Genomic DNA, 57,363 nt, shown 5'->3' with positions numbered 1-57,363 from the left:
CGGGCCGCCCGAGCAGGTGCCCGAGCAGGTCGAACTCGGTCGGGGTGAGGGACAGCGGCGCGCCTTCGACGGTGACGAGACGCCGGCCGGGGTCGAGGGTGAGCGGGCCGAGCGTGCGTACCCGCTCGCCCTGGTCCGGACCGGCCGCGCGCCGCAGCAGCGCCTTGACCCGGGCGACCAGCTCGCGCGGGCTGAACGGCTTGGTCACGTAGTCGTCGGCGCCCAGCTCGAGCCCGAGGATCCGATCGACCTCGTCGTCGCGGGCGGTGAGGAAGATGACCGGCGTCCAGTCGCCGTCGGCCCGCATCCGCCGGCAGATCTCGGTGCCCTCCAGCCCGGGCAGCGCGATGTCGAGGATGGCCGCGACCGGGCGCACCCGGCGGGCGGCGGCCAGCCCGGCCGTGCCGTCGTGCTCGACGTGCACGCCGAAGCCCTCCCGGGCCAGGTAGAGCCGGACCAGGTCGGCGATCGGCCGCTCGTCCTCGACGACCAGCACGAGCCCCTTTTCCGTCACGGCACCTATCTTGCCGGTTCTCCGTGTTCGGGCGTTGTAAGAGATGCGCGCAGCGTGAGGTACCGCTGCTCGGGGACGCTGGTGGTGAGCGCGGCGGCCCGCACGTAGGCGTCGTGGGCGCCGGCCCGGTCGCCGGCCCGTTCCAGCAGGTGGGCCCGCACCGCGTCGACCCGGTGGTTGCCCGACAGCCGCTCGTCGCCGTCGACCGAGCCGAGGACCGCCAGCCCGGCCAGCGGCCCGCGCGCCCAGCCCATCGCGACCGCCTTGTTCAGCGTGACGATCGGTCCCGGGGCGAGCCGCTCGATCACTTCGTAGAGGGCGAGGATCTGGGGCCAGTCGGTGTCGTCCGCGGTCGCCGCCTCGTCGTGCAGGGCGGCGATCGCGGCCTGGAGCTGATAGGGCCCCACCGGCCCTTTGCCCAGGCAGGCCGAGACCAGCGCCACCCCCTCGGCGATCTGCGCCGCGTCCCACACCGAACGGTTCTGCTCGTGCAGCGGCACCAGCGCGCCCTGGGCGTCGGTTCGCGCGTCCCGCCGCGCGTCGGTGAGCAGCATCAACGCGAGCAGCCCGCCGGTCTCCACGTCGTCCGGGGTCAGCGAGCGCAACATCCGGGTGATCCGGATCGCCTCCACGGTCAGGTCGTCCCGCTTGAGGTCGGGCCCGCCGCTGGTCGTGTAGCCCTCGTTGAACACCAGGTAGAGCGTCTGCCGCACGACCCGCAGCCGCTCGGCGCGCTCGCCGGCCGGCGGCATCTCGAACCCCAGCCCGCTCTTCCTGATCGTGGCCTTGGCCCGGCTGATCCGCTGGGCCATCGTCGCCTCGGGCACCAGGAACGCCTTGGCGATCTCGGCCGTGCTGAGACCACCGACCGCCCGCAGGGTCAGCGCCAGCTGCGAGGGCGGCGACAGCGACGGGTGGCAGCAGAGGAACAGCAGCGTGAGCGTGTCATCCGTGGCGCTGACCTGGTCACCGGGAGCCGGCGGCGGCTGCAGCAGGAACTCGTTCTCCTCCCGCTTGCGCCGGGCCGACTCGCTGCGGAACTCGTCGACCAGCCGGCGCCCGGCCACCGCGAGCAGCCACGACCGCGGGTTGCCGGGCATCCCCTCGACCGGCCACTGGGTGGCCGCGGCGAGCAGCGCCTCCTGCATCGCGTCCTCGGCCGCGTCGAACTGCCCGTACCGCCGGGCCAGCGCACCCAGGACCTGGGGCGCCAGCTCGCGCAGCGTCGTTTCGATCTCCACGCGCTCAGACCTCGGGCGGCCCCGCCGGGACCTCACGCAGCTCGACCCGCTGCGCCCACGGCAGGATCTTCGACGCCAGCTCGATCGCGCGGGCCTCGTCCTTGACGTCCCAGATCCAGAACCCGGCGAGCGACTCCTTGGCCTCGGCGAACGGCCCGTCGGTGACCACCACCTGCCCGTCGCTCAGGCTCAGTGTCTTGGCCGTGGTGGGGTCGGCGAGCCCTTCGGCGAAGACCCACTCACCGGAGGCGTTGACCTCCTGGTTGAAGCTCTCCATGAACTGGATCATGTCGCGCACCCACTGGGTGTCGTGATCCTCCATCATCGTCGAGCTGTCACCGAACATCATCAGCATGTACTTCATCGCAGTCCCTTCGTTGTTCCGTCACCCGTGGTCGGAGCGGGCGGGGTGGTCTCGACATCGCGCCGACAAGAATTCGGGACCGAAATTCAAGAACCAGTTCAAGATCTGGATTTTCCCACGTCCGTCGTGGTCCAGACCGCATGCTCCCGCGGGCTCCAGGTCCGTGCCTGGTTCCGCGGCTGAAGCCGCAGATCAAACCAGATCAAACCCGAACGTTCTTTCTCTCCAAGCCGGGCGCACATGCCGGACGCGGAGCATGAGACTCGCTCTACGGGTGGCGGGAGACCGGGATGTCGGCCCAGACGACCTTGCCGTTGTCCTGGTGGTGGGTTCCCCACTCGCGGGTCAGCGCGGCGACCAGGAGCAGCCCGCGGCCGCCGATGCGGCGCGGGTCGGGGCCGAAGACGCGCGGCAGCTCGGGGCTGCTGTCGGCCACCTCGATGCGGACCGCGTCGTGGTGGCGGCGCATGGTCAGCCGGCCGCCGTCGCCGGTGTGCTGCACGACGTTCTCGACCAGTTCGGTGATCACCAGCAGGGCGTCGTCGACCAGGTCGGAGCTGTGCCACTGACCGAGGACGAGCCGTGCTTCGCTCCGGAGGGACGCACAGTCGGCACTGTGCGCGAAGGTCAACCGGAGCGGATCCATGCCCAATCAGTACCCGTTCCGGCCGGAGCTACGCCGACACCGCCTTGACGACCGTGATGGCGATGTCGTCCTCGGCGTCGCCGGAGAAGGATTCGAGCAGGTGGTCGCAGAGCTGCTCGGCGTCCAGGTGCTGCCGGTCGGTCAGCGCGACGGCCAGGTGGCGCAGCCGTTCGTCCAGGTCGGCGCGGCGCCGTTCGATGAGCCCGTCGGTGTAGAAGACGACCGCCGCGCCCGGTTCCAGGGCGATCGTGTGGTCGGTGCGTGCGACGCCCGCGCGTACCCCCAGAAGGGTTTCCCCCGGCGTCTCCAGCAGCCGGACGCTCCCGTCGGGACCCAGCAGGGCCGGCGGCGGGTGGCCGGCGTTCGACCAGCGCAGGGTCCGCACGCCCGCACCGACCTCGATCTGCGCGAGCACGACGCTGGCGAACGCGTGGACCGGCAGCCCGGCCATGGCCGCGCCGAGGTCGGTGAGGATCCGGGACGGCGGCGTACGCACGGTGAAGGCGATCCCGCGCAGCACGTTGCGGATCTGGGCCATCGCCACCGCGGCCGACCGATCGTGGCCGGAGACGTCGCCGACGGCCACGGTGAGCGTGCCGTCGGGCAGCTGGAAGGCGTCGTACCAGTCGCCGCCGATGTGCGCCTGGGCGATCGACGACAGGTAGCGCACGGCGACCTGGGTGTGGTCGGGCTGCGCGGGCTGGGTGAGCAGGCTCTGCTGGAGCGCCTCGGACATCGCCCGCTCCATCGAGACCAGCAGCCGGTCGGTGTGCCGGGCCCGGATCCGGCCCAGCGCCTGGGTCAGTGTCCGGCCGAGCAGCCGGATGAAGCCCAGGTAGGCGTCGTCCATGGTCAGGTGGGGGCTGAGCCGGGCGATCAGCACGCTGTCGTCGTCGCCGGCGGCCGGGTCGGCCAGCCGGAAGTGCACGCTGGCGCCGGTGTCGTCGGGCAGGACGGTGAGCATGTCGGGCGGCGCGGTCAGCGGTTCGAAGGTGGTGGCCGGCTCGTCGGAGGCCGGGACCATCAGCACGACCGAGGCGAGATCACTCTCGGCCGAGCGGAGCACCGGCAGGGCTCGGTCGATCAGGTCGGCCCGGCGCTCGGCCCCGGCCAGGGCGTCGCCGAGCCGGCGCAGCAGGTGCAGCCGGCGTGTGCCGATCACCTGGGCGGTGGTCTCGGCGGCGATGTCCATGACCCCTTCGACCTGCCCGGCCGGGCTGGTCACGGCCGAGTAGGAGAAGGTGAAGTAGGTCTCCTCGAGGAAGCCCTGCCGGTTCATGAGCAGCCGCAGGTTCTCGACCCAGGTGCCGTCGCCGCCCTTGGCCGCCGCCTCCAGCATCGGCCCGATGGTCTCCCAGATCTCCGGGAAGACGCCGCGCGCCGGGGTGCCGAGGGCGGCCGGGTGCTTGTCCGCGATCATCGGCGCGTACGCCTCGTTGTAGAGCAGCGCGAACTCCGGCCCCCAGAACAGCGCCACCGGGAACCGGGTGTGGAACGTCGTCCGCAGGGTGGTGGTCAGTGTGGGGCTCCACGACTCGACCGGACCCAGCGAGGTGGCCGCCCAATCGGTGCCGGCGTAGAGCTCACGCAGCGCACCGGCCGCACCGAACAGGTCACCCACCCGCTGAATCTAACCCCCGGCCGGGGATGCGGCCTCCGACGGGCCACTCCCGACACTCGGAGAGCGCTTTCCAAGTAGCGAGATGAGCGCCCGTTTTGCCCGCATACACCCGGCCAGGCATTGACAGGGGCGAAACTCACGCGTAACACTGCGGCCACCATGGAGAGCGCTTTCCCCGAGCGCTGAGAAGGAGTCCCCATGCATCCCCGCCGCCGGAAATTCCTCGAGCGAAGCATCGTCCTCACCGTTCTCGCCGCCTGGCTGGCCGTCCCCACGGCCGCCCGGGCCGCCGATCCCCTCATCTCCCAGGGCAAGCCCGCCACCGCCTCGTCGGCCGAGGGCAACGACGTCGTCGCGGCCAACGCCGTCGACGGCAACACCGCGACCCGATGGTCGAGCCAGTTCAGCGATCCCCAGTGGCTCCAGGTCGACCTCGGCGCCACCGCGACGATTTCCCAGGTCGTGCTGCGCTGGGAGACCGCGTACGGCAGCGCGTACCAGATCCAGACCTCGGCCAACGGCACCGCCTGGACCACCATCTCCACCCAGACCGGCCGCACCGGCGGCACCGACACCCTCAACGTCACCGGCAGCGGCCGCTACGTGCGCATGAACGGCACCGCCCGCGGCACCGGCTACGGCTACTCGCTGTGGGAGTTCGAGGTCTACGGCTCGACCGGCGGCACCACGCCGACGCCGGATCCGGAGCCCGGCTGGACCAACGTCTGGCAGGACACCTTCGACGGGCCGGCCGGCACCAGCCCGGCCGCGGCGAACTGGCTGATGCGCACCGGCACGCAGTACCCGGGCGGCGCCGCGAACTGGGGCACCGGCTCGGTCGAGACGGCCAGCAACGCCACCGCCAACGTGTCGCTCGACGGCGGGGGCAAGCTGAACATCACCGCACTGCGGGACGGCGCCGGCCGGTGGACGTCCGGCCGCCTCGAGACCCAGCGCACCGACTTCACCCCGCAGCGCGGCGAGATGATCAAGTTCGCGGCGGTGCTCAAGCAGCCGAACGTCGGCAACGGGCTCGGCTACTGGCCGGGGTTCCGGGCGACCGGCGCGGCGTACCGCGGCAACTTCAACAACTGGCCGGGCGTCGGCGAGACCGACATCATGGTCGACGTCAACGGCCGCGGTCAGCTGGCCCAGACGTTGCACTGCGGCACCGCCCCGGACGGACCCTGCGCCGAGTACAACGGCCGGTCCAGCGGGCTGGCCTCGTGCACCGGCTGCGCCACCGGCTATCACGAGTTCGCCCAGGTGATCGACCGCACCAAGACCGACGAGGAGGTCCGGTTCTCCCTGGACGGGCGGCAGACCTGGGTGGTCCGCGAGTCGCAGGTCGGCGTGACCGCGTGGGCGGCGGCCGTGCAGCACGGCTTCTACCTGCGGCTCGACCTGGCCATCGGCGGCTCGCTGCCGAACGCGATCGCCGGGCGCACCACCCCGACGGCCGAGACGACCAGCGGCGGCGTGCTCAGCGTCGACTCGGTGACGGTCAGCCGGGCGACCGGGACGACACCGGCCGCGATGACCGACCCGGCGACGCCGGCCGGGCCGAGCACGGTCCGGGTCACCGGCTCGCAGGGCACCTGGCAGCTCCAGGTCAACGGCGCGCCCTACGAGATCAAGGGCATCACGTACGGTCCGCCGCAGGCGGCCGCCGACGGCTACACGCGCGACCTGAAGAACATGGGCGTCAACACGATCCGCACCTGGGGCGTGGACGACGCGAACACGCCGGCGCTGCTCGACCGGGCGGCCCAGCAGGGCATCAAGGTGATCGTCGGGCACTGGCTCAACCAGGGCGCCGACTACGTCAACGACACCGCGTACAAGAACGCCGCCAAGACCGAGATCGTCAACCGGGTCAACGCGCTGAAGAACCGCCAGGGCGTGCTGATGTGGGACGTCGGCAACGAGGTCATCCTGACCATGCAGGACCACGGGCTCGCGGCCGACGTGGTCGAGGCGCGGCGGGTGGCGTACGCCCGGTTCGTCAACGAGGTCGCGGTGGCCATCCACGCCGCCGACCCGAACCACCCGGTCACCTCGACCGACGCGTACACCCAGGCCTGGACCTACTACAAGCAGTACTCCCCCGCGCTCGACCTGCTCGCGGTGAACTCGTACGGCGCGGCCGACACGATCAAGCGGGACTGGATCGCCGGCGGCTACACCAAGCCGTACGTGCTCACCGAAGGCGGCCCGGACGGCGAGTGGGAGGTGCCCAACGACGCCAACGGGGTGCCGACCGAGCCGACCGACCTGCAGAAGCGGCAGGGCTACACGGACAGCTGGAACGCGATCAAGGGGCACCCGGGCGTGGCGCTGGGCGCGACCGAGTTCCACTACGGGCTGGAGAACGACTTCGGCGGCGTGTGGCTGAACACCACCACCGGCGGCTGGCGGCGGCTCGGCTACCACGCGCTCCGGCAGGCGTACGCCGGGCAGGCCGCGCCCAACACCCCGCCGGAGATCACCGCGATGTCGGTCAGCTCACCCACCGCGGTCCCGGCCGGCGGCACCTTCACCGTCGGTGTCACCGCCGGCGATCCGCAGGGTGACCTGATCCGCTACAACCTGATGGCCGGCGACAAGCACATCACCGGCAGCACCGGCCTGAAGAACCTGTCGTTCACCCAGAACGGCAACAGCTTCACGGTACGGGCGCCCGAGCAGCTGGGCGTCTGGAAGGTGTACGTGTACGCGTTCGACGGCCAGGGCAACGTCGGCATCGAGCAGCGGTCGTTCCGGGTCGTCCCGCCGACCGTGCCCGGCGCCAACCTGTCCCGCGGCCGGCCGGCGACCGCGTCGACGTACCAGCCGACCGGCACGAACGGGCCGCAGCTGCCGGCGTACGCGGTGGATGGCGACTACGGGACCCGGTGGGCGTCGGAGTGGCTGGACACCGCGTGGTTCCAGGTCGACCTGGGCTCGGTGCAGTCGTTCAACCACGTGCAGCTGGCGTGGGAGGCGGCGTACGCGAGCTCGTACCAGATCCAGACCTCGGCCGACGGCAACAGCTGGACCAACGTCTACTCGACGACCAGCGGCGACGGCGGATTCGACTCGCTCAACATCACCGGCTCCGGGCGGTACGTCCGGGTCAACGGCACCACCCGGGCGACCGGCTTCGGCTACTCGCTCTGGGAAATGGGTGTGTATCGCAGCTAGCCGAACGGTAGAAGGGAGGCGTGCGCTTCGTATATTGCGACGAGTCGGGGTACGAGGGCGAAAAGCTCATCGACTCCACGAAGCCGCTGTTCGCGCACGCCTCCGTTCTCATGTCCCACGCCGACGCGGCCGCCCTGCTGGCTTCGCTCCGCTCCCGGGTGAAGTCCCCGGCGACCTCCTACCGGGCCGGTCACCTGCTGCGCGAGAAGCACCGGCCGACGCTGCGCTGGTTCCTCTCGCCCGACGGCCCCGTGGCCGGCCTCGGCAGCGTCTTCCTGCTGGACAAGGCCCACTGGGTGGCCACCCGCACCGCCTCACTGCTGGACATTCCGGTGGAGTCGCTGGACCACTCGCCCTACGTGCTGGCCGCCGCCAACGACATGCTGCGCGGCAAGGACCAGCCCGGGGTGGTCGACGAGTTCTTCCGGGTATCCGGCCTGGATGATGCCGGCCGCGAGCGGGCCGAGCTGTTCCGCGAGTGGCTGGCCACCGACCGGGTGGCCAACTCGGTCCTCGACCCGCTGATGCCCGCACTGATCTCGGCCGTGAAGCGCTGGGGCCCGGCCACCGTCGTGCACGACCGCCAGATCATGTTGCCCGAGCGCCGGGTCGAGCTGATCCGCGAGCAGTGCGACGGGCTGATGACCGGTCTGCGGTTCGTGGCCATCGAGGACTGCCCGCAGATCCAGGTGGCCGACATGCTGGCCGGCACGGTCCGCGCCCTGAGCGAACGCCCGGACGACGAGATGTCCGCTCTCGCCGCCCGGTTCGTCGCCGCCGACTCGTTCCTCGCCTGAACCCGCGGGGCCGATCCCGACCGTGATCGACCGGTTGTCTTGAATGTCAGGGTGTTCTCCGTCCGCCGTGATGACGGCCTGCTGCTGACCGACGACCGTGACGCCATCGACCTGGACCGCGTGCATCGCTGGCTCTCCACCGACGCGTGGTGGGCCCTCGACCGCACCGCGGAACAGACACGCGGCATCGTCGCCGCGTCCCGCCCGTACGGCGTCTACTCCGATACCGGCCAGGTGGCGTTCACCCGCGTGGTGACCGACGGGCTGACGTTCGCGTACCTGGCCGACGTGTTCGTCGACCGGGCCGCCCGCGGCCGTGGCATCGGCACCTGGATGACCCAGCAGGTCTGCGCCCACCTGGACGACCAGCACATCCGCACCATGGTGCTGGCCACGACCGACGCCCACGACGTGTACGCCCGGGCCGGCTTCTCCGACGTCCCGCCCCGCCGCTGGATGTGGCGGACCCAGGTGACCCCGCCGGCGTGAACGCCCCGCCCGGCCGCGACCAAGAACAATGGTGATGACTGTCAACAAGGTCGACGCCGACGTCGGGGTGCTCTTCGAAAGGCACGCCGACGAACTGCACCGCTATCTGGCGCGCCGGGTCGGTGTGGCCGCCGACGACCTGGTCGGGGACACGTTCGTGGCGGCGTTGCGCGGGGGCTTCGACGCGCGGCGGGGCTCGGCGCGGGCGTGGCTCTACGGGATCGCCACCAACCTGGCCAACAACCACGTGCGGCGGCGCGGCCGGGAGGACGCCGCCACGGAACGGCTGACGTTCGCCGACCGCTCCGACAGCCACGAGAGCCGGGTCGTCGACCGGGTGGACGCCCAGATGCGCGCCGCTCAGTTGCGGGTGGCCATCGCCGCCCTGCCCCCGGCCGACCGGGACGTGCTGCTGCTGAGCACCTGGGCCGGGCTCACCAACCAGGAGATCGCCGAGGCGCTGGGGGTGCCGGCCGGGACGGTCCGCTCACGGCTCCATCGGGTACGCCACCACCTGCGCGCCGCCGCACCGACGGTCGCTGTCGAAGGAGAAGCCGCCGATGTGGACTGATGGTGAACTGGATCGGGCGCTCGCTGACCAGCCTCCCGGCCCAGCTTTCTCTTTCGCCGCCCGCTCACGGGCCCTGGAGCGCCTGCAGCGAGAACAAACGCTCGTTCTCTCCCCCCCGATCGAGATCGATATGCCCGCCCCCGCCGGACCGGAGCGAGAAAGAACGTTCGTTCTCGCTCCGGCGGCACCCGCGCCCGTGGCGGTCGTTCTTCCGGGTCGGCCGCGCCGGGCGTGGTGGGCGGCCGCCGCGGCGGTTGTCGTCCTCGCGGGCGCCGCGATCGGGTTCGGCGGCGGCGGGACCCCGGCGGCCAGCGCCGCGGCGGTCGCGCAGCTCGACCGGGCGGCCGCGGCCACCACGGGCGGTCCGACGGCGCCCGGGCAGTACTTCTACACCGAGAAGCACGAGTGGGCGCTGGGCGCGGCACAGACCCGCGGCGGGAAGAGTCTGGCTCAGCTGCAGGAGACCATCCACGAGACCTGGGTCCCGCACGAGCGCTCTCACGAGTGGGTCAAGGTCACCACGGTCACCGGCAAGACACAGTGGCTGGTCGGCGACGACGAACTCGTGCGCCGCGAGGGTGACGGGGGGCTCCGGAGCATTCCGGGACGCACCCGGGAGGCCGGGCCCTGCGGCGACTACCCGAGCGACAACGGCCGGCTTGGCGAGACCACCGAGCGCCCGAGCTGCGACCAGCGTCCGGGCGACTGGTATGAGCCGACGCCACGCTTCCTGGCCGGTCTGCCGACCGATCCGGCCAAGCTCTACAAGCGACTCGAGGACGACAACCTCGGCGGGCGCGCGGACATGCTCCCGATGGCGGCCGGCGTGCTCACCGCCGACGCGCCGGCCTCGGTGCGGGCAAACCTCTTCCGGGCCCTGGAGAGAGTGCCCGGCCTCCACCTCACCTCGGACACCGTGAACCTCGACGGCCGCCACGGCGTCGGGCTGGGCATCACCGAGGACGGCCTGCGGCACGAGATCGTCATCGACCCGGACACCGGCCGGCTCATCGGCCAACGCTTGGTGCTCACCAGGCCCGGAACCGAGATGTGGGCGGGCCTGCCGACCGGCAAGGTCGCCGAGTACACAGCCGTAACCACGAGCGTGGTCGGTGTGGTGCCGCGCTAACCGCAGACGCACTCACGCCACGAAGGAGGGCGTCACCACGAGCGTGGTCGGGGTAGTGCCGCGTTAGCGGCGGGCGCAACCACTCACGCACGTCGCAGGGAGGGTGGCTGCGGAAGCGAAGCGTGCGGCCACCCGGACCGACCTCGGCGGGAGCAGCGGTCTGCACCAGCCACCCCGCTACGACACGAAGCTCTTGATCTGCAAGAAGAGAGGACCTCGGCGGGAGCAGCGGTCTGCACCACTGCCCCCGCCACGACCGGATCCTGATCTTGATCTTGGTTATGGACCTGTCGTCAAATACTGGGTTTCGGCTCCGCGGACGGCTGGGGCGCCCTTGTCGTTGATGATGCGGTTGATGGTTCCTTGGCCGCCCAATGACACCGTGACCATGTTGGTGAATCTGATGCCGGGCTTGACCGGGGCCTCGAAGGCGCGTTCGCCGACCACCGACTGGTCGAGGGTGAAGACGCAGTAGCTGCCCAGCCCCCAGGCCTGGTGGTCGTTGACCGGGTCGGCGACCTTGTAGGCCGCGTAACCCCTGGTGGAGCCGTTCATCCAGGCGACCTGGTTGGGCATCTCGTAGGGCATCTCGTTCTGGTAGAAGTAGGTCCGGCCGCGCTCGCCGTTCCAGACCGTCTGGTACTTCTGGAAGTGCTCGACGAACAGGCCGTACATGGTGACGTCGTCGCCGTTGACGATCAGGCCCTGATCGGCCGTGTTGACGTTCCAGCCGACGCCGTCGCCGTGGTCGGCGCGCCACAGCCACATGTGGTCGCCGATCACGTCGTCGCTGTTGATGACGAGCGTGTTGGTGGCCTTGCCGACGCCGGGGCCGCCGATGCGGAAGAAGACGTCGTGCAGCGAGGTCGGGTTGGCGCTGTGGTCGGTGCTGGAGCCGGGGGCGCCGACCTCCATGAGCGACGGGGACGTGACCGCGCCGGCGTCGAACATGATGCCGGCCACCTTCACGCCGTCGACGTCGGCGATCTTCAGCGGGGTGACGCCGTTGTCGGCGAAGAACGTGGCCAGGCCCAGGCCGAGGATGACCGTGTTGGCCCGGGTCACGTTGATCGTCTGGTTGACGTGGTGGGTGCCGGGGGTGACCAGCAGGTGCTTGCCCTGGGACAGCGCGTTGTTGATGGTCGCCGCGGTCGTGCCGGGCCGGACGATGAAGAAGTCGGCCAGCGAGATCGAGGCGCCCGCGGGGGTCTTGTTGTACCAGCTCGTGCCGGTGCTGTTCTGCCGCAGCGCGGGCACGAAGACCCGGTACTCACCGTTGGCGAAATACAGGAACGGCTTCTCGCGTACGACCGGAGTCGTGTTGACCACCGTGTGTGACGGGTTCGGGAAGTGCGGCGGCGGGGCGCCCTGCACACCCTGGAAGACCATGTTCCAGACCGAGCCGGCCCAGCTGCCGAACTCGCTGTTGCGGGAGTACCACTGCTGCTGCGAGCCGGAGACGACCGCACCGTCCACCTTGGTGTCGGCCATCAGGCCGCCGGACGACCAGCCGTCGCCACCGTTCCACAGCTGGATCTGGTTCTGCGCGCCGCGCAGGTGCATGCGGCGGTACGGCGCGGCCTGGGAGACCGCGTACCGCTCCACGGTGGTGCCGGCCGGCAGGGTCACCGACAGGTTCTCCGCGGTACGCCAGAAGTTCTGGGTCGCGTTGCCGTTCATCCAGTTCGCCTCGACGCGCACGTGGCCGTTGAGGTTGACGTCGTCGGGGGACATCCCCAGCCCGGCCACCTGCTCGAAGAAGCCCAGGTTGACGTCGGCCGTGTAGGTGCCGGGCTTGAACAGGACCGCGTACCGCTCGGGGCCGAACTGGTTGCGCTCCTGGGCGGTGAACAGCTGGTTGAGCCGGTTCTGGATGGTGGCCGTGGGCGTCGACGGGTCGTAGACGTTGACGTTCGGGCCGAAGTTGGGGTTGCGCGGGTCGGTCGGCTCGACCGGGTCCGGGTTGGCCGGGCCGCCGTCACCGGTGAACGCCCTCAGCTCCCACAGCGAGTAGCCGTAGCCGGTGGCCCGGGCGGTGCCGTAGACGCGCAGGTAGCGGCCTTCACCCGCGACGGTCAGGTTCTGCGTGCCGCCAGCGCCGGTGGTCGTCGAGTAGATGTTCGTCCAGGCGGTGCCGTTGGTGCTGGTCTGGATCTGGAAGCTCCGGCCGTACGCCGCCTCCCAGCTCAGGTCGACCTGGCAGAGCGAGACGGTGCTGCCCAGGTCGACCTGGATCCATTGCGGGTCGCTGAACGCGCTGGCCCAGCGGGTGCCGGTGTTGCCGTCGACGGCCAGCCCGGCCGCGTAGCCGGCGCCCTCGCTGGAGCTGGCCGTGGCCGGCTTGTTCAGGGCGACGTTGGTGGTGCCGCAGGCGGCGGCCTGCGCGCTGGTGACGCTGACGATGGTCAGGCCGAGCACGGTCGCGAGGCCGGCGGCGGCCGCGGTGAGAGTTCGGCGGGTACGGCGGGTACGCCGCCTGAGATCAGGTGTCATGATCCTGCCTGTCGTGGGGATCTGTGGCGGCCCGGCCCGCGGGGAAACGGGCCGGGCCGCCATGGGGACGGAACAATCTCGCCGTGGGAACGGCGGCGGGGAGAAGAGGGGTTAGGAAAGCGCTCTCCCAGGTAAGGCAATTGTTTCCCGCACGTTGCAGGACGTCAATACGTCCACGGTTCCGGAAATTGCCTCGCGCATTGACACGTTCGCCGGAAAAGGCCGAGACTCCCGTTGTGCCCCGCCGTACCCTTGCCCCCGCCCTGGTTCTGCTGATGGCCGGACTGTGCGCCTGCGACTCCCCCGCGTCGCCGGCCGTGCCACCGCCTCCGGCCGCGCCGTCCACCTCGTTCGGTGGCACCGACCGCGCCTGGATCGAGATCAACATCGCGATGAACGAGGAACTGACCCCGCTGCTCGAGCTGGCCGGCGAGCAGAGCCGGGACAATGCCGTGAAAGGCATCGCCTCGCAGGTCAATGACGTGAACGTGCGCGATCTGACCGAGCTGCGGGCGCTCCACGACGCGGCCGGGCTGCCCGCCGAGAACCCGCACAAGGGCATGCCGATGCCGGGGATGGTGACGCCCGAGGTGGTGACCCGGGCGGCCGCGGCCGAGGGGGCGGCGTTCGACCAGATCTTCCGCGAGCAGGTGCGGGCCCATCTGGATCAGGGCGTGAAGCTGGCGAAGAGTGAGACCACGGCCGGGGTGGAACCGCGTACCAAAGCACTCGCGGAGCGAATGATCAGCGATCGCGAATCCCTTTTGCCGAAGTTCCCCCCGGCCGTGAAATAAGTGCTCCTAATTTCTGTTATCGGGGCAGTTCGTAGTTCTCGTTCAGCGCCGCGCCGCGATCCGGCTTGTAGAGGTCGAAGCCGCGCGGGTCACACTGGAGACCACCGTTGATGCAGTGGGTGGTCAGGGCGGCCAGCGTCGGCGAGTCCCACACGTTGTAGAAGTCGTAGTGGAACGTGTAGCCACGCCCGCTCGACAGCCGCACGTCGGCCATGTTGCCGCTGACCGGGAACGCCATCTTGAACTCGATCATCGGCACCGCGACCGGGTGACTGGCCGGGCAGACCCCGAGCGTCGGGTACGCCATGTGGCTCTTGTGGTCCGGCGTGTCCAGGTAGAGGCCGTTCCAGCAGGACGGCGCCTGCATGCGGATGTTGAGCTGGGAGCCGGCCGGGCAGGTGGCCGGGAAGTCCCAGTTGAACGAGCTGTCGCCACACTCCCAGCCCTCGACCGCCCCGGGCGCGTTCTGGAACTCGCTCTGCGTGGCGCTCGGGCTGCCGACCACGTACCGCAGCCCGGGCGGGGACGGCCGCACGCTGCGGTAGTCGATCACGCCGGACTTGTAGTAGATGACCTGCCGGCCCACCGGCTGCACCGCGGTGGTGCCGTTGAGCAGGGTCGGCATCCAGTAGCCGGTCTTGTCGCCCGGCGTGATGCACGACGTGCCGCCGGCCTGGAGGCTGCCCAGCGTCGACATCGCGTTCGTGGAGTTGTTGCCCATGAACGTGTGCGAGTGCGAGGCGCCCGGCAGGCCCGGGAACACGATCGGGTCGTCCGGCAGGTTGGACCGGCTGACCGAGCAGTTCATCTGGAACTCGTGGTGTGTGGTCGGCGGGTTGGTCGCCGGCGGCACCTGGGTGGACGGGACGACACCGGTGACCGGCGGGTTCGCCGGGACGTAGCCGTCGCCGCCGGGCGGGGTCGAGCCGCCGGCGCCGTACACCTGGAACTCGTAGAGCGAGTAGCCGTAGCCGGTGCCGCGCTGGGTGCCGTACATCCGGACGTAACGGCCGCTGCCGCTGACCGCCAGCGACTGGTTGCCGCCGGTCGCGGTGGTCGTCGAGTAGACGGTCGTCCAGTTGTTGCCGTCGGCGCTGGTCTGGATCTGGAAGGCCTTGGCGTACGCGGCCTCCCAGCGCACGTCGACGCGGCTGATGGTGGCGGTCGCGCCGAGGTCGACGCGCAGCCACTGCGGGTCGCTCCAGGCACTGCCCCATCGGGTGTCGTTGCGCCCGTCGACCGCGGCGGCGGCCGGGGCGCCGCCGTTCTCGGTCGACGAGGCGAGGGTGGGCCGGCCCTGTGACAGCAGCGAGTCGGCGGCCTGCGCCATCGGCGCGTTGATGACCAACGCCCCGCCGACGGCGACCGCCGCGCAGGTGATCAGCAGGCGTCTTCTTCGTGTTCGCATCACTTCTCCTGGGGGATTCGGGGAAATCGATTGGAGAGCGCTTTCCGAAGTGTTACGCCCAGGTTGCCGCGCGGTCAATACACGGGCGGTTTTGTCGGTTTTCGAAGCATCGGCCGGAGAGCGCTCTCCAACGGCTGTGTTATAACTGCGTCCATGACCGCCACGAGGGGACGTAGCCCGGTCGGCGAACGCCTGCCGACGCTGGAGGACGTGGCCCGCGTCGCCGGCGTCTCCCGGGCCACCGCGTCACGGGTCATCAACGGCATCCGCAACGTCGACCCGCAGCTCAACGAGCAGGTGTGGAACGCGGTCGGCGCCACCGGCTACGTGCCCAACCGGCTGGCCCGGTCGCTGGTCACCCGGCGCACCGGCACGATCGCTCTGGTCGTGTCCGATTCGGAGGCCCACGACGACGACCCGTTCATGGGCCGTTTCTTCGCCGACCCCTACTTCGGCCGGGTGGTCGGTGGGCTGATGAGCGTGCTGCGGCCGGCCGGGGTGCAACTCGCCCTCCAGATCGTGGGTACGCCCGACCAGCGCACCCGGCTGATCGGCGACCTCCGGCACGGCCAGGCCGACGGGGCGGTCGTGCTGTCGCTGCCCGCGCACGACCCGCTCCCCCGCATGCTCACCGACGCCGGCGTCCCCGCGGTGCTGATCGGCCGCCCGCCCGAACCGGTGCCGATCGACTACGTCGACCTGGCCAACGACACCGGCGCCGCGCTGGCCGCCGACCACCTGGTCGCCCGGGGCGCCCGCCAGATCGCCATGATCTCCGGCCCGGCCGACGTGCCCGCCAGCAGCGACCGGGTGACCGGCTTCCGCCGGGCGATGGCCCGCCACGGGCACGGCTGGGTCCCGATCGCCCACGGCAACTTCACCCGCGAATCCGGCGAGGCCGCGATGCGCTCCCTGCTCGACGCCCAGCCCGCCGTCGACGGCGTCTTCGCCGCCAACGACCTGATGGCCCTGGGCGCCCAGTCCGTCCTGCGCGACGCCGGCCGCCACGTCCCCGACGACGTCCGCGTGGTCGGCTTCGACGACAGCAGCGCCGCCCTGGCCGCCAGCCCCGCCCTCACCACCGTCCGCCACCCCTTGGAGGACATGGCCGCCGAGGGCGCCCGCCTCCTCCTGGCCCGAGTCGACGACCGCACCATGCGCGTGTCCTCAGTCATCTACGAGCCAACCCTGGTGATCCGTTCCTCCAGCTGACCCCCCAAGCCGGGAGCCGCCACCGAACCACGGGGCCAGTGGCGGCTCCCACCCACCCTTCCCACTTGCCTCGCTCGCGCCCTGAGGCCGTGCCGCGCGCGGTCTCACGCGCCGGCCGAGGCCCGAGGACTTGCGGACCGAGGGCCTGCGGGCCGGGAATCGCGGGGCGAAGAGTTGCTGGCCAGGCTTGCGGGCCGGGGATCGCGAGGCCGGGATTTGCGAGACCGGGGGGTGGCGCGCGCGGAGTCGGGGACCCACCCATCTACGTGGGGCCGAGCCCGGCGTCGCCCGCCCGGACACCGTCAGGGCCTACCACCGGTGCCGGGCAGCCCGGTGAGGGGCGGCAGCGAGGGTGAGCGGGCACCAGCGCAGCCCGGCCGGCGCGGATGGGCCGGACCTTCGCCCGGGAGGCTGTCCATCGGGGTTGGGCCTGCGTGCACGAACCTGGAAGGGCTCGAGTCGCCTCCGTCGACCCGCCCGAAGCCTGGACGGGTGTGGACTTGCACGCACGATTCGGAGGGCTCCGGCCCGCCCACCCGACGACCCCGACGGGGTTGGGCTTGCGCGCACGGACCCGGAAGGGCTCGGGCCATCTCCGATGGGCCCCAGCCCGTAGCCCGCGGGAGCATACGATCCGCACCCCGACGAACGCGGGAAACAAGGCCGTTGAACTTGATCTTGCTCGCCATCTTGATCTTGAGAGGTCGACGCCAAACGAGGCCGGCCTGACGCTAGGGGCTGGCGGCCAGGAAGAGGAAGACGGCCAAGAGGCCTAGATGGATTCCGCCCTGGAGGACGTTGGCTCGGCCGGGGACGACGGTCAGGGTTCCGACGATCATGGTGAGGGCCAGGAGGACGATCTGGGTGCCGCCCAGGCCCAGCAGGAGGGGGCCGCTCAGCCAGATCATCGCGATGGCGATCGCCGGGATGGTGAGGCCGATGCTGGCCATGGCTGAGCCGAGGGCCAGGTTGAGGCTGGTCTGCATGCGGTCGCGGGCGGCGGCTCGGACGGCGGCGATGGTTTCCGGGAGCAGGACGAGCAGGGCGATCACGACGCCGACCACGGATTGGGGCAGGCCGGCGCCGGCCACGCCGGCCTCGATCGACGGGGAGACGCCCTTGGCCAGGCCGACCACGGCGATCAGGGCCAGCAGCAGGACGCCGAGGCTGATGCCGGCCGAGCGGGCGGAGGGCGGCTCGAGGTGTTCCTCCTCGTTGATCACTTGGCCGGCGGTGGTGATGGGGAGGAAGTAGTCGCGGTGGCGGCGGGTCTGAACCAGGACGAAGAGCAGGTACAGGCCCAGTGAGGCGACGGCGGCGAAGGCGAGCTGGGCGGGCGAGAACTCGGGGCCGTTCCGGCTGGTGGTGAAGCTGGGCAGGACCAGGCTGAGGGTGGCGATGGTGGCCACGGCGGCCAGGGCGCCGCCGGTGCCCTCGGGGTTGAAGACGGCGATGCGGCGGCGGATGGCGCCGACCAGCAGGGACAGGCCGAGGATGCCGTTGCAGGTGATCATCACGGCGGCGAAGACGGTGTCGCGGGCCAGCGACTGGGTCTTCTCGCCGCCACTGATCATCAGGGTGACGATCAGGGCGACCTCGATGATGGTCACGGCCACGGCGAGAACCAGGGAGCCGTACGGCTCACCGACCTTGTGGGCGACCACCTCGGCGTGATGCACGGCGGCCAGCACCGAACCGGCCAGGAACAGCCCGACGATGATCACGATCGGCGGTGGCAGGTCGCGGCCCCACGTCAGGATCAGGGCGGCGATGGCCAGGATCGGGACCGAAACGGTCCACTGGATTTTGGCAATCATCCGACAAGATTGCCAGATTTCCTCAGCGGCCCGGACCGGCTTCGCGGGCGCGGACGATCGCCTCGGCCCGGTCGGCGACCTGACGTTTGGCGGGGCTACCGGACGCCGGCCATCAGTTCCAGGGTGTCGATGACCCGGTTGGCGAAGCCCCACTCGTTGTCGTACCAGGCGACGACCTTGATGTGGCGGCCTTCGACCCGGGTCAGGGCGGCGTCGAAGACGGCCGAGGCCGGGTTGCCGGTGATGTCGCTGGAGACCAGGGGCTCGTCGGAGTATTCGAGGATGCCGTCGAGGGTGCCCTTGGCGGCGACGTGGTAGGCGGTGAGCACCTCGTCGCGGGTGACCGCGCGGGCGACCGTGGTGTTCAGTTCGACCAGCGAGCCCACCGGCACGGGAACGCGGATCGAGTCGCCGGAGAGCTTGCCGTCCAGGCGGGGCAGCACCTTGCCGATCGCCTTGGCCGCGCCGGTGGTGGTGGGCGCGATGTTCACCGCGGCGGCGCGGGCGCGCCGCAGGTCGCGGTGCGGGCCGTCCTGGAGGTTCTGCTCCTGGGTGTACGCGTGGACGGTCGTCATGAAGCCGTGCTCGATGACCGCCACGTCGTCCAGCACCGAGGCCAGCGGGGCCAGGGCGTTGGTCGTGCAGGACGCGTTGGAGACGATCAGGTGCCGGTCGGGGTCGTAGGCGCCGGTGTTGACCCCGTAGGCCAGCGTGACGTCGGCGCCGTCGGAGGGCGCGCTGACCAGCACGCGGCGCGCGCCGGCGTCGAGGTGGGCGCGGGCCGCGTCGGCCTTGGTGAACCGGCCGGTGGATTCCAGCACCACGTCGACGCTGAGGCCGGCCCAGGGCAGTTTGGCCGGGTCGCGTTCGGCGGTGACCCGGATGCGGTGGCCGTCGACGATCAGGTCGGCCCCGTCGACCTCGACCGGGCGGTGCAGGCGGCCCTGCGCGCTGTCGTACTTGAGCAGGTGGGCCAGGGTGCCGGGCGGGCTGAGGTCGTTGATGCCGGCCACCTCCAGCTTGCTGTCACGCTGGAGCAGGGCGCGGAGGGTGTTGCGTCCGATGCGGCCGAATCCGTTGATGGCGATGCGAGTCATGCCGTTCAGCGTCTTTTATTTGAGTGGGGGGCGTAAGTGGCTCGAACGACAGTATGCGCAAGGATCTCGCCACGATGATCAACTCGCAAAAGTATGCCGGTACTCGGTCGGCGAGGTGCCCAGGATCCGCTGGAAGTGCAGGCGCAGGTTGGCCGCGGTGCCCAGACCGACCCGGGCCGCGATCTGCTCCACCCCGAGGTCGCTGACCTCGAGCAGCTCCCGGGCCAGATCGACCCGCGCGCGCAGCACCCACTGCATCGGCGTGTAACCGGTGTCCTCGACGAACCGGCGGGAGAAGGTGCGCGCCGACACCTGGGCGTTGCGGGCCAGCGCCTCCAGCGTGAGCGGCTCGCCGAGCCGGGCCAGCGCCCACTCCCGGGTCTCGGCGAACACGTCGCCGAGCGGCTCGGGGACGCTGCGCGGCACGTACTGGGCCTGGCCACCGCTACGGTACGGGGCCGCGACCAGCCGCCGCGCCACGATGTTGGACAAGCCGACGCCGTGGTCACGGCGCACCAGGTGGAGGCACAGGTCGATGCCGGACGCGGCGCCGGCCGAGGTCAGCACGTCGCCCTCGTCGACGAAGAGCACGTTCTCGTCGACCCGGACGAGCGGATGTTTCTCGGCCAGCGCCCGGGTGTAGTGCCAATGGGTGGTCGCCCGCTTGCCGTCCAGCAGGCCGGTCGCCGCCAGCGCGAAGGCGCCGGTCGAGATGGCCGCGAGGCGGGCGCCGCGGGCCTGGGCGGCGCGCAGCGCCTCGACGACGGCGGCCGGCGGCTCGGTGGTGGCCGGCCGGCGGAAGCCCGGCACGAACACCGTGCCGGCCCGCTCGACCGCCTCCAGACCCTCCGCGACCAGGTACGAGAGCCCGTCGCCGCCGGTCACCGGGCCGGGCGCGGCGCCGCACACCCGCACCTCGTACGGCATGGTCGGCCGGTTGGCGAACACCTGGGCCGGTATCCCGACGTCCAGCGGCTTGGCCCCGTCCAGCACCAGCACCGCCACGCGATGGTTCATGTGATCTCCCGCTCCAGGATCTCCAGCAGGCTCTCTTCATACCCCCGGTAGCCCGACCGGAGCAGCATCTCGCCGACCATCGCCACCGCGAGGGCCAACGGCTCCGAACCCGGGCCGGTCCGCGCCGGATCATGGATGAAACTGTGCCCGATCTGCTGGATTCCCTGCCGGTCACCGCCCGCGCGGTCCCATGCTTCGAGGTTGACGACCGCGTCGATGCCGGGCGGCGCGGTGATCGCGACCTGGATCGCCATCGCGCTTCCGGCCGCACCGGCGGCCAGGCCGTCGAAGAGGCGTGGGGTGGTCTCCTGCGCGCCGGCCAGGGTGTCGCTGATCAGGGTGATGAGCTCGTCCGGGAGCAGCGCGGCCGGCAACGGCTTCTCGTTGTGCCGGCGTCCGGCCGACCGCCGCCCGGCGTCCAGTTCGGAGAACCACAGCCCGATCTGATAGTCCGCGACGATGAAGGGCGACAGATCGGTGGTCCCGGTCCAGACCTGGACGCCGGCCCGGACCGGCGTCGACACCCGCCACACCGTCGCGTCCGCCGGATCCGCCGCGTTCGACCTCAGGAAGGCCGCGGCCCTGGTGCGCGTGCGGCCGTCACCCGGATCGCTGATCCGCCACGGCTCCGCGGCCACCGGCCAGTGCCGTTCCGCCACCGCGGTCAGCCAATGACTGATCCGGCTGGCCGCCAGCTCGGCCAGCAGGATCTCCTCCCGGAGCTCACCCACGGGTCCGGATGACGGTCCACCGGCCCGCGGGATCGCCGCCAGCTCGGGCGCGAGGACGGTGACCGCGACGGTCAGCTCCGGCGATTCCGGAGCGTCCAGGGCGAGGACGGAATAATTCTGGAACGTCGTGATCATCTCGTCGGGCAGCCGGAACCGCTCCGCCGCGGGCAGCGCGTGACCATCCGACAGCAACATCGTCGCGGCGTACCGGCGGCGGCCGGCCCAGGACAGGTCGAACCGGTCCAGCCGCTCGCTGCCCCCGACGACCTCGTCGGCCTCCACGCCCTCGTCGACCGCCATCCGCACGCGCCGGATACCGAGGCGGTTGACCAGGGTGTCGGCGGCCAGGCCCAGGATCATCGGGCGGCCCGACACCCCGTCCACCCCGACCTCGATCAGCCGGGCGGCCACGTCGAGGGTCCAGATCTCGTCGTCGACCGCGCGCCGGAGCAGCCGATTCGTCTCCGCGGCGCCGAGCAGATCCTCGACCAGGGCGAACAGCGACTCGACCGGCGCCTCGGGCGCGTCGTTGCCGAGCTGAGCATGCTCCCGGAACATCCGCCAGCCGGCCGCTCCGCCCAGGTTGGCCAGCTCACCACCCCGCGGAACCGCGCGCAGGAAGGCGACCATGGCGGCGACGCCGCGGGCCGCGACCAGGTCGACCAGCGGCTGCACCTCGAGCGGTCCGGCCCGGGCGAGCAGATGCGACAGCCACTGGACCAGGGCCGCGTCCGGGCCGCCGAGGATCAGGCCCTGGCCCGGCGGCAGGGGCAGGAAGCCGACCAGGGCGTGCACCATCGCCGCCGACTCGATCGGGGTGAGCTGTTCGTGCAGGGTGTCCAGCCGGCGGATGACGCTGGCGCTCCGGGCGCACTCGTAGCGGTTGGCCGGGTCGGGTTCGAGGGCGGCGACCAGGCTCGGATCCGGCGTGCCGGGAAGGCCGCGGGCCCAGTCGCGCAGGGCCCGGAACAGGTCCGCGTCGGTCACGTCGGACGCCGACGGCATGAAGGTGAAATAGCGGTCCACATAGTCCGGATGCCCGATGCCGCGCCGGCGTGGCTCGGCCGGTCCGTCCGTACGCAGCGAAGGAAACATCCGGGTGACCGCCTGCCGCACCCGGTCGGTCCCGGGCGTACGCCAGGCGTCCAACCGGCTCTGGTCGGCGTGGCCGGCCGGGGCGGCCAGCATCGAGCGGTCGGCGAGCAGGTCGCGGTAGAGCTCCGGGTACGCCGACCGCAGATGGGTGATCACCACGAAGTCGGCCAGGTCGACCTCGTCCCGCCCGGCCAGCGGCAGATGCACGCGGAGCTGGGCGATGAAGCGGTTGATGCTCCGCGGCTCGCCCAGGTCGGCGGCCAGCAGCAGCTCCCACTCGTCGGAGATGCGGCGGCGTTCCTCGTCGCCCAGGCTCGCCCGCAGATCGGTCAGCAGCTCGGTCAGGCGGCGGTTGAACAGCAGGGCCGACTGCTCGGCCCGGATCAGCGGCTGGTCCACCCGCAGCGTGACCATCTTCTCCAGGAAGGCCAGGGCCCGGGGCTCCCGGCCGGCCGCGAGCGGGGTGGCCATCAGCAGGTCGAGCAGCGTGCGCTGGTCGTACGCGACGAAGTAGTGGACGTGGGGCAGACGGCCGAGCACCCGCACGGCGCGGAACAGGGCCAGCAGCTCGTCGGGTTGCAGGCGGTCGACGTCGTCCACGAAGACCAGCACCGAGCGGGCGAGCTTGCGCAACTCGTCACTGAGCTGCTCGAACCGGCCCTGCAGGGTGCCGTCGCCGCGGAGCCGCCGGGCCAGCAGGTCGCCGGCGCTGCTGGCCGCGTCGCCGGCCATCGGGATCAGCGCCAGCCAGGGCGCGGCGACCTCGGCGTAGGTGGCCAGCCGCTCCCGGGCCCGGACGGCCTTGCCGGGCAGCGCCGAGCCGATCGCGCCCAGCAGCTCGGCGACGATCGCCTCGGCCGAGCCCAGCGCCCACGGGTTGAGCCGGGAGACACCCCAGCGGTCCTCGTCGAGGGCGGCCAGGACCAGGTTGACGGTGCTGGTCTTGCCGCTCCCCCACGGACCGACGAGCGCGACGACGGTGCTGCTCGGATGGGCGCCGATCTCGTCGAGCATGGCGACCGCGCGCCGCACGAACGGCAGCCGGCCGAGGCTCTCGGCGCTCTCCGTCGAGATCGGATCGTCCACCCACCAGGTGCTCCCCACGCCCGCGAGGCTAGCCAGTGGTGACCAGGCCGGTCAGATAGGCGCGGATCATCGGCTCGGCCGGCACGTCCCGTCCGCCGCCCGCCACCCGGTCGAAGAGCAGGCCGTCGATCAGCGCGATCAGGGCGGGGGCGTGCGCTTCCGGCTCGGGTACGCCGATCGCGTCGAGGGTGGCCTCGGCGGTGGCCAGGGCGCCGGCCCGGATCGGTGACCTGGTCGTCAGCAGCGCGTGCAGCTCCTCGTCGCCGGTCAGCTCGACCAGCAGCGCGTACCGGGCGCGGTGATCGGCCGGGCGCCGGGCCAGGGTCGCCAGGCCGGCGGCCAGCCGCTGGGCCGCCTCCGGCACCGTGCGGGCGGGCTCGGCGGGCGGGCGCAGGTCGGTGACGGTGCGGTTGGCCAGCCGGTGCACCATCGCCTCGATCAGCTGCCGGCGGGTGCGCGCGTAGTAGGACGTCGACCCGGCCGGCAGCGCCAGCTCGCGATCGACGGCCCGGTGGGTCAGCGCGCGCAGCCCGTCCTTGGCCACGATCGCGATCGCCGCGTCCCCGATCGCCTCGCGCCGGTCTGTGCTCTCCGTCATCTTCACAGCGGTCACTCTACAAGCGTAGAGTCCTCTACATGCGTAGAGTAAAGGTCATCGGGGCGGGCATCGGCGGTCTGGCGGCGGCGATCGGTCTGCGGCGGCGCGGGTTCCAGGTCGAGGTGTACGAGCGAGCCGACGGTCCCGGCTTCGTCGGCGCCGGGTTGTCGCTGTTCGCGAACGGGTTCACGGCACTTGACGTGATCGGGGTCGGTGACGAGGTGCGGGCGCTGGGCGGGCCGCAGTCCGGTCTCGTCGCCGGGCAGCGGCGGCCGGACGGACCGTGGCTGGCCACCGTCCCGCCGCCGGCGATCCACGAGTTGCGCGTCGTCCACCGGGCCGACCTTCATCGCGTGCTGGCCGACGCTCTCGAGCCCGGCACGATCCGCTACGGCTCCCCGGCGACCGCCGATCCCGCGGGGTATGACGTTGTGGTGGCGGCGGACGGGATCCGGTCGGCGACCCGGGCGTCGTGGCCGGGTGACCCCGGTGTCCGGTACAGCGGCTACAGCACGTGGCGCGGCGTCACGACGCGGCCGGTCGACATCGGCGGCGCGGCCGGCGAGACGGTCGGGCGCGGCGAACGGTTCGGGATGGCGCCGCTGGGCGACGGCCGGGTCTACTGGTTCGCGGTCGTCACGATGCCGCTCGACGCCGTCTTCGCCGATGACTCCCTCGAGGTCCGGCGGCGATTCGGTGGGTGGCACGCGCCGATCGCCGAGCTGCTCGACGCCACCGATCCGGCCACGGTCTTCCGCACCGGGATCCACGAGCTGGCCGGGCCGGCGCCGACGTTCCGCCGCGGCCGCACGGTCCTGCTCGGCGACGCCGCCCACGCGATGACCCCCGACCTGGGCCAGGGCGCCAACCAGGCCCTCGAGGACGCCGCCACCCTGACCGTGCTGCTCGACGGCGCGGACGACCTCGACGAGGTCCTGACGGCCTACGACCGGCTCCGGCGTCGCCGTACCCAGCCGATCGCCCGGCGCGCCCACCTCATGGGCCGGTTGATGCAGAGCCGCAACCCGCTGCGCGATGCGGTCCTGCGCCTCACCCCGGGGCGTGCGGTCGCCGGCCAGCTGGCGCGGCTCCAGTCCTGGAAGCCGCCGGCGGCCTGAAACGCGGGCCGGCGCCGTCGGCCGGCCGGGAGCGGTGCGGGATCGCGCAAGAGGGTGAGCGGGCACGGGCGCGGAGGCGAAGCGAAGCGAGCCGACCCTCGGCGGGAGCTGCGGTCTGGACCACCCACCCGGCTACGACCTCGGGATTGTGACCGGATGTTCCTGGGTGGGCGGAACGGGGCATGAACCCCCACAGGGACAGCCGCGACGAGGCAGGATGGCGAACATGGCTACGCAGGGTGAGTTCAAGCGGGACATGAACTACATCACCACGCGGATCACGGTGGACGGGCGGGACGGCTATCCGGTCGAGCCGGGGCGCTATCGGCTGATCGCGGCGCGGGCCTGCCCGTGGGCCAACCGGGCGATCATCGTGCGGCGGCTGCTCGGGCTCGAAGAGGTGCTCTCGATGGGCGTGGCCGGGCCGACGCACGACGAGCGGAGCTGGACGTTCGACCTCGACCCGGGCGGCCGTGACCCGGTGCTGGGCATCGAGCGCCTGCAGGAGGCCTATCTCAAGCGGGACCCGGACTATCCCAAGGGAATCACCGTTCCGGCCATGGTGGACATCCCGACCGGTGAGGTGGTGACCAACGACTTCGCGCAGATCACCATCGACCTCTCCCTGGAATGGACGAAATACCACCGGGAAGGCGCCCCGCAGCTCTATCCCGAGCATCTTCGCGCGGAGATCGACGAGGTGAACGACGGGATCTTCCGGGACGTGAACAACGGCGTCTACCGGGCCGGATTCGCGGCGTCGCAGGGCGCGTACGAACAGGCGTACCAAAGGCTCTTCGCCCGGCTCGATCTTTTGGAGGAGCGGCTCGCCGATCAGCGTTATCTGGTCGGTGACACGATCACCGAGGCGGACGTGCGGCTGTTCACCACGCTGGTGCGATTCGACCCGGTCTACCATGGTCATTTCAAGTGCAACCGGCAGAAGCTGACCGAGTTCCCCGTGCTGTGGGCGTACGCGCGTGATCTTTTCCAGACACCGGGGTTCGGCGACACGGTTGATTTCGTGGACATCAAGCGGCACTACTACGAGGTTCACACGACGATCAATCCGACGAAGATCGTGCCTCTCGGTCCCGATCTGAGCGGCTGGCTGACACCGCACGGGCGCGATGCGATAAAGAGCCGGCCATTCGGTGACGGGACCCCTCCGGGACCACCGCGTGAACCGGTTCCGGCCGGGCACGGAGCATGACTACCATCAATGCTGTGACCGGTCGGATACAGAGCCCCCCAGGCGCGGGCGAAGACGAGTAGCCTGCCGAGTCATGATCGACGACCCTGAGGTTCGCGCGTTCGCGGCACAATTCCGTGCGTTCCTCAAGGCGATCGAGGAGTCGGTTCCGGCGCCCGAGCCGACCCGCCTCCACAAGAAGGTGACCGAACATCTGGGCGCCGACCCGACCGAGATGCCGGTGACCACCGAGGGTTTCGCCGCCTACGACCATGCCAACGTCCAGGCCGCGATGGACGCCTACCTCGACCGTGAGGGCGTCGCGTTCGAGCTGATCGGGCTGGTCGGCAGCGGCCGCGACCACCACAACCTGGCCGACCTCATGAACAACGCCCGGCGTCAGAGCCAGTTCGACGTCGGCACGGTCGACTACACCACGGTGACCGTGGGGGTGGGCCGCGAGCGGTCGTGCGTGAGCTTCGGCCTCTACCTGATCACCGAGGGCGACCAGCGGCTGGCCGTGCTGATGCGGCTGAGCAACTACCGCGGCGGCGCGCTCGAGACGCTGGTCGAGGTGATGGGCGGCAGCATCGACGCCGGGCAGGCGTTCCTGCACCGGATCCGGGCCGAGATCATCAAGCACCACATCTGCCGCGGCCAGGTGCTGTCGTTCGAGCCGTGGGAGTACGGCGCCGGCATGGGCCCGCTGCGCTTCCACGAACGGCCCAGGGTGGACGCCGCCGACGTGGTGCTCCCGGCCGGCGTGCTCGAGGCCGTGCACCGGCAGATCCTCGGCGTGGCCGAACACCGCGAGCGGCTCCTCGCGGCCGGCCACCACCTCAAGCGGGGCGTGGTCCTCTACGGCCCGCCGGGCACCGGTAAGACGCACACGGTAAGGCACCTCATCGGCGCCCAGCGGGAGGCGACCGTGATCGTGCTGACCGGTCTGGGCGTGCAGTACATCCGCGAGGCCTGCAACCTGGCCCGGGTGCTGCCCCCGGCGCTGATCGTGCTGGAAGACGTCGACCTGGTCGCCGAGGAACGCACCGTCTCGTTCAGCAATCCCCTGCTCTTCCAGCTGCTCAACGAGATGGACGGGGTGGCCGGGGACGCGGACATCGCCTTCCTGCTCACCACCAACCGGCTCGATCTGGTCGAGCCGGCCCTCGCCCAGCGCCCCGGGCGGGTCGACCTGGTCGTCGAGGTGCCGTTGCCCGATGCGGCGGGCCGGCGGCGGCTCCTTTCGCTGTACGGGGTGACGGCGCACCTGGACCCCGACGAGGCGGAGTCGGTGGTCGCCAAGACGGACGGTTACACCGGCTCGTTCTTCGCCGAGTTGTCACGCCGCGCCGAACTGCTCGCCGCCACCGCCGGTGACGTCCGGACGGGCATGAAGCACGTGACCGAGGCCCTGGACGAGCTCAGCCGCAGTCGAGAGGCCGCCGCCTCCTCGGGGCGTCCCAAGCCGCCGCCGGTGCCCGGCACGCCGTACGTCTGACGCAGGTCTTCGCCCTGGACGACCCCGATGATCTCGGCCTCGGCCCGGTCGCTCCGAAGACGATGACCTTCACGGTCAAAGTGTCGCACCCTTCTCTTAGGGTGACCCGGTGTCCGTTGAACGTTGGTCGGTCGAGCAGGTCAGGGCGGTCGCGCCCGACCCGGCGTCGGCCCGCGCCGGTCAGGGTCAGGGCGCGCCGTCACAGTGGTCGGCCACCGGCCTCTCCGGGCCGGTGCTGTGGGGGCTCTGCCGCGGCTATCGGGTGGCCGTCGATCTCGCGGGCCCTCGGTTCAAGTGCTCGTGCCCGAGCCGCAAGTTCCCGTGCAAGCACGCGCTCGGGCTGCTGTTCCTCTGGTCCACGGTCGGCGTTCCCCCGGCCGACGCCCCCGAATGGGCGACCTTCCCCGCGCCTCGTCCGAAGTCCGACAATCCCGATCCGGTGGCCGCGGCCAAACGACTCGCGCAACGGGAAGATCGCGTCGCGGCGGGCATGACCGAGCTGGGCCGGTGGCTCGACGACCAGGTGCAGACCGGGCTGGCGGCGGCCGAGCGCGGCGGCTACGACGTCTTCGACGAGATGGCGGCCCGGCTGATCGACGCGCAGGCGCCGGCCGCGGCCTCCACGGTGCGCCGGCTGGGCGGCCTGGTCGGTGCCGGCCCGCATTGGGCCGACCGGGTGCTGGGCGAGATGGGCCTGCTGCGGCTGCTGGTCGACGGGCACGATCGGCTCGGCGAACTGCCGCCCGGCCTGGCCGCTTCGGTACGCACCCGGATCGGCTTCCCCACCAGCGCGAGCGACGTGCTGGCCGGGCCGCCGGTCACCGACCGCTGGCGGGTGCTCGGCCGGGTCGACTCCGAGGACGGCAACCTCCAGTCCCGGCGGATCTGGCTGCACGGCGCCACGACCGGCCGGTTCGCGCTGCTGCTGTCCTTCGCCGCGCCCGGCCAGGCGCTCCAGTCCGACGTGGCGCCGGGGCGTGACCTCGACGCCGACCTGTGCTTCTACCCGGGGGCGTGGCCGCTGCGGGCGCTCATCTCGTCCCGCCGCGGCGATTTCCCGCTGTCCCCTCCGACCGGGGTTTCGATCCTGTCCGCGTTGGACTCCTTCGGCTCCGCGCTCGCGGCCGAGCCGTGGCGGCCCGACGTTCCGGTGCTGCTGGCCGGGGTGCGGCCGGCCGACGAGGACTGGCTGGTCGACGAGGCGGGCGATGCGCTGCCGCTGGCGGCCGGGTTCCGCAACCCGTGGTGGCTGATCGCGGCCGGTGGCGGGCGCCCGGTCACGGTGGCCGGCGAGTGGTCGCCGGCCGGGCTGCGTCCGCTCGGCACCTGGGTCGACGGGCAGTTCGTGACGGCGCCCGAGCAGACCTACGACGGGCCGAACCGCCGCGAACCCGAGTTGCCGCCCGACCTGCTGGCCGCCGCGCTGGTCGGCACCGCCCGGCGACCGTGGCAACCGGCCCCGGTGACGGTCGGCGGCCGGGCCCTCGATCTGGCCGCGGGCAGCCTGCTCGAGGCGGCCGGCAGCGCCCTGATCTATCGCCGCGCCGGCCAGACGCCGGGCCGCGGGCGCGAGCCGATCGGGGCGGCGCCGGCCGAGACCCAGCCCGCGCTGTCGTGGGCCGCCGGTGAGCGGCTGCGCCGCATCCTGACGCTGGGCGAGGCGCCGTTCGGGTCCACGGCCACGCCGGTCTACCTGGCCGAGTGGTTGCGGCTGGCCGGGGCGCGCGGTGGCCGGGCGCCCGGCGGCCAGTTGCCCGGGCTGCTCGACCAGGCCACCACCCACGACGACCTGCGGGCCGGGGTGGCCGTGGTGGCCGGGGCGCGCGGGCGGTGGCTGGCCGCGATGCGCGACAAGTGGGAATGGCTGCTCTTCGCCTCACGCGCGCCCGCGACGCCCTGGGACACCGGGACGCTGGACGAGCGGGTGGCGCTGCTCCATCACGCCCGCCGGGCCGACCCGGCGGCCGGACTCGCGTTGCTGGAGTCGACCTGGGACGCCGACCCGGCGCCCGACCGGGCCCGCTTCCTGGCCGAGCTGCGTCACGGACTGTCCGGGGCCGACGAGCCGCTGCTGGAACGGGCGCTCGACGACCGCAACGGCGCCGTGCGAACCGCCGCGCTGGAGATCCTGCGAGGGTTGCCGGGGTCGGCGTGGGCCGGGCGGATGACGGCCCGCGCCCGGGTCGCGGTGCGCCTGGAACGCCGGATGATCGGCCGGGACCGGCTGGTCGTCACCCCGCCGGAGGAACTCGACGAGGTGATGCGCCGCGACGGGCTCACGCCGTCGAGCGGGTCCGGCTCGTCCTCCGGCGCGCGGCGCTCCGGGGGCGCCGGGGCACATCGGCTCGGGGGGATCGTGGCCGGCACCCCGCTGGCCGTGTGGCTCGACCTGGCGAAGACGCCGGCGGCGATGATCGAGCTGGCCCGCGGGGACGACTTCGAGGACGCGCTGCTGCACGGGTGGGCGCAGGCCGCGATCGACCAGCACGATGAGGCGTGGGCGGCGGCGCTGGTGGCCAACGATCAACGCAACGACGGTCCGGCGCTGCGGCCGGCGGTCCGCTGGGATCTTCACGCGCTGCTGCCGCCGGCCGTCCTGGCGCGGATCATCCTCGACTTCCTGGTCCGGCGCGACTATCAGGTCAGCCGGCTGCTCACCGCGCTGCCCGGCGAATGGCCCGACGAGCTCGCCGCGGCCGCGCTGGCCGCGCTACGACACGGGGTGCGCTCCGACCAGGACGCGTGGCTGGTGCACGAGCTGTGCCCGGCGGCGATCGCCGGGATGCCCACCCGGTTCGCCCCGCGGGTCGCCCAGCTCGCCGAGGAACTCGACCACGAACTCGGCCCGACCATCCGTACCCGCCCGATCGCCGAACTCGCCGCGGCCCTGACCTTCCGTCAGGAAATGCACCAGGAGTTCGCATGACCCTCCGCCGCTTCCCGCACCTGGAGTTCGAGTGACCGTTCTTCGTCCGCACGCCGAGGACCAGTACGCCGACGAGCTGGCCGCGCTGGCCGTCTCCGACGACCGGCCGCGACCGCCCGGCTGGCGGCTGTCCCCGCACGCGGTGGTGACCTACCTGCTCGGCGACGGCGCCAAGATCACCCCGAAGTACGTCGGACCGCGGCGGCTGCTCGAGGTGGCGGTGTCGACCCTGGTCACCGATCGCGCGCTGCTGCTGCTCGGCGTACCCGGAACGGCCAAGACCTGGGTCTCCGAACACCTCGCCGCGGCCATCTCCGGCGACTCGACCCTGCTGGTGCAGGGCACGGCGGGCACGGCCGAGGAGGCCATCCGGTACGGGTGGAACTACGCGCGCCTGCTGGCCGAGGGGCCGAGCGACGCCGCCCTGGTGGCCAGCCCGGTGATGCGGGCCATGCGCACCGGCACGATCGCCCGCATCGAGGAGCTCACCCGGATGCCGTCCGACGTGCAAGACGCGCTGATCACCGTGCTGAGCGAGAAGACGCTGCCGGTGCCCGAGCTGAACAGCGAGGTGGCGGCCGAGCGCGGCTTCAACGTGATCGCCACCGCCAACGACCGCGACCGCGGCGTCAACGACCTGTCCAGCGCGCTGCGGCGCCGGTTCAACACCGTGGTGCTGCCGCTGCCGGCGTCGGCCGACGACGAGGTCGAGATCGTCGCCCGGCGGGTCGCCCAGCTCGGCCGGTCGCTCGACCTGCCCGAGGTGCCGGCCGCCATGGAGGAGATCCGGCGGGTGGTCACGGTCTTCCGCGAGCTGCGGGCCGGGATGACCGAAGACGGGCGTACGAAGCTGAAGTCGCCGACCGGCACCCTCTCCACGGCCGAGGCGATCTCGGTGATCACCAACGGGATGGCGCTGTCCGTCCACTTCGGCGACGGCCGCCTGCGCCCGGCCGACGTGGCCTCGGGCATCGTCGGCGCGGTCATCAAGGACCCGGTGTCCGACGACGTGGTCTGGCGCGAATACCTCGAGACGGTGGTGCGCGAACGCTCGGACTGGCGCGACTTCTACCGCGCGGCGCGAGATGCCTGAGCAGTACTACGGCATCCGCCACCACGGCCCCGGCTCGGCGCGCGCGGTCGTCTCGTCCCTCGAGCGGCAGCGCCCGTCGATCGTCCTGATCGAGGGGCCGCCCGAGGCCGACGACCTGGTCCGCTGGGTCGCCGATGCCGGGCTCGAGCCGCCGGTGGCGCTGCTCGGGTATGCCACCGACGACCCCCGGCGCTCCGCGTTCTGGCCGTTCGCGGTGTTCTCCCCCGAGTGGCAGGCGCTCCGCTGGGCGGTGGCGGCCGGCGTACCCGTCAGGTTTTTTGATCTCCCCTTCAGCTATCGCCTTTCGTCCACAGCCGTGACCTCCGCCCGCGTCACCTGTGGACAACCGCCGTTTTCGTCAGTCGGTTCGGCTACATTGCTGCCCACCCACAAGGGCGGGGGCGGCGGCGGTGCGGCGGTAGCTTTTCAAGATCAAGTTGATGATCAATCAGGGGCGGCGGAGCGCTCGGTCCGGCCGGTCGACCCGATCGGCGAGCTGGCCGCCGCGGCCGGCTACGACGACCCCGAACGCTGGTGGGAAGACGTGGTCGAACACCGCGGAATGCCCGCGTTCGAGGCCGTGGCCGAGGCGATGGGCGCGATCCGCGAGGTGTCGCCCGAAGACCCGGAAGACCTGGTGCGCGAGGCGTACATGCGCACCGTCCTGCGTGAGGTGCGCCGCGAGCACGACGACATCGCGGTGATCTGCGGGGCGTGGCATGTGCCGGCGCTCAGCCGGAAGGTCACCATCAAGGACGACCAGGCGCTGCTCAAGGGCCGGCGCAAGAGCAAGGTCACGTTCACCTGGGTGCCGTGGACCTACGGGCGGCTGTCGTCGTGGTCCGGCTACGGCGCCGGGGTGCGCTCGCCCGGGTGGTACCACCACCTGTTCAGCACGGCGTCCGATGTGGTGCCACGCTGGCTGGTCGACGCGGCCGGGGTGCTGCGGGCCGAGGGCGTGCCCACCTCGTCGTCGCACGTGATCGAGGCGACCCGGCTGGCCGAGGCGCTGGCGTCGTTGCGGGGGCGGCCGCTCGCCGGGCTGGCCGAGGTCACCGAGGCGGCCGAGGCGGTGATGTGCGACGGGGAGCGGCTGCGGGTCGAGCTGATCGACCGGAAGCTGGTCGTCGGCGAGCGGCTCGGGTCGGTGCCGGAAGAGATGCCCGCCGTACCCCTGGCCAAAGATCTCGCCGCGCAGCAGCGTGGGTTGCGCCTCAAGCCAGAGGCCCAGCAGCGCATGCTCGACCTCGACCTGCGGCGCGACATCGACCTGAACCGGAGCCGCCTGCTGCACCGGCTGCGGCTCCTCGACGTGCCGTGGGGACAGGCGCAGGGCGGGCGGCAGGGCACCGGCACGTTCCGGGAGGGCTGGCGGTTGCAGTGGCAGCCGGAGTTCGCGGTCAGCCTGGTCGAGGGCAGCATGTGGGGCACCACGGTCGCGGCGGCGGCCACCGCGCGGGTCACCGACCGGGCCCGGTCGGCGGCGTCGCTGGCCGATGTCACCGAACTGGTCGAGGTGTGCCTGCTCGGCGACCTGAAGGAGGCGTACCCGCCGGTGCTGACCGCGCTGGACGCGCGCGCCGCCGAGGACGCCGACGTCACCCACCTGATGGCGGCGTTGCCCGCGCTGGCGCGAACGGTGCGCTACGGAGACGTACGCCGAAGTGACGTTTCCGGCCTGACCACCGTCACCACGAGCCTGCTCGGCCGGGTGTGCGCCGGTCTGCCCGCCGCGGCCGGCTCCCTCTCCGACGACGCCGCGAAGGACCTGCGCAAACACATCGACGGCGTGCACGCGGCGATCGCCCTGCTCGACTCCCCGCCGGAACGCGAGCGCTGGCTCACAGCCCTGGAATCGGTGGCCGGCCGCAACGACCTGCACGGCCTCCTGGCCGGTCGGCTGACCCGCCTGCTGATGGACGCCGGGCGCATCCCGCCGTCCGAGGTGCGCCTCCGCCTGCGCCTGCCGCTCACGGTCGGCACCCCACCGGCGCACGCGGCGGCGTTCGTCGAGGGATTCCTGTCCGGCGGCGGCCTGCTGCTGGTCCACGACGACCAGCTGCTGGAACTGCTGGACGACTGGCTCGCCGACATCGAAGACTCCTCCTTCGACCAGGTGCTGCCGTTGCTCCGGCGTACGTTCGGCGCCTTCGCCACCGGTGAACGCCGGGCCATCGCCGACCGCATCGCGAACGGTCCCTCGGCGTCGTCCGCGGCGGAGGTCCCGCTCGACCACGACCGGGCCGCCCGCGTCCTCCCGACCCTGGCCGCCCTCCTGGGTGCCCGGCCATGACCGCCCTGTGGACGCTTCCTCAAAACTGTCGTACCTCTCGCCTACATTTCGGCCCACCCAGTGCACGGGGTGGGGGTGGCGGCGGGGGCGCCGAACCCAAGATCAAAAACTGGAGGCGTGGCCGTGACTGACCGGGACGAGGCGGCCCGCGACGAGCGGCGACGGCGGTGGCGGCTGGTGCTCGGCGGGCCGGCCGACGAGGCGCTCGGCGAGGCCGAGGGGCGCGACGGTCAGATGGACGCCGCCATGGCCGCGCTCTACGACGCCACGGCGGGTGACGACGAGGGCGGCTCGCGGCGGTCGGCCGGGCTCGGCGGCTCGGCGCCACGGGTGGCGCGGTGGCTCGGCGACATCCGCGAGTTCTTCCCGAGCACCGTCGTGCAGGTGATGCAGGCCGACGCCATCGAGCGGCTCGACCTGCACCGCTTGCTCATGGAGCCCGAGATGCTCCAGGCGGTCGAGCCCGACGTGCACCTCGTCGGCACGCTGCTCTCGCTCAACCGCGTGATGCCCGACCAGACCAAGGCCGCGGCGCGGCAGGTTGTCCGTACCGTCGTGGACGACCTGGAGAAACGCATCGCGCAACAGACCCGCGCGGCGGTGACCGGCGCGCTGAACCGCGCGTCCCGCACCACCCGGCCGAAGCACGCCGACATCGACTGGGACCGCACGATCCGCGCGAACCTCAAGCACTACCAGGCCGCCCAGCGGACCGTGATCCCCGAGCGCCTGATCGGCTACGGCCGCCGCTCCCACGCCGTGCAACGCGACGTGATCCTCTGCGTCGACCAGTCCGGCTCGATGGCGTCGTCGGTGGTGTTCGCCGGGGTCTTCGCCGCGGTGCTCGCCTCGATCCGGTCGCTGCGCACGTCGCTGGTGGTGTTCGACACGTCCGTGGTCGACCTGACGGAACAGCTGAGCGATCCGGTCGAGGTCCTTTTCGGTACGCAGCTGGGCGGCGGCACCGACATCAACCGGGCCATCGCGTACGCCCAACAGCTCATCAGCCGCCCCCGCGACAGCGTCTTCGTCCTGGTCAGCGACCTCTACGAGGGCGGCGTCCGGCAACAGATGCTCCGCCGTGTGGCCGAGATGACCGCCGCCGGCGTGCAGGTGGTGGTGCTGCTGGCACTCTCCGACGAGGGCGCGCCGTCGTACGACCACGAGAACGCGGCGGCCCTGGCGGCCCTGGGCGTCCCGGCGTTCGCCTGCACTCCCGACGCCTTCCCCGAACTCATGGCCGCAGCCATCCAACGCCGCGACCTGAAGTCCTTCGCGGAGCGTTTCGCCAACGGCTGACCCCTCCCCCACGCCCTCTCGCCGCCACGCTGCTTTCTCGGCGCCTGCGCCGTTTTCCAGCCCCCACGCCTTTCTCCGAGCTTCGCGCCTTCTTGCCCCCGTGCTTTCTCCCTCCCGCAAGCTTTCCCTCCCTCGCGCCTTGAGCCAGCGGCCCGCCTCGTCAGACCTCACTTTGCTGTTGCCAAAGCCTTGCAATAAGCACCGCGATGTAACTAGCGTGAGGGCCATGGGTGCTTACATCGAGAACGTGGCCGCGTGGCAGGAGAGCTGGGATCGGCAGCAGGAGGGTTACCTGCCCGATCGTGAGGAGAGGTTCGCCGCAATGCTCAACGCGGTGGATGCCGCGACCGACGGTGCGCCGCCGCGATTGCTCGATCTGGCCGGCGGGACAGGCACGATCACGTTGCGTACGCTCGCCCGTTTCCCCGGCGCCACGGCCACGGTCGTCGACCAGGACCCGGTGCTGCTCGCGCTGGCCCGCGCCTCGCTGGGTGATCGGGCCGCCGTGCTGGCCGCCGACCTCAACGACCCGTCCTGGGCGGAGGCGCTGCCCCACCGCGAGCACGACGCGGTCCTCACCGCGACGGCGATGCACTGGCTGCCCGAGCAGCGGCTGACGGCCCTCTACACCGAGATCCGCGCCCTGCTGCGCCCCGGCGGCATCTTCGTCAACGCCGACCAGATGCCCGACGACGGACTGCCCACCTTCGGCAAGCACCTGCTCGATCGGGAGGACGCCAACCGAGACGCTCGCTACGCCGCCGGCGCCGCGCTGTCGTGGAGCGACTGGTGGTCCCGCGTACGCGCCGACGACTCGTTCGCCGACCTCATCGCCGAGCGCGACCGCATCTACCCGCCCGGCCGCACCGCCCACACCGAGTGGCTCCCGCCCGTGTCCTGGCACCTCGACGCCCTGCGGAACGCCGGCTTCACCGAGGTCGGCATCCTCTGGCGAGGCGGCCCCGACGCAGCGGTGCTCGGCGTCCGCTGACCCACACCGGTGTCCTTGACCCACACTGGCGGAGTCACTGACCAACACCAGCGCCCGCTACCCACACCATCGGGACCGCTGACCAACACCAGCGCCCGCTGAACCGCCACCGGTGTCCGCTTCATACCGGTGTCCGCTTCACACCGGTGTTCCGCTACCAAAATCGTAGGGTGATGGCATGCCTTTGACGGGTGAATCCGAGCCGAGCACATCGGCGTGGGCGCGCAAGCAGGCGGAGGCGTACGAGGTCTCGGCCGGCGCCGAGGCTGCGACGACGATCGGCAAGCCGATCATTGTGCTGACCTCGGTCGGCGCGAAGACCGGCAAGCTCCGCAAGACCGCCCTCATGCGCGTCGAACACGACAACGCCTACGCCGTGGTGGGCTCGCTGGGCGGCGCGCCGAAGAATCCGGTCTGGGTCTACAACCTGCGGGCCAACCCGCTCGTGGAGCTCCAGGACGGCGCCGAGAAGCACGACTACACCGCCCGCGAACTGGCCGAGGGACCCGAGCGGGACGAGTGGTGGAAGCGCTGCGTCGATGCCTTCCCGAACTACGCGGAGTATCAGCTCAAGACCGATCGCCTCATCCCGGTGTTCGTGCTGACGCGCGTCTAGCCGCCCGGCCGGCCGGCACCACCAGCGGCGTGCCGGTCTGCGGGTCGCTGATCACCTCACACTTCAGCCCGTAGACGTGCTCGACCAGCTCGGCCGTGATGATCTCGGACGGCTCCCCCTGCGCGATCACCTCACCGGCCTTCATCGCGATGAGGTGCGTGGCGTACCGGGTCGCCTGGTTGAGGTCGTGCAGCACCGCGACCAGGGTGCGGCCCTCCTCGTTCAGGTCGGCGCACAGGTCGAGCAGGTCGATCTGATAGGCGATGTCGAGGTAGGTCGTGGGCTCGTCGAGCAGCAGGATTCCGGTCTGCTGGGCGAGCGCCATGGCCATCCACACCCGCTGGCGCTGGCCGCCGGACAGCTCGTCCACCACCCGGTCGGCGAGCGGCGTCACGCCGGTGGCCTCCATCGCGAGCGCCACCTGCTCCTCGTCCTCGGGCGTCCACTGCCGCAGCAGCTTCTGATGGGGGAAACGCCCGCGTGCCACCAGATCGGCGACGGAGATGCCCTCGGGCGCGATCGCCGACTGGGCGAGCAGCCCGAGCCGGCGCGCGACCTCCTTGGCCCGGTACGACGAGATAGCCGCGCCGTCCAGCACCACCGCGCCGGCCTTGGGTGGGAGCAGCCCGCACAGCGCCCGCAGTAGCGTCGACTTGCCGCAGGCGTTCGGACCCACGATCACGGTGAACGACCCGTCGGGGATTTCCACGGTCAACCCGGACGCAACCACCCGCTGGTCGTACGCGAGGGTCAGGTCCGCACCGGAGAGGCGGGTCATGAGGTTCCCTTTCGCCATTGCACGCTGAGCAGCCAGGCCAGGTACGCCCCGCCGACCGCGCCGGTGACCACACCGACCGGCAGCTGGGCGGGGGCGAGCAGCCGCTGCGCGACGAGGTCGCTGAGCACCATCAGCAGCGCCCCGGTGATCATCGAGGGCACGAGAGGCAACGTCGCCGAACGGGCCAGCCGTTTGGTGATCTGTGGCGCGGCCAGTGCCACGAACGCGACCGGTCCCGTGGCGGCGGTCGCCACCGCACAGATCGCCACGGCCAGCAGCACCAGCACGAGCCGGGTGGGTCCGGCCTTCACGCCCAGCGAATGCGCGGTGTCGTCGCCCATCTCGAGCAGGTGCAGCCGCCGGCTCATCAGCAGCAGCGGCGGGGTGAGCACGATCAGCGCCACGCCCAGCAACTGCACGTAGCTCCAGTTCCGCCCGTTCAGCGTGCCGACCAGCCAGACCGCGGCCGACTGCGCGGCGTCGAGGCGGGCACGGCTGATCAGGTAGCTGTTGAGCGCCACGAGCATGGCGCTCACGCCGATGCCGACGAGCACGACGCGCCGGATCGCCCCGCCGCCGAGCGCCGCCAGCCCGTACACGATCAGCGCCGTGCCGACCCCGCCCACGACCGCGGCGAACGCCGCCCCGCCGGGCCCCGCGCCGAACGCGATGATCGCGAGGACCGCCCCGGAGGCGCTGCCGGTGGTGAAGCCGACGATGTCCGGGCTGCCCAGCGGGTTACGCGACAGGCTCTGGAAGACGGCGCCGGAGGCGGCCAGCGCCGCGCCGGCCAGCAGTCCCAGGCACAGCCGAGGCAGCCGCAGGTCGAGGAGCACGAACCGGTCGGCCCGCCGTCCCCCGCCCGCGAACACGTCCATCATGTCGGCGAACGGGATCCGCGTGCCGACGTAGACGACGGTCACCGCCGACGCCACCACGACGGCGAGCAGCAGCGCCGTGGTCACCCCGGTGGTGCGCAGGTCGAGCCGGAGCGCGACGCCGCCTCCGCGCAGAAGCACCCGCCCGCGCGCGGGGCCGGGCCGGTCGGCTGTCCTGGTCGCGGTCGACCCCATGATCGGCTCGGTCATAGCGGCACGATCCGGCGGCGGAGGATCACGGCCAGGAAGATCGGCGCCCCGATGAAGGCCGTGACCAGGCCGGCCTGCACCTCGCCCGGCCGAGCGATCACGCGGCCCGCCACGTCGGCCAGGAGCAGGAGCGCAGGCGCGAGAACCAGGGAGTACGGCAGGAGCCAGCGTTGATCGGGCCCGACGATCGCGCGGGCCAGGTGTGGCACCGCCAGGCCGACGAAGGCGATCGGCCCGACCGCTGCCGTGGCACCACCGCAGAGCAGCGTGATGGCGATCGCGCTGAGCACCCGCGTGCGGCCCAGGTTCGCGCCGAGCGCCCGGGCGGTGTCCTCGCCCAGCGCGATGACGTTCAGGGACGGTCCCAGCACGAGCGCGAGAAGCGCCCCGGCGACGATGAACGGCAGCACGCCGAGCACGACATCCATGTCCCGGCCGGCCAGCCCGCCGACCACCCAGAGCCGGTAGCGGTCGAACGTGGTGACGTCCAGCAGCGCCACCGCGTTCGTGATCGCCAGCAGCGCCGCGCCGACCGCCGCCCCGGCGAGCGCCAGCCGCTCCGGCGAGGCCCCGGACCGGCCGCGGGTGCCGAGCAGATAGACGACCACGAACGCCCCGGCTGCTCCGGCGAACGCGAACCAGATGTAGCCGGTCAGCGAGGCCACGCCGAGCCCGCGGATGGCCAGCACGACGGCGGCCGCGGCGCCGGCGTTGATGCCGAGGATGCCCGGATCGGCCAGCGGGTTGCGGGTGAGCGCCTGCATCAGGGCGCCGGCCAGGCCCAGCGCGACTCCGGCGACAAGTCCGAGCAGCGTACGCGGGATCCTCAGGTCGTGGATGATGGTCAGGTCTTCGGCCCGGGACGGATCGGTGACCCGCCCGTCGAGCGCGTCCCAGACCGTGCCGAGCGGGATCGCCTTGGTGCCGATGGCGATGCTCAGCGCCGCCGCCGCGACCAGGACGGCGACCGCCAGGACGAGCCCCAGGCCACGCGTGGTGAGACCGCCGCGCGCCTTGACCCGCTCCGCGGCCGGGAGATAGCCGGCCTTGACGGCCGCCGCCGTGGTGGTCACTTCAGTGCGTCCTGCACCAGCGGAAGGAACTTCTCCAGCGTGTACGGCGTGCTGAGCACCGAGTTGGTGGAGAACGCGTTGACCAGGTCGGCGTCGTCGATGATCAGCAGCCGTCCCGCCTTGGCCGCCGGGATGCTGTTGAGCACCGTGTCCTTGCGCAGCTCGGCGCCGGCGCCGATGCCGAACATCACGGTCAGGTCGGCGTCCAGCAGGCTGACCCGCTCCTTGGAGACCTCGGCGTAGAAGTTCGCCGGCTTGAGGTCCTCGATCTTCGGGGAGTTGGTGAAGCCCAGCGCCTCCATGAACTGCACCCGGCCGTCACCGCGGGTGTAAGCGCCGTACTGCCCGGCGAACGCCGCCGCCACGCACACGGTCTTGCCCGCGAACGACGGGTTGGCGGCTTTCGCGTCGGCCAGCACCTTGTCGTTGTCGGCGACCAGCTTCTCGCCGTCCGCCTTGCGCCCGAGGATCTCGGCGATCAGCACGGTCTGGTCCTTGAGCGTGGTGCCGTAGGGCTGGGTGCCCGCCGGGCCGGACAGCGTGGGCGCCAGCTTCTCGAGCTGCTCCCAGGTGGCCTTCACGTTGTCCGACTTGGTGAAGGTGACCAGGTCCGGCCGCAGCGCGGCGACGGCGTCGAAGTTGATCTCGGGACCCTTGAGCACCTGCGGCTTCGCCCCGTTGAGCTTGGGCTGGGCCCACGGCCCGACGCCGACCGGCCACGCCTGGAACCAGTCGAGGATGCCGGCCGGCACGACACCGAGCGCGAGCAGGACGTCAGCGTCGGCCCAGCCCAGCGAGACGACCGTCTTGGGCGCCTGCTCCAGGGTGGTCGTCCCGAACTGGTGGGTGACCGACGCGGGGAACCCGCCGCCGCTCGTGCCCGGCGAGGCCGTGCCGCCCTGGCTGCCCGAGCCCTCGTCATCGCCACCGCAGGCGGCGAGGAGGCCGGCAGCGACGGCGCCGACGGCCCCGAAGAGCAGTCCTCGGCGGGAAAGGTTTTGGCCGGTCATGGAATCTCCCAGTTCAGCAAGTAAGGCTTGCCTCACCTTAGCTGCCCTCATTCCCGCATGTGCAACCTCCTGGCCTGCGCAATCGAGTGTCCGGACTGGACGGAGGATCACGCGGGGGAATCGCTCAAAGGTGAAAACGGCTGTATTTCCGGCCGCATCGGGACGATCATGGTGGGTATGCGCGCACCCCACCAGTCCGTCGACCGGCTCGGCAGCCGTCCCGTGGAGGCGGCGGTCAGCCCGCCGGTCACCCACGCCCTGCCGCTGGCCGCGGCCGTCGACGACGGTGACCGCCTGGTCGACGTGGTCGACCTGCTCGCGCTGGACGCCTTCGTCACCGGCCGGGAGCCGTTCGGCCGCAGCACCTACCTCGAGAACGTCCGCACGGACGCGCCGCTGACCACCGACGACGCCCGCGTCGTGCGGGACGCTGTCGAGGAGGACGGCCAGGGCCGCCTCTCCGTCGGCGAGGGCTGGACGCTGCACGTCATGCGCTGGCTCCAGAGCCGCCGCGCCCGGGTGACGGTCACCGCGATCACCGCCGAACTCGCTGAGTCGGTGTTGGCCACCGCCACCGCGGGAGCGGTCGAGGAGCCGACGCCGGCGCCGGAGAACGTGCCGATCGGCTTCTGGCACTTCGGCGCTCATGGCCCGCGCCGGGTCCAGCGCGAGATCGACGCCGCTTTGTGGCCCGAGATCAAGCCCAACTACGCCAGCCCGGTCGCCGACACGCTCGAGCGCCTGATGACGCTCGACGGCAGCGTGGTCAACGGCCGCCTCCTGCTGCTGCACGGTGAGCCCGGCACGGGCAAGACCACCGCGTTGCGGGCGCTCGCCCAGCAGTGGCGTTCGTGGTGCCAGGTCGACTGCGTCCTGGACCCGGAGCGCCTCTTCAGCGACCCGGCGTACCTGATGAGCGTGGCCCTCGGCACCGGTGACGACGACGAGCCGCGCTGGCGCCTGCTCATGCTCGAGGACTGCGACGAACTGGTCAGCGGCGAGGCGAAGGCCAGCGCCGGCCAGTCGCTCTCCCGCCTGCTGAACCTGACCGACGGCCTGCTCGGTCAGGGCCGCAACGCGCTGATCGCCATCACCACGAACGAAGACCTGGCCTCGCTGCACCCGGCCGTGGTGCGGCCCGGCCGATGCCTGGCCAGCATCGAGGTGGGACGGCTGCCCTACGCGGAGGCGGTCCGCTGGCTCGGCACGCCGGCCGGCATCGGGCCGGAGGGCGCGACGCTGGCCGAGCTCTACGCCCTGCGCACCGGCGCTCAGCCGGTCACCGTGCCGAAGACGGCGCCCACCACGGGCATGTACCTGTAGCACCTCGCAACCTCCCTTCGATCCAGTTACCGGATGGATGCCGCACTGCTCCGCCCCAACTGCGCGGTCCCCCGCCCCGCGCTCTTGCTCCGCGCCGCTCAACTGGTCCGCGGGTCCCAGCGGAAGTACCGCCCCGCCAGCAGCCCGGCCGCTCCGATGCTCACCGTCATCACCACCACGTCGCGCCAGCCGTCGAACCATCGGGCGTCCGCCTGCCAGGCCAGGCGGACCAGCTCGGTCACCGCGCCGCCGGGGAGCAGGAACGCCCAGGCTCCGCCTTTCAGCACCCAGACTCCACCGCCGAACAGCGCGAGGAACACCGGCACCGTGGTCAGTTGAGCCAGCTCGGGCGCCGGGGTGACCACGGAGGTCACCACCGCGAACGCCCCGGCCAGCACGATGCCGAGCGCGACCGCGGCGATCAGCGGCCACCAGCGCCCGGGCGGATCGACGCCGGCCGCCAACGTCACCGCGACCATGAGAACGGTCTGCACGAGCCCGAGGACGACCAGTGGCAGGAGCAGCCCGGCCCAGGCTCCGACCGAGGTCAGCGCGCTCTCTCGCAGGCGCTTGAGCACCCTTTCCTGGCGGCGCCCGGCCAGCATGGTGACGGCGCCGACGTAGAGAGTGAACCCGAGCAGCAGCAACACCTGCATGGCGATGGCGTCCGCGTCGAGCCCGGCGGGCGAGTCGCGGGCCAGCAGCATCCAGCCGACGCCGGACCCGATCGGCAGGAGCACGGCGTTGGCGAGCGCGAGCGGGCTTCGCAACAGCAGCGTCAGCTCGGCCCGCGCCAAGGTTGGCCAGATCATCGCCTGTCCTCCTGGTTCTCCGACGTGACGGCTCGGAAGGCCGCCTCGGCGTCGCCGCTGCCCGACCGCGCGACGCGACCCTCGTGGAGCACCATGAAGCGGTCCGCGTACTGCGACGCCTCTTCCAGGTAGTGCGTGGTCACCAGCACGGCAGCACCTGACGCCACCCGGTCGCGTAACGCATCCCAGGCGGCGCCGCGCGACTCCGGGTCGAGGCCCGTGGTCGGCTCGTCGAGCACCATCAGGGGCGGGTCGCCGGACAGGGCGATCGCGAGATCGAGACGCCGGCGCTCGCCGCCGGACAGGTGTCGCACCTTGACCCGCGCCCGCCGCTCCAGGCCGGCCTCGGCGAGCGACCCGGTGGCCGGACGGTCGTTGAGCCCGGTCCAGAGGCGGAAGGTCTCGGAAGCGGTCAGCCCGGGCGTGAAGCCCGAATCCTGGGGCACCAGGCCGATGAGCGGGGCCAGGCTGCGACGCTCACGGCGGGGATCGCGGTTCAGCACCCGAACCGTGCCGGCGGCCGGGGTGAGCATGCCGCGGATCAGGTCGACGAGCGTGGTCTTGCCGGCGCCGTTGGTGCCGAGCAGCGCGACGATCTCGCCGGCTTGGACACTCAGGTCGACACCGGCCAAGGCTTCGTGGCCGGCGTAGGAGAATCGGATTCCGTTGCACTCGATCATGTGGACGAGCCTGGTCGCATCCGGCGCCCGCAAGTAGTGACATCGTGTCATCGAAGTCGATGACATTTGTCAGTACCGGCCCGCATCGGCCGAGCGGCATGATGGCCCCATGACGCGCTCCCTGCGATACCTGCGGCACTTCACCGCCGGTTCGCTGTTCTTCAGTGTGCTGGTGGTGGTGGCCCTGTCCCCCACCCCGGCCACGGTGGTGGCGTGCGCGGTCGCCGGCGTCCTCTACGTCCGAGCCTTGTACGCCCGCCCGGGCTCGTGGGTGCTGCGGCTGCTTCCGGTGGGCCTGATCTGCGCGGTGATCGCCACCGCCCAGAACCCGGAGCAGATCTGGCCCGTGGTGGGCGTGCCGGCCTCGGTGGCCGCGGCCGTCATGGCGGCCACCAACTGGCCACGGCCGCCGATCGCCGGCACGGGGCTGGCCGTCGCGGGTGTCACCGTCGCGGTGAGCACCGGTGACTGGCCGACCGCCCTCGTCGCCACGGGCGCGACCCTGCTCTGCGTCCTCGCTCTCATGGCTCAGTTCTGGGTGTGGGAGGTCGCGGTGCGCCTCGATGGAGAGCGCGCCCGTGACGCCATCTACGCGGTGGATCAGGAACGACAGCGCTTCGCCGCCGACCTGCACGACATCCAGGGCCACAACCTTCAGGCCATCGTGCTGAAGAGCGAGCTGGCCGCGCGATTGATGACCACCGACCCTGAGCGTGCGGCCGCGGAGATGCGCGCGGTGGAGGAACTCGCCCGCGACGCGCTACGAGACACCCGCAGCGTGGCGCACGGTTATCGCGAGGTCTCGCTCGACACCGAGATCACGAACGCGGTCGGGCTGCTCCAGGCGGGTGGGGTCCGGTGCCACACCGATCTGGCCTCCTACGGCGAGATGCCCGCGGAGACCAGCCGCCTTCTCGCCCTGCTGGTGCGGGAAGCGACGACCAACATGCTGCGACACAGCGCCGCGACCAGAGCCGGCATCACGCTCGCCCACATCGATGCCAAGGTCGAGCTGAGAGTCCGCAACGACCGGCCGTTGGAGGGCCGGATCCACGACGGGCAAGGGCTGGCGGGCTTGGAGGAGAGGTTCGCTGCGGCGGGCGGCAAGCTGCGCTGGACCGGCGGGGTCGACCACTTCGAGGTCGAGGCGGTGCTTCCACGATGATCAGGTTGCTCCTGGCCGATGACGAGGTGCTGATTCGCGGGGCCATGGCCGCGCTGCTCGACCTCGAGGAAGACCTGACGGTCGTCGCCGAGGCCGCTGACGGCGAGACCGCGGTCGCGTTGGCCGAGAAGGTTCAGCCCGACCTCGCCGTGCTTGATCTGGAGATGCCGCCCGGTGACGGGATCAGCGCGGCCGCCCGGCTGGCCATGCCGGTCGTCCTGGTCACTCGGCATGCCCGGCCGGGCATCCTGCGGCGCGCCCTCAGCGTCGGGGTCCGTGGGTTCGTGCCGAAGACCACGCCGGCCGACCGGCTCGCCGAGATCATTCGCGAGGTGCACGGCGGGCGGCGCTACGTGGATCAAGACTTCGCCTCCTTCGCATTGAGCGAGCGGCCATGCCCGTTGACCGACCGCGAGACGGATGTCCTGCGCGCGACCCGGCAGGGCATGTCGATCAAGGAGATGGCGCCGGCGGTTCATCTGACGCCGGGCACGATTCGCAACTACCTGTCGAGCGCGATCACGAAGCTGGCCGTCGCCGATCGCCACGCCGCGGCTCAGGTGGCGTGGGAGCAGGGCTGGATATAGGTATGGCTCACAACCCACGCACCTTCTTGTCATTGGTGGCCGGGCCATGAGACTCGACCAGCACGGGGGCCTTGAGGGTTTCGCCGATCTCCGCCGCCCAGTTCTCGGGGGCGTGCATGTCGCCGGGGCGCGCGCGGTCGAGCAGCGACGTGAGGGCGGACTGGTATCCGAGGTCCCGGGCAGGGCCGGGAACTATGCGCTGCCACGGCCTCTCGTCGAGGCTGTAGGAGGTGCACATCTTCAGGGCCGGCGTGACCCGGTCGAGGTGGGTGACAGCGATGCCGTCCAGTCCGCCGGCCACCTCTGCCGCGTAGCGATGCGCCACGGCGTCGAAGTGGCCCGTCCGGAAGGCGCCCTGCCAGTCACCCCGGGCATTGTGGGGCTCGGGCAGGGTCAGGTCGTCGGCCTCGGTCACCAAGGGACCGGCGCCGTGCCGGGTGGTGTAGGTCCGGACCACGCCGAGACGGACGAACGAGTCGCAGAGGGACGCGACATTGTCGAAGGTGGTCGTCGACCAGGTGGTGTAGGGGTGCCAGCCGCGCCACTCGTCGAGGAGCACGCCTTGGGCGCCCTCGAAGATGCATGGGCCCTCGTTGAGGAGCGTCGTGACGTACGAGGAGTCCACGATCGACACTGCGCGACCGAAGGCGAGGAACGCGTCCACCACTGCGGGGAGGGGCGGGGCCGGGAGCGGGCCGTACTGCTCGGTGAGCACGGACCGGACCTGGGCCAGTCGGGCGCGCAGCCGAGATGGCGAACGCACGTCACCGACCCGAGGGGCGGCGGGATTCTTGAGCGCGTACTCCACGGTTTGGCCGACGCCCATCCCGCAGGAGCCGTGGCGGCCTTCGCCACGTCGCTGCTCACGCAGCTGATTGGCGGCGCGGTGCCACGGCGTGGCGAGCAACGCGTCCTCGTCCACGGTGAGCAGGTCGTAGGGATTGCCCAGGGCGGACGCTTCGGCGGACAGGGCGAGAGGGTCGACGACCATGAAGCGCGTGAGGTGCGTGGGCACGCCCTGCAGGGTGCCCGCCCCGAACTGGGCGAAGGTGTGGTGCCGGCCCGATGCGGTGATCACGTTGTGCGCGGCCTGCGCTCCCCCGTTGAAGCGCAGGACCGCGCGGCGGGCGGTGGTGGCGCACAGAGCGTCCACCACCGTCCCCTTGCCGGCGTCGCCGTAGCCCAGATCCACGACGGCGACATGCTCGGCACCAGCCTGGCGGCGAAGCGATGTCACAGCCGGATGTTCCCGGCCGAGGTCGGCAGCTGCTTCCGTAGCGGCGCCAACGCTTTGCCGACCGTGGTGGTGGCGGTCGAGCCGTACTCGATCAGGTCGGCCAGGCCGGCGTCCAGATCGATGGCGTCCTCGCCCATGCCGACCGTGAGCGCGATCGTCTCGCACACGGCGTCGAGGTCGTCGATCTCGATCACGTTCTGCCCGAGCAGGTCGCGCCACCGGGTGAGGACCTCGCGGTCGCCACCCCAACCGGCGGCGGTGGGCAGCAGGTAGTAGACGTCGAACTTCTGCTGCAGCTCGGCCAGCATTGCCTCGGTGCGGATCGGCTCGGTCAGTTTGTCGCCGATCCGGGCGCGGACCTCCTTCGGCTTCACCGCCGGGTAGGGCATCTCGTCCCCGATCAGGAACAGGTAGCCGCGGCGGCCGCGGTGCAGCATCGAATCCAGGGAGGTGTGGCGGGCCATGAAGTACATCGCCAGTTCGTAGGACTCCATCTTCTGACCGCCGCCACCGCCCTCGAGCACGATGCGCGCCAGGTCGTCGTCCATGCGGTTGTCCGACTCGAACTGGCCGATCTGCAACGGCACGCGGTCACAGCTCGCGTCGCCGACCGCGCCGAAGAGAATGTGCGGGTCGGTGGCATAGGACTTGCGGGTCAGCAGGCCGAGCAGCTGCGGCAGCTTCGTCTGCAGCACGCGCGGCACGCCGCCCATCGAGCCGGTGACGTCGAAGAGGACGGCGATCGGGGTGCTGTGCGGGTGTTCGTCGTTGTCCCTGCTCTCCCGGTGGGTCACGCCCTTCGGGTCGAGTGCGGGGTGTGCGTCACGTGCGCCGCCGTCGCTGTACGCGAAGGCGCTCGCACCGGTTGCCGCACGGTAGTTCTGCGCGGCGTCGTACACGTCGGTGGACCAGCGTCCACTGCCCATGTTCATGCCCCTTTCAGGAGGGTGAATGGCCGGAACTTCCTTGGGCCGAAGCAGGCGAAGAGCACTTCGTCGAGTTCGGCCAGCAACGCCCAGGCGTCCTGGGGACGCATCCGGGGCGCGTCGTAGAGGCAGCCGTCCAGGAAGCGTGCGATCGGCGCGGGTGGGCGCCGGATCAGCCGCCGCATCAGGACGGTCGCCAGGTAGATGTCGGTGGCTGGGGTGGCCGGCCGCTTCGCCGGCACTTCGGGTGGATAGTCGGCGCGGTGCTGGGCGACCAGCGCGGTCAGCGGCGTGCCGGGCGCCACCGAGTAACACCAGTCGACCAACACCACGCCGTGCTCAGTGGGGTGAATCAGCACGTGCTCGGGCAGGACCGCGCCGTGCACCACGCCGGCGCGATGCGCCCAGCCGAGGCCGGTCAGCAGCCGTCGCCACATCCACGCCGCGTCGCGCGCGTCGATGCCGTCCGGTCGCTGCCGCAGCACCTCGGCCAGGGTCACGAAGCCGTGCAGCCGTTGCAGCACGTTCACCCGCTTGCGGCCGTCGCGCACCGACTCGATCAGGCGCGGCGCGTACGGGCGGAAGCGTGGATCGCCATCCGTCCACAGTGTTCGGAGGGCGGTTGATTCGGCGGTCATGAGATCGTTGTCGCCGGGCAGCCGTGGCACCTTCCGCAGGGCTCGATCGCCGTTGTGCGGCACCAGATCCGCCAGGTCGCCGCTCAGCGCGCCCGGGACGAATGCCATCCACAGGGCCGACAGCTTTGCGAAGGCCTCGGTGGCTCGTGCGCTTTCCGTCGCGGGTGCGACATCCGGGTGCACGATCTTCGAGAGCATGCGGTACGCCTCGACGGGCTCCCCGACCGCAGACGGCGAGTTGCGGCTGTCGATGAAGACTGATGCCGGGTCGGTGGTGGGTCGCGCCAGAGCAACCAGGTCACCGAAGCTGCCCGCCGCTGCGATGACTTCCACCGCCTCGTCAAAGGTCATGGCAAGCCCTCCGCTCTTTCACGAGCGAGAAAGCTGCGATCCGCAGCGTGGGTGATGAGCGCGGAGTCATCTGACTGTCTCCTCGCGGGTGGGGCGTAGGAGGGCTGGGTGCAGGAGGCGGGCGTCGCCGGCTCGGTACAGGCGGGCTCGGGGGCCTCCTCGTTCGCCGCCTCGGGAGGCGGTGGTGCCTGTGCTTTCCACGAAGCCGGGGACGGAGAGGACCTTGCGGTGGAAGTTCCCTGCGTGCAGGTCTTCGCCCCAGACCGCGGCGTAGACGGACCTCAGTTCGCTGATCGTGAAAGCAGGGGGCAGGAAGGCGGTCGCCAGAGGCGTGTACTCGAGTTTGGAGCGGGCGCGGTCGAGGGCGTCGGCCAGGACGGTTGCGTGGTCGAAGGCCAGCTCTCCGGTTTCGTCCACCGGCACCCAGGATGCGTTGGAGGCGTCGCCGCCGGCGCGGGGGTCGGGGAGGCTGGGGGCGAAAGCCAGGTAGGCGACGGAGACCACGCGCATTCTCGGGTCGCGGTCGGGGTTGCCGTAGGTGCGGAGTTGCTCCAGGTGCACCTGCTCGAGGGTGTCCTCGCCGGGGCGGAGGCCGGTTTCCTCGGCCAGCTCGCGCAGTGCGGCGGTGTCCAGGGTTTCCTCGCGGACGAAGCCGCCGGGCAACGCTCGCCAACCGGCGTAGGGCGACTCGCCCCGCTCGACCAGCAGGACGCACAGCCGGCTGTCCCGGATGGTCAGCGCGACCACGTCCACCGTCACCGCGATCGGCGCGTAGGCCCGGGGGTCGTACGTCTCCAGGAACTCCTCGTCCGTCACTCGCCCGCTCCTCAGTTGTTCTCAGTTCGAGTAATTCTTGATCTGAGAACAACATAGGCCGAGGCATCGTCAGGGTCAAGGCAACTCGCGGTACGGGATCAGCCAGAGGGCAGCGCCACGCGGCACGGGCGAGGGGCGGCGGGAAGCGCCAAGTGGATCACGGCGGGGGCGGCCCGGCGGGAGTCGCGACCGCAAAGGTGGCGGGAACGGGCGGCCGGCGGGAAGCGGCCGAGAGGATCACGACGGCGGGCGGCTCGGCGGGAGTCGCGACCGCAAAGGCGGCGGGGATGGGGCGGCCGGCGGGAGGTGTCACCGCACGGGTGGGCCCGAGTGGGACAGGCGGGCGGGAATGCCTCGGCCGGAGGGGTGGATCTTTGGGACGCGAGGCGAGCGGACAGGAATAGAAGGGGGACGGGAACTGCGTTCGGAGAGGGGTTGGAAATGCGAGAAACAATGAGGCCCGCCTTTCCTTAGGGAAGGCGGGCCTAACTGCAGATGAGGCTTACCTGGCCTCGAAGGTGAGGCAGTCGGCGCGGTCGGTCGCGCTGCCGACGGTGATTGCCGGGGCCTGGCACTCGAGGTTGCTGTTGTGTACGCACTCGGAGCGCTTGCACGCGCCGACCTGGGCCGTGAGCTGGCCGATTCCGCCCTGCAGGTCGGAGTCGACATACGTGTCGCACTCCGAGTTGCGGCGGCCGATGGTGATCGCGAAAGCGGTGCAGCCGTCGTGGTTGTAACCACAGCCGCTGACGGTGCACTGCGACACCCGCGGCATTTCCATCATCTGTGTCATGGCGTGGGCCTCCTCATTTTCATTGCGTCCCCGGGTCACGATAATGCAAGCACCGGCGATTCGCGCGACACGCGGGCGGCCTATTTTCCGCGGTTTAACAGGTGAGGTTAGGCTGCAATTACCGCTACTTAGGTAAGGCTGTTCTGACGAAACGGAGGATCCGCGCATGCCACGCGTCCGGCTCGCCGCCGCCCTGCTGACGCTGACGCTGCTCGCCGGCGCCGGGGCTGTCGGTTGCACTGCGGATGACCCCGCCCCTGCGCCCACGCCGGCGGCGGCGAGCTCGGCCGCGAAGAGCCCCTCGTCGGCCGAGTCGCGCTCCGCGAAGCGGTTGCTCGCTCTTCCGCGTACCCGAGGGGATTGGCCTGGACCGAACGGCCTGTCCGGCGTGAACGGGGATCCCACCTTCGACACCGCGCACGTCAAGGCGTTCTGCGCCACGCGCGGGCGGGCGTGCCGGGTCGCGCAGACCTACACCGACCGCAGCACCTACGAGTCGATGACCAGCGGCACGGGGTGGACGTTCGAGTTCTTCGACGACTTCCCGGGCGCCCTGGTGATCTCGCAGGGCCTGGTGCCGACCGGCGGCGAGGCCGAGCTGCCGAAGTGCGCGGCCGGCGACTACGACGAGCAGTGGCGGCACTTCGGCAACCTGATGGTGCGACACGGGCGCGGCGACTCGATCGTGCGGCTGGGCTGGGAGATGCAGGAGCGCACCATGCCGTGGCGGGCGACGGACACGCAGGCGTACGTCGGCTGCTACCGGAGGGCGGCGACGGCGATCCGGGCCACCAACCCGGACGTGACCCTGGACTGGTCGATCAACGCGCACAGCTCACCCGACGGGCTGTGCGGCGGGGTGAGCACCAACTGCTACCCGGGCGACGACTACGTCGACATCGTCGGGATCGACAACTACGACCACTTCCCGTGGAGCCCGACCAAGGCGGCGTTCGACCGGACGGCGGCCAAGGCGGAAGGCCTGACCTGGCTCTACAACTTCGCGCGTACGCACAACAAGCCGTTCTCGGTCGGCGAGTGGGGCGTGGTGCCGACGGGCGACGCGGGGAAGGAGAACCCGCAGTACGTCAGGTGGATGCATGAGTGGTTCGCGGCGCATGCGGACCATCTGGCCTATGAGGCCTACTTCTCCGACTGTGGCGAGGGTGGGGTACAGAGCAGTCTGTTCCGCGACGACGACGAGTGCGTCAAGAACCCCGAGTCGGCAGCGGTGTACAAGTCGATCTGGGCGGAGTGAAGGACGGGATGAAGGTCAGGGAGAAGGTCGGGTGAAGGACGGGGTGAAGGTGGAGTAGCGACCGATCCATCGAAATTGCTCGTTACTGGCAAACCCCTGCAAATTTCACATTACGCTCCCTGCGAGAGGGCCCAGCCATGAGACGACATGCGCGGGCCACCCACCCAAGCCCAAACGGTTCGTAAAACCGTAGGAGGACCTCGCATGCGTAAGTCCGAAACAAGCACCGGTTCTCGGCTGCTCAAGGCCGGGATCGCGGTCGCGGCGACGGCCGTGGTCGTGGCTGGTGCGGCTACCCCCGCCTTCGCGGCCACCGTGCCCATGACGCTCAGCGCGACCACCGGCCCGTCGGGTGGCACCAACACCCTGCTCGGCAAGACGACGGCCGCGGTCTTCACGACCGTCCCGGCCGTCAACTTCGTCGTGGGCACGGCCTGCCCGACCACCTTCACGGCGCCGGTCGCCGTCACGGCGACGGCCGGCACGGTCCGGGCCACGGCCGGAACCGTGAAGAAGCTGTCCACCACCCAGATCTCGATCCTGGTGCCCGTCGGTGTGGCCCTGCCCGCCGCCACCTCGTCGCTGAAGTTCAACGTCTGCGCCTACAGCGGCACGACGGTCGCCTCGGCCGCGGGTGTCACGCCGGTCGTCGCCGGCAGCCCGCTGATCGCGAACGCCATCTACACCATCGCGGCCAAGCCGGTCCTCGCGGCGGCCAACGTGGTCGCGCCGGCCACCGGCCCGGCGCTCGGTGGCACCTCGGTCACCATCGCGGGTGACGGCACCTACAAGTTCCCGACCACCGGCGTCTCCGCCACCCTCGGCGGCGAGCCGCTGACGGCGGTCTCGGTGGCCTCGGACCAGCTCTCCTTCACGGCCACGACCCCGGCCCACGCCGCGGCGACCAACCAGACGCTGTCCGTCACGACCTCCGGCGGCACCGTGTCGAGGGCGAACGCGTTCGCGTTCACCAACAACCTCAACGTCTTGCCGAACACCGCGCCCGGCAATGCGTCGGCCGACATCCTCGTCGAGGGCTCGGGCATCGGTGACGCGTTCGCCGCCTGGTCGGCGCCGGCCAGCTCGGACACCGACGACCCGCACATCTACCTGGTGCAGGGCTCGTACAACCCGACGTCCAACGGCGGCAACAAGACGGTGGGACCGATCGCCGACGCCTCGGCGATCACCTACATCGGCCCGAACCAGGTGCTCGCCACGTTCAACCTCGCCAACAGCGTGGCGGTGGACGGTACGGCCGCGGCAGGCACCCCGGTCCCGGACGGCGCCTACACCGTCACCTGGGTGACCAACGGCAAGCTCGCCGTGCAGCCGGGTGGTGCCAACGTCGACCCGCTCAAGCCGTACAACAAGTCGATCGTCACCAGCGGCTCCACCTTCACCGTGGCCGACTACTGATCGGTGGCCGACTCCTGATCGGTCAGCACCCGAATGAACGAACGGCCCGGAGCGAAAGCTCCGGGCCGGTTCGCATCCGAAAACAGGGTCAGACCAGGTTCTTCCACTGCTTCTCGATGGCCGCCACACTCGCCTGCTTCGAGGGCCGCCCGGCCGCGTTGGTGGCGACGGTGTAGACGCTCTGCCCCGCGCTCGTCCGCCAGCACACCAGCAGCGCCGGCTTCTCGGCCGGCTTCATGTCCACGCTGAACCGGAAGGTCTGCGAGCACCGCGCGGCGCCGACCGGCTCGCCGTCGTCGGCCACCCAGCCCAGCTCCCGGTACCCGGCCAGGTTCTTCCTCGCCGACAGCACCCGCAGGCTCTGCCGCCCCTTCACCACCCGCGTCTCGGTCACGTCGGCCGCGGTGACCGACCGGTCCGCCGGGCTCTGCGGCAACGGCCGCTTGATCTTCACCCCGGGCTTGGCCCGCGCCGCCTTCACCCGGTCGGCGGTCGTCCTCGCCGTGGGCGACGCCGACGTGGGCGGCATCGACGGCGAGGACGGGGCGGTCGCGGCCGAGTTGGCCGGCGTGGTGGTCACCGGCGACGGGCCGGGCGACGACGGCGACGGCGCCGCGGCGGAGGAGGCCGGCGGGAGCGAGGTCACCGTGGGGTCGTCACCGGCCAGCTGATCGGTTGCCACGTAGGCGCCGGCGCCCAGGGCGGCCAGGCCCACGATTCCGACGATCGCCTGCTTGCGGCGTGCGTGCGTCATCAACCTCATCCTTTGCGCGTCGAGGAACACGGTCAAACCCTGATGTTCCCAAGAATCGGGATATAGCGGACCCGAACCGAAGGAGACCTTCAGTCAGAGCCGGCTCGGCCGATCTATCACCCCGTCGCCGACTGGGGAGGTTCACATGGGCCGGAAGCACTACGGACTGGGGTTAGGGGTGCTCGGCGTGGCCGCCGCCCTGGTCGCTCCGAGCGCCGCGATGGCCGCGGAGCCCCCGCTGCCGGTGGCGGTCGCGAAGTCGATCCCGGCCAAGGTCAGCAAGGCCAGCCCCGTACGCATCACCCGCACCTGGAAGGACAGGAGCGGCCGGCCGGTCTTCACCACGACCACCGCCACCAGCCGGGTCGCCGCCGAGCAGCTGCTGCGCGGCACGGCGACCGAGGTCGAGAAGCCGGTCCGGGCGCTGGACGACCCGTACCAGAGCCAGCTCTGGGCGCTGCCGAAGATGAGGGCGACCGAGGCCTGGGCCAGCTCCACCGGCGCCGGCGTGATCGTCGCCGTGCTGGACACCGGCGTCTCCGCCAGCCACCCCGACCTGGCCGGCCAGGTGCTGTCCGGTTACAACGCGTTCACCGGCGCCACCGGCCCCGGCACCGATGTGCACGGGCACGGCACCCATGTGGCCGGCACGATCGCGGCGATCGCGGGCAACAACGTGGGTGTGGCCGGCGTGGCCCCGAACGTGAAGATCCTGCCGGTCAAGGTGCTTCAGGACGACGGCGGCGGCACCTCGACCTCGGCCGCCCAGGGCATCGTCTGGGCCGCCGACCACGGCGCCGACGTGATCAGCATGTCGCTCGGCGGCGGCTACTCCTCGTCGTACGGCGACGCGGTGGCGTACGCCCGGTCCAAGGGTGTCACGGTGGTCGCCTCGGCCGGCAACTCGCGTCAGCAGGGCAGCCCGGTCATGTACCCAGGCGCGTCGCCCGGCACGATCGCCGTGGCGGCCACCGACTCGAACGACGTCGTCGCCACCTTCTCGAACGCGGGCAGCTACGTCGACGTCGCCGCCCCGGGGGTCGACATCCTGAGCACGGTTCCGGGTGGCTCGTACGGTTACAAGAGCGGCACCTCGATGGCCGCCCCGCACGTCTCCGCCCTCGCCGCGCTGCTCCTCGCGAAGAACCCCCAGCTCACGCCGGACCAGGTCGAGCTGGCGATGGAGTCGACGGCCAAGGACCTGGGCGCGGCGGGCCGGGACAACGACTACGGGTACGGGCGGGTCGACGCGGTGGCCGCGCTCAACGCGGTCGGCGGCGCTCCGGCCCCGGCTCCGGCCCCAGCCCCGGCCCCGGCCCCGGCTCCGGCCGGCGCGGTGATCTCCTCCGACGCCACCTCGGGCCAGGCGCTCTACAACACCAAGGTCAGCACCGTGTTCACGGTGACCATCAACGGCGCCGCGGCGTCGAAGCGCTCGATCCAGATCTGCACGGCCGACAAGGGCGCCGCGTTCAGGTGCAAGAGCGGCACCACCAAGGTCAACGGCACCTACACCCTGAGCCGCAAGATCACTTTCCCGTACGAGGTCCGCCTGGTCGTGCCGGCCACCACGAAGAGCACGGTGACCGGCGAGTCGGAGACGTACTCGTACACGGTGGGCTCCGAGGTGGCCCTGGCGCCGAAGAAGACCTCGCTGGTGGTCACCCTGACCGGCGCGGCCACGCAGCTCAACAAGCTCCAGCGCTCGCTCGACGGGTCCTCCTGGGAGACCGACCGCACGTTCAAGGCGGCCCCCAGGTCGACGCTCAACAAGATCAAGCCGGGGTACCTCTACCGGGTGGTCGTGCCGGACACCAGCCTGGTGGTGGGCTCGCTCAGCGACACCGTGCAGATGTAGCTCGATGCGATCGGCCGTACCGTGTGGACCATGATGCTGAAGCGCACACTGGGCGCCACCGGGATCGAGGTCAGCGCGGTCGGCCTGGGAGCGTGGCAACTGGGCCGCTCGGCCGAGTGGCCCAGCGGCCCCGACCCGGACGAGGCGGCCCGCATCGCGCGGGCCGCCCTCGATCTGGGCGTGACGTTCATCGACACCGCGCCGGTCTACGCGGGCGGGCAGAGCGAGCTGAACGTGGGCCGGGCGCTGGCCGGCGTCCCCCGCGACCGCTACGTGCTGTGCACGAAGGTGGGCCGCCGCCCCGACGGCAGCACCGACTGGGATCCCACCGCGATCGAGGCGTCGGTCCGGGGCAGCGCCGGGCGGCTCGGCGTCGAGCACCTCGACGTGGTGGTCCTGCACAGCCCGCCGGCCGAGGTCCTGACCAGCGCCGGCCACCACGAGGCGCTGCGCGAGCTGAAGACCAAGGGCCTGATCCGGGCGTACGGCGCGTCGGTCGACCAGGGCCGCGAGGTCGAGCAGGCGCACTGGGCGGAAGTGCTCGAGGTCCGGCTGTCCGCGCTCTACCAGGAGCCGCTGGACGCCCTGACCAACGCGCCCCGGCAGGGTTCGATCATCAAGGTGCCGCTGGAGTCGGGCTGGCTGTCCGGCGCGTACGACGAGGACTCCCGCTTCGACGACGTGCGGGCGCGCTGGTCGCCGGCCGACGTCGCGCTGCGGGCGTCGCTGGCCGGCGAGTTCCGGGCGCTGCTGCCCGAGGGGGTCGGCGTGGCCGAGGGGGCGCTGCGCTTCCTGCTCGCCCTCGACCCGGTCAGCACGGTCATCCCGGGCACGCGCAGCCGGGAACACCTGGCGGCGAGCGTCGCCGCGGCGGCGAAGGGCCCGCTCGATCCGGACACCGTGGACACCGTTCTCGGCTGGTACAAGGAACGACTCGGCGAACAGGCACTCCAGTGGTGAACCGGGCGGTTGTTCTCGGCGGTGGCGGCGTCACCGGTGTGGCCTGGGAGATCGGCATGATCCAGGGGCTGGCCGAGCGGGGTGTCGACCTGTCCGGGGCCGACCTGTTCGTCGGCACGTCGGCCGGGTCGGTGGTGGCCGCCCAGATCACCGCCGGGGCCGGGCTCGACGACCTGTACGCCCGGGAGCTGGCCGACACCACCGGCGACCGCAACGCCGTGATCAGCAAGGGTGTCGTGCTGCGCTTCGCCATCGCGGGTCTGCTGCCCGGGGCACGCGGCCGGGCCTGGCTGGGCCGGGCGGCGCTGAAGGCCCGCACCGTGCCCGAGTCGGAGCGGCGGAACGCGATCGCCGGCCGGGTGACCTCGGACGCCTGGCCGGCCACCCGGTTGCGGATCCCGGCCGTGGCCGCCGAGACCGGCCAGGTGGTGGTCTTCGACAACACCAGCGGTGTCTCGCTGATCGACGCGGTCGCGGCCAGTTGCGCGGTGCCACTGGTGTGGCCGCCGATGACGGTGAACGGCACCCGGTACGTGGACGGCGGAATCCGCTCGATCGCCAACGTCGACCTGGCCACCGGCTACGACCGGGTGGTCGTGCTGGCCCCGGCCACCTTGTCGGTGCGGAAGAGCACCCGACCGGGCGCTCAGACCGCGGCGCTCGCTCCGGGCGTACGCCGCATCTGTGTCGAACCCGGCGCAACCGCCCTCAAAGCCATCGGCAGCAACCCGCTCAGCCCGGAACGGCGCGCGGCGGCCGCCGAGGCCGGCCACGCCCAGTCGGCCGAGGTGATCGACGCGGTCGCCGAGGTGTGGGCCTAAGCCCCTGGCAGGAACTGTTTCCCGTAACTCTGGGGTAGCCAGGGTGAGGTCCAGGGTGCGGCGGTGGTGAGGTTCTGGGCGTCGGTG

General features: G+C 71.5%; 48 protein-coding genes (1 of these 48 only partly in view). 24 read left to right on the top strand and 24 right to left on the bottom strand.

Features of this window, described 5'->3' with window-relative positions; translation table 11 throughout:
- The 5 genes from AB0M54_RS35565 to AB0M54_RS35545 all read right to left on the bottom strand — a co-directional run.
- A protein-coding gene (locus AB0M54_RS35565) for a response regulator transcription factor (protein WP_364328425.1) crosses the window boundary here: on the bottom strand, positions 1 to 514 show its 5' portion. It extends 167 nt beyond the left edge of the window; only the first 514 of its 681 coding nucleotides appear in the window; its start codon is at positions 512 to 514; the stop codon falls past the left edge of the window.
- Between the two features lie 5 nt (positions 515 to 519).
- Positions 520 to 1,749 carry a sigma-70 family RNA polymerase sigma factor gene (locus tag AB0M54_RS35560; protein WP_364328908.1) on the bottom strand — a complete coding sequence of 410 codons (1,230 nt, stop codon included), beginning with the start codon at positions 1,747 to 1,749 and terminating at the stop codon, positions 520 to 522.
- 10 nt (positions 1,750 to 1,759) lie between these two features.
- Positions 1,760 to 2,119, bottom strand: a complete 360-nt coding sequence (locus tag AB0M54_RS35555; RefSeq protein WP_364476211.1) for a YciI family protein — start codon at positions 2,117 to 2,119, stop codon at positions 1,760 to 1,762.
- A 268-nt stretch (positions 2,120 to 2,387) separates the two neighbouring features.
- On the bottom strand, positions 2,388 to 2,765 hold the full coding sequence (locus AB0M54_RS35550) for an ATP-binding protein (RefSeq protein ID WP_364476209.1): 378 nt from the start codon (positions 2,763 to 2,765) through the stop codon (positions 2,388 to 2,390).
- Between the two features lie 28 nt (positions 2,766 to 2,793).
- A complete protein-coding gene (locus tag AB0M54_RS35545) occupies positions 2,794 to 4,386 on the bottom strand; it encodes a PP2C family protein-serine/threonine phosphatase (RefSeq protein WP_364476207.1) in 1,593 nt (530 codons plus the stop codon).
- Positions 4,387 to 4,584: 198 nt separating this feature from the next.
- Here AB0M54_RS35545 and AB0M54_RS35540 point away from each other — a divergent pair, with 198 nt between their 5' ends.
- Genes AB0M54_RS35540 through AB0M54_RS35520 form a run of 5 tightly spaced genes read left to right on the top strand, consistent with a single transcriptional unit; the run spans position 4,585 to position 10,555 of the window.
- Positions 4,585 to 7,569: a discoidin domain-containing protein gene (locus AB0M54_RS35540; RefSeq protein ID WP_364476205.1), complete on the top strand. Its 2,985-nt coding sequence runs from the start codon at positions 4,585 to 4,587 to the stop codon at positions 7,567 to 7,569.
- 20 nt (positions 7,570 to 7,589) lie between these two features.
- A complete protein-coding gene (locus AB0M54_RS35535) occupies positions 7,590 to 8,366 on the top strand; it encodes a DUF3800 domain-containing protein (RefSeq protein ID WP_364476203.1) in 777 nt (258 codons plus the stop codon).
- Positions 8,367 to 8,417: 51 nt separating this feature from the next.
- Positions 8,418 to 8,855: a GNAT family N-acetyltransferase gene (locus AB0M54_RS35530; RefSeq protein ID WP_364328442.1), complete on the top strand. Its 438-nt coding sequence runs from the start codon at positions 8,418 to 8,420 to the stop codon at positions 8,853 to 8,855.
- 34 nt (positions 8,856 to 8,889) lie between these two features.
- Positions 8,890 to 9,426 (top strand): RNA polymerase sigma factor, encoded by a 537-nt coding sequence (locus AB0M54_RS35525; protein ID WP_364476201.1) that lies wholly within the window; start codon positions 8,890 to 8,892, stop codon positions 9,424 to 9,426.
- Positions 9,416 to 10,555 carry a CU044_5270 family protein gene (locus tag AB0M54_RS35520; RefSeq protein WP_364476199.1) on the top strand — a complete coding sequence of 380 codons (1,140 nt, stop codon included), beginning with the start codon at positions 9,416 to 9,418 and terminating at the stop codon, positions 10,553 to 10,555. Before AB0M54_RS35525 ends, AB0M54_RS35520 begins: the two co-directional genes overlap by 11 nt.
- Before the next feature lie 279 nt (positions 10,556 to 10,834).
- Here AB0M54_RS35520 and AB0M54_RS35515 read toward each other — a convergent pair whose 3' ends face one another.
- Positions 10,835 to 13,048: a discoidin domain-containing protein gene (locus AB0M54_RS35515; protein ID WP_364476197.1), complete on the bottom strand. Its 2,214-nt coding sequence runs from the start codon at positions 13,046 to 13,048 to the stop codon at positions 10,835 to 10,837.
- A 236-nt stretch (positions 13,049 to 13,284) separates the two neighbouring features.
- On the opposite strand from AB0M54_RS35515, the gene AB0M54_RS35510 reads away from it, so the two are divergent.
- Positions 13,285 to 13,842, top strand: coding sequence for a DUF305 domain-containing protein (locus AB0M54_RS35510; protein ID WP_364476195.1), 558 nt, complete (start codon positions 13,285 to 13,287; stop codon positions 13,840 to 13,842).
- A 16-nt stretch (positions 13,843 to 13,858) separates the two neighbouring features.
- Here the strand turns inward: AB0M54_RS35510 and AB0M54_RS35505 are convergent, their stop codons facing one another.
- On the bottom strand, positions 13,859 to 15,250 hold the full coding sequence (locus tag AB0M54_RS35505; RefSeq protein ID WP_364476193.1) for a DUF1996 domain-containing protein: 1,392 nt from the start codon (positions 15,248 to 15,250) through the stop codon (positions 13,859 to 13,861).
- 153 nt (positions 15,251 to 15,403) lie between these two features.
- Here AB0M54_RS35505 and AB0M54_RS35500 point away from each other — a divergent pair, with 153 nt between their 5' ends.
- A complete protein-coding gene (locus AB0M54_RS35500; RefSeq protein WP_364328457.1) occupies positions 15,404 to 16,462 on the top strand; it encodes a LacI family DNA-binding transcriptional regulator in 1,059 nt (352 codons plus the stop codon).
- A 731-nt stretch (positions 16,463 to 17,193) separates the two neighbouring features.
- On the opposite strand, the gene AB0M54_RS35495 is transcribed toward AB0M54_RS35500, so the two are convergent.
- The 5 genes from AB0M54_RS35495 to AB0M54_RS35475 all read right to left on the bottom strand — a co-directional run bounded on the left by AB0M54_RS35495 (position 17,194) and on the right by AB0M54_RS35475 (position 23,903).
- Entirely contained in the window at positions 17,194 to 18,279 is a 1,086-nt protein-coding gene (locus AB0M54_RS35495) for an ionic transporter y4hA (protein ID WP_364476191.1), read from the bottom strand.
- Positions 18,280 to 18,374: 95 nt separating this feature from the next.
- Complete coding sequence (gap, locus tag AB0M54_RS35490; RefSeq protein ID WP_364476189.1) at positions 18,375 to 19,376, bottom strand: type I glyceraldehyde-3-phosphate dehydrogenase; 1,002 nt, start codon at positions 19,374 to 19,376, stop codon at positions 18,375 to 18,377.
- 78 nt (positions 19,377 to 19,454) lie between these two features.
- Positions 19,455 to 20,393 (bottom strand): DJ-1/PfpI family protein, encoded by a 939-nt coding sequence (locus AB0M54_RS35485; RefSeq protein WP_364328466.1) that lies wholly within the window; start codon positions 20,391 to 20,393, stop codon positions 19,455 to 19,457.
- Positions 20,390 to 23,323, bottom strand: a complete 2,934-nt coding sequence (locus tag AB0M54_RS35480; RefSeq protein ID WP_364328469.1) for a P-loop NTPase fold protein — start codon at positions 23,321 to 23,323, stop codon at positions 20,390 to 20,392. The genes AB0M54_RS35485 and AB0M54_RS35480 overlap by 4 nt, the downstream gene beginning before the upstream one ends.
- Positions 23,324 to 23,333: 10 nt before the next feature.
- On the bottom strand, positions 23,334 to 23,903 hold the full coding sequence (locus AB0M54_RS35475; protein ID WP_364476187.1) for a TetR/AcrR family transcriptional regulator: 570 nt from the start codon (positions 23,901 to 23,903) through the stop codon (positions 23,334 to 23,336).
- Positions 23,904 to 23,941: 38 nt separating this feature from the next.
- Here AB0M54_RS35475 and AB0M54_RS35470 point away from each other — a divergent pair, with 38 nt between their 5' ends.
- From AB0M54_RS35470 to AB0M54_RS35430, 9 genes are all read left to right on the top strand, one after another.
- The gene (locus tag AB0M54_RS35470; RefSeq protein WP_364476185.1) at positions 23,942 to 25,021 is read left to right on the top strand and encodes an FAD-dependent monooxygenase; all 1,080 of its coding nucleotides are present in this window, start codon (positions 23,942 to 23,944) and stop codon (positions 25,019 to 25,021) included.
- 217 nt (positions 25,022 to 25,238) lie between these two features.
- Positions 25,239 to 26,234, top strand: coding sequence for a glutathione S-transferase C-terminal domain-containing protein (locus AB0M54_RS35465; protein ID WP_364328478.1), 996 nt, complete (start codon positions 25,239 to 25,241; stop codon positions 26,232 to 26,234).
- Positions 26,235 to 26,307: 73 nt separating this feature from the next.
- A complete protein-coding gene (locus tag AB0M54_RS35460; protein WP_364328480.1) occupies positions 26,308 to 27,711 on the top strand; it encodes an AAA family ATPase in 1,404 nt (467 codons plus the stop codon).
- A gap of 109 nt (positions 27,712 to 27,820) precedes the next feature.
- Positions 27,821 to 30,637, top strand: a complete 2,817-nt coding sequence (locus AB0M54_RS35455) for an SWIM zinc finger family protein (RefSeq protein WP_364476184.1) — start codon at positions 27,821 to 27,823, stop codon at positions 30,635 to 30,637.
- A gap of 31 nt (positions 30,638 to 30,668) precedes the next feature.
- Entirely contained in the window at positions 30,669 to 31,730 is a 1,062-nt protein-coding gene (locus AB0M54_RS35450; RefSeq protein WP_364328486.1) for an AAA family ATPase, read from the top strand.
- Positions 31,723 to 34,023, top strand: coding sequence for a DUF5682 family protein (locus tag AB0M54_RS35445; RefSeq protein WP_364476182.1), 2,301 nt, complete (start codon positions 31,723 to 31,725; stop codon positions 34,021 to 34,023). Before AB0M54_RS35450 ends, AB0M54_RS35445 begins: the two co-directional genes overlap by 8 nt.
- A gap of 117 nt (positions 34,024 to 34,140) precedes the next feature.
- Entirely contained in the window at positions 34,141 to 35,322 is a 1,182-nt protein-coding gene (locus AB0M54_RS35440; protein WP_364328491.1) for a VWA domain-containing protein, read from the top strand.
- 226 nt (positions 35,323 to 35,548) lie between these two features.
- Positions 35,549 to 36,313: a class I SAM-dependent methyltransferase gene (locus AB0M54_RS35435; protein ID WP_364476180.1), complete on the top strand. Its 765-nt coding sequence runs from the start codon at positions 35,549 to 35,551 to the stop codon at positions 36,311 to 36,313.
- Between the two features lie 178 nt (positions 36,314 to 36,491).
- Entirely contained in the window at positions 36,492 to 36,929 is a 438-nt protein-coding gene (locus AB0M54_RS35430) for a nitroreductase family deazaflavin-dependent oxidoreductase (RefSeq protein ID WP_364476178.1), read from the top strand.
- Here the strand turns inward: AB0M54_RS35430 and AB0M54_RS35425 are convergent.
- The 4 genes from AB0M54_RS35425 to AB0M54_RS35410 are packed head-to-tail and all read right to left on the bottom strand — an operon-like array spanning position 36,898 to position 40,878.
- Entirely contained in the window at positions 36,898 to 37,707 is an 810-nt protein-coding gene (locus tag AB0M54_RS35425) for an ABC transporter ATP-binding protein (RefSeq protein WP_364328500.1), read from the bottom strand. The two genes, AB0M54_RS35430 and AB0M54_RS35425, sit on opposite strands and share 32 nt — an antisense overlap.
- Positions 37,704 to 38,795, bottom strand: coding sequence for an iron chelate uptake ABC transporter family permease subunit (locus tag AB0M54_RS35420; protein WP_364476176.1), 1,092 nt, complete (start codon positions 38,793 to 38,795; stop codon positions 37,704 to 37,706). Before AB0M54_RS35420 ends, AB0M54_RS35425 begins: the two co-directional genes overlap by 4 nt.
- On the bottom strand, positions 38,792 to 39,868 hold the full coding sequence (locus AB0M54_RS35415; RefSeq protein WP_364476174.1) for an iron chelate uptake ABC transporter family permease subunit: 1,077 nt from the start codon (positions 39,866 to 39,868) through the stop codon (positions 38,792 to 38,794). Before AB0M54_RS35415 ends, AB0M54_RS35420 begins: the two co-directional genes overlap by 4 nt.
- A complete protein-coding gene (locus AB0M54_RS35410) occupies positions 39,865 to 40,878 on the bottom strand; it encodes an iron-siderophore ABC transporter substrate-binding protein (protein ID WP_364476172.1) in 1,014 nt (337 codons plus the stop codon). Before AB0M54_RS35410 ends, AB0M54_RS35415 begins: the two co-directional genes overlap by 4 nt.
- 177 nt (positions 40,879 to 41,055) lie before the next feature.
- On the opposite strand from AB0M54_RS35410, the gene AB0M54_RS35405 reads away from it, so the two are divergent.
- On the top strand, positions 41,056 to 42,201 hold the full coding sequence (locus AB0M54_RS35405; RefSeq protein WP_364476170.1) for a DUF5925 domain-containing protein: 1,146 nt from the start codon (positions 41,056 to 41,058) through the stop codon (positions 42,199 to 42,201).
- Positions 42,202 to 42,299: 98 nt separating this feature from the next.
- Here the strand turns inward: AB0M54_RS35405 and AB0M54_RS35400 are convergent, their stop codons facing one another.
- Together AB0M54_RS35400 and AB0M54_RS35395 are read right to left on the bottom strand one after the other, a co-directional pair.
- Entirely contained in the window at positions 42,300 to 43,013 is a 714-nt protein-coding gene (locus tag AB0M54_RS35400; RefSeq protein WP_364476169.1) for an ABC transporter permease, read from the bottom strand.
- Positions 43,010 to 43,693, bottom strand: coding sequence for an ABC transporter ATP-binding protein (locus AB0M54_RS35395; protein WP_364476167.1), 684 nt, complete (start codon positions 43,691 to 43,693; stop codon positions 43,010 to 43,012). The genes AB0M54_RS35400 and AB0M54_RS35395 overlap by 4 nt, the downstream gene beginning before the upstream one ends.
- A gap of 109 nt (positions 43,694 to 43,802) precedes the next feature.
- Between AB0M54_RS35395 and AB0M54_RS35390 the strand changes: the two genes are divergently transcribed.
- Together AB0M54_RS35390 and AB0M54_RS35385 are read left to right on the top strand one after the other, a co-directional pair.
- On the top strand, positions 43,803 to 44,858 hold the full coding sequence (locus AB0M54_RS35390) for a histidine kinase (RefSeq protein ID WP_364476165.1): 1,056 nt from the start codon (positions 43,803 to 43,805) through the stop codon (positions 44,856 to 44,858).
- On the top strand, positions 44,855 to 45,445 hold the full coding sequence (locus AB0M54_RS35385) for a response regulator transcription factor (protein ID WP_364328524.1): 591 nt from the start codon (positions 44,855 to 44,857) through the stop codon (positions 45,443 to 45,445). Before AB0M54_RS35390 ends, AB0M54_RS35385 begins: the two co-directional genes overlap by 4 nt.
- A 7-nt stretch (positions 45,446 to 45,452) precedes the next feature.
- Here the strand turns inward: AB0M54_RS35385 and AB0M54_RS35380 are convergent, their stop codons facing one another.
- The 5 genes from AB0M54_RS35380 to AB0M54_RS35360 form a co-directional block, all read right to left on the bottom strand.
- Entirely contained in the window at positions 45,453 to 46,682 is a 1,230-nt protein-coding gene (locus AB0M54_RS35380; RefSeq protein ID WP_364328527.1) for an adenylosuccinate synthetase, read from the bottom strand.
- A complete protein-coding gene (locus AB0M54_RS35375) occupies positions 46,679 to 47,608 on the bottom strand; it encodes a hypothetical protein (RefSeq protein WP_364328529.1) in 930 nt (309 codons plus the stop codon). Before AB0M54_RS35375 ends, AB0M54_RS35380 begins: the two co-directional genes overlap by 4 nt.
- Before the next feature lie 2 nt (positions 47,609 to 47,610).
- Positions 47,611 to 48,597 carry a molecular chaperone DnaJ gene (locus AB0M54_RS35370; RefSeq protein ID WP_364476163.1) on the bottom strand — a complete coding sequence of 329 codons (987 nt, stop codon included), beginning with the start codon at positions 48,595 to 48,597 and terminating at the stop codon, positions 47,611 to 47,613.
- 66 nt (positions 48,598 to 48,663) lie between these two features.
- Positions 48,664 to 49,413, bottom strand: coding sequence for an NUDIX domain-containing protein (locus tag AB0M54_RS35365; RefSeq protein WP_364328535.1), 750 nt, complete (start codon positions 49,411 to 49,413; stop codon positions 48,664 to 48,666).
- 502 nt (positions 49,414 to 49,915) lie between these two features.
- Positions 49,916 to 50,206, bottom strand: a complete 291-nt coding sequence (locus AB0M54_RS35360; protein ID WP_364328537.1) for a DUF1540 domain-containing protein — start codon at positions 50,204 to 50,206, stop codon at positions 49,916 to 49,918.
- Between the two features lie 166 nt (positions 50,207 to 50,372).
- Here AB0M54_RS35360 and AB0M54_RS35355 point away from each other — a divergent pair, with 166 nt between their 5' ends.
- Together AB0M54_RS35355 and AB0M54_RS35350 are read left to right on the top strand one after the other, a co-directional pair.
- Complete coding sequence (locus AB0M54_RS35355) at positions 50,373 to 51,464, top strand: glycosyl hydrolase (RefSeq protein ID WP_364476161.1); 1,092 nt, start codon at positions 50,373 to 50,375, stop codon at positions 51,462 to 51,464.
- Positions 51,465 to 51,668: 204 nt separating this feature from the next.
- Positions 51,669 to 52,883, top strand: a complete 1,215-nt coding sequence (locus AB0M54_RS35350) for an IPT/TIG domain-containing protein (RefSeq protein WP_364328541.1) — start codon at positions 51,669 to 51,671, stop codon at positions 52,881 to 52,883.
- Positions 52,884 to 52,971: 88 nt separating this feature from the next.
- On the opposite strand, the gene AB0M54_RS35345 is transcribed toward AB0M54_RS35350, so the two are convergent.
- Positions 52,972 to 53,637 carry a hypothetical protein gene (locus tag AB0M54_RS35345; RefSeq protein WP_364476160.1) on the bottom strand — a complete coding sequence of 222 codons (666 nt, stop codon included), beginning with the start codon at positions 53,635 to 53,637 and terminating at the stop codon, positions 52,972 to 52,974.
- A 145-nt stretch (positions 53,638 to 53,782) separates the two neighbouring features.
- On the opposite strand from AB0M54_RS35345, the gene AB0M54_RS35340 reads away from it, so the two are divergent.
- From AB0M54_RS35340 to AB0M54_RS35330, 3 genes are read left to right on the top strand one after another with little or no spacing between them, the layout of a single operon-like run.
- Positions 53,783 to 55,495 carry a S8 family peptidase gene (locus AB0M54_RS35340; protein WP_364476158.1) on the top strand — a complete coding sequence of 571 codons (1,713 nt, stop codon included), beginning with the start codon at positions 53,783 to 53,785 and terminating at the stop codon, positions 55,493 to 55,495.
- 30 nt (positions 55,496 to 55,525) lie between these two features.
- The gene (locus tag AB0M54_RS35335; protein ID WP_364328549.1) at positions 55,526 to 56,455 is read left to right on the top strand and encodes an aldo/keto reductase; all 930 of its coding nucleotides are present in this window, start codon (positions 55,526 to 55,528) and stop codon (positions 56,453 to 56,455) included.
- Positions 56,452 to 57,276 carry a patatin-like phospholipase family protein gene (locus AB0M54_RS35330; protein WP_364328552.1) on the top strand — a complete coding sequence of 275 codons (825 nt, stop codon included), beginning with the start codon at positions 56,452 to 56,454 and terminating at the stop codon, positions 57,274 to 57,276. The genes AB0M54_RS35335 and AB0M54_RS35330 overlap by 4 nt, the downstream gene beginning before the upstream one ends.
- Positions 57,277 to 57,363 lie beyond the last annotated feature (87 nt).

The organism is Actinoplanes sp. NPDC051470, from assembly GCF_040682035.1.
In the GTDB taxonomy this organism is placed as follows: Bacteria; Actinomycetota; Actinomycetes; order Mycobacteriales; family Micromonosporaceae; genus Actinoplanes.
This window is presented reverse-complemented; position numbering and strand designations above follow the sequence as displayed.

Coding starts and splice junctions, on each gene's coding strand:
- AB0M54_RS35540 (WP_364476205.1), top strand. CDS start 4,585: ATGCATCCCCGCCGCCGGAAATTCCTCGAGCGAAGCATCGTCCTCACC.
- AB0M54_RS35355 (WP_364476161.1), top strand. CDS start 50,373: ATGCCACGCGTCCGGCTCGCCGCCGCCCTGCTGACGCTGACGCTGCTC.
- AB0M54_RS35505 (WP_364476193.1), bottom strand. CDS start 15,250: ATGCGAACACGAAGAAGACGCCTGCTGATCACCTGCGCGGCGGTCGCC.
- AB0M54_RS35385 (WP_364328524.1), top strand. CDS start 44,855: ATGATCAGGTTGCTCCTGGCCGATGACGAGGTGCTGATTCGCGGGGCC.
- AB0M54_RS35400 (WP_364476169.1), bottom strand. CDS start 43,013: ATGATCTGGCCAACCTTGGCGCGGGCCGAGCTGACGCTGCTGTTGCGA.
- AB0M54_RS35525 (WP_364476201.1), top strand. CDS start 8,890: ATGACTGTCAACAAGGTCGACGCCGACGTCGGGGTGCTCTTCGAAAGG.
- AB0M54_RS35445 (WP_364476182.1), top strand. CDS start 31,723: ATGCCTGAGCAGTACTACGGCATCCGCCACCACGGCCCCGGCTCGGCG.
- AB0M54_RS35340 (WP_364476158.1), top strand. CDS start 53,783: ATGGGCCGGAAGCACTACGGACTGGGGTTAGGGGTGCTCGGCGTGGCC.
- AB0M54_RS35485 (WP_364328466.1), bottom strand. CDS start 20,393: ATGAACCATCGCGTGGCGGTGCTGGTGCTGGACGGGGCCAAGCCGCTG.
- AB0M54_RS35345 (WP_364476160.1), bottom strand. CDS start 53,637: ATGACGCACGCACGCCGCAAGCAGGCGATCGTCGGAATCGTGGGCCTG.
- AB0M54_RS35555 (WP_364476211.1), bottom strand. CDS start 2,119: ATGAAGTACATGCTGATGATGTTCGGTGACAGCTCGACGATGATGGAG.
- gap (WP_364476189.1), bottom strand. CDS start 19,376: ATGACTCGCATCGCCATCAACGGATTCGGCCGCATCGGACGCAACACC.
- AB0M54_RS35370 (WP_364476163.1), bottom strand. CDS start 48,597: ATGACCTTTGACGAGGCGGTGGAAGTCATCGCAGCGGCGGGCAGCTTC.
- AB0M54_RS35335 (WP_364328549.1), top strand. CDS start 55,526: ATGATGCTGAAGCGCACACTGGGCGCCACCGGGATCGAGGTCAGCGCG.
- AB0M54_RS35420 (WP_364476176.1), bottom strand. CDS start 38,795: ATGACCGAGCCGATCATGGGGTCGACCGCGACCAGGACAGCCGACCGG.
- AB0M54_RS35475 (WP_364476187.1), bottom strand. CDS start 23,903: ATGACGGAGAGCACAGACCGGCGCGAGGCGATCGGGGACGCGGCGATC.
- AB0M54_RS35520 (WP_364476199.1), top strand. CDS start 9,416: ATGTGGACTGATGGTGAACTGGATCGGGCGCTCGCTGACCAGCCTCCC.
- AB0M54_RS35515 (WP_364476197.1), bottom strand. CDS start 13,048: ATGACACCTGATCTCAGGCGGCGTACCCGCCGTACCCGCCGAACTCTC.
- AB0M54_RS35430 (WP_364476178.1), top strand. CDS start 36,492: ATGCCTTTGACGGGTGAATCCGAGCCGAGCACATCGGCGTGGGCGCGC.
- AB0M54_RS35360 (WP_364328537.1), bottom strand. CDS start 50,206: ATGACACAGATGATGGAAATGCCGCGGGTGTCGCAGTGCACCGTCAGC.
- AB0M54_RS35425 (WP_364328500.1), bottom strand. CDS start 37,707: ATGACCCGCCTCTCCGGTGCGGACCTGACCCTCGCGTACGACCAGCGG.
- AB0M54_RS35495 (WP_364476191.1), bottom strand. CDS start 18,279: ATGATTGCCAAAATCCAGTGGACCGTTTCGGTCCCGATCCTGGCCATC.
- AB0M54_RS35390 (WP_364476165.1), top strand. CDS start 43,803: ATGACGCGCTCCCTGCGATACCTGCGGCACTTCACCGCCGGTTCGCTG.
- AB0M54_RS35405 (WP_364476170.1), top strand. CDS start 41,056: ATGCGCGCACCCCACCAGTCCGTCGACCGGCTCGGCAGCCGTCCCGTG.
- AB0M54_RS35410 (WP_364476172.1), bottom strand. CDS start 40,878: ATGACCGGCCAAAACCTTTCCCGCCGAGGACTGCTCTTCGGGGCCGTC.
- AB0M54_RS35470 (WP_364476185.1), top strand. CDS start 23,942: ATGCGTAGAGTAAAGGTCATCGGGGCGGGCATCGGCGGTCTGGCGGCG.
- AB0M54_RS35435 (WP_364476180.1), top strand. CDS start 35,549: ATGGGTGCTTACATCGAGAACGTGGCCGCGTGGCAGGAGAGCTGGGAT.
- AB0M54_RS35375 (WP_364328529.1), bottom strand. CDS start 47,608: ATGGGCAGTGGACGCTGGTCCACCGACGTGTACGACGCCGCGCAGAAC.
- AB0M54_RS35350 (WP_364328541.1), top strand. CDS start 51,669: ATGCGTAAGTCCGAAACAAGCACCGGTTCTCGGCTGCTCAAGGCCGGG.
- AB0M54_RS35395 (WP_364476167.1), bottom strand. CDS start 43,693: ATGATCGAGTGCAACGGAATCCGATTCTCCTACGCCGGCCACGAAGCC.
- AB0M54_RS35465 (WP_364328478.1), top strand. CDS start 25,239: ATGGCGAACATGGCTACGCAGGGTGAGTTCAAGCGGGACATGAACTAC.
- AB0M54_RS35500 (WP_364328457.1), top strand. CDS start 15,404: ATGACCGCCACGAGGGGACGTAGCCCGGTCGGCGAACGCCTGCCGACG.
- AB0M54_RS35550 (WP_364476209.1), bottom strand. CDS start 2,765: ATGGATCCGCTCCGGTTGACCTTCGCGCACAGTGCCGACTGTGCGTCC.
- AB0M54_RS35460 (WP_364328480.1), top strand. CDS start 26,308: ATGATCGACGACCCTGAGGTTCGCGCGTTCGCGGCACAATTCCGTGCG.